Source organism: Micromonospora sp. WMMC241 (assembly GCF_027460165.1).
Lineage (GTDB): Bacteria > Actinomycetota > Actinomycetes > Mycobacteriales > Micromonosporaceae > Micromonospora > Micromonospora humi.
Genome location: NZ_JAPZBF010000001.1, coordinates 4215352 through 4269472, shown reverse-complemented (window position 1 = coordinate 4269472; position 54121 = coordinate 4215352). Strand labels below are relative to the sequence as shown.

Here is a 54121-nt window from a genome sequence, read left to right as displayed (position 1 = left end):
TGACCAGGCTGCCCATCAGGTCCCGGCGGCGGGTGAAGGCCACCACCGGCACCAGCGCGAACGGAATGCCGAAGCTCAGCACCACCTGGGACAGCACCAGCGCCCGGGTCGGGTCGACACCGACCGCCAGCACCGCCAGTGCCGGCAGCAGCGTGACCGTCCGGCGCACCACCAGCGGGATCCGGCGGCGCAGGAAACCCTGCATGATGATCTCGCCGGCGTACGTGCCGACGCTCGTCGAGGCGAGGCCGGACAGGAGCAGGGCGACGGCGAAGCCGACCGCCGCCACCGTACCGAGCGTGCCGGCGAGCCCGGCGTGCACGCCCTCCAGCGTGTCGGTGCCCGGGATGCCACTGCCGTGGAAGCTGGACGCGGCGACCAGCAGCATGGCCAGGTTGACCGCGCCGGCGACGCCGAGCGCGATCAGCACGTCCAGCCGCAGCCCTTTCGCCACCACCCGTCGTTCCGCCTCGCCGCTGGTGGGGATGCGGTTCGGGGTGAGCGCGGAGTGCACGTAGATCACGTGCGGCATGACGGTCGCGCCGAGGATGCCGGCGGCCAGCAGCATGCTGTCGGTGCCCGCCGTCCGGGGGAGCAGTCCGGCGGCGGCGGCCGGCAGGTCCGGCCGGGCGGTGAGCAGGTTGACCGTGAAGGCCAGCACGATCACGCCGAGCAGCACCGTGATGGCGATCTCGAACGTCCGGAAGCCCCGGGCGCGCAGCGCCAGCACGGCGAACGCCGCGGTGCCGATGATCAGGCCGCCGGGCAGCAGCGGCACACCGAACAGCAGGTGCAGGGCGACCGCCCCACCGATCACCTCGGCCAGGTCGGTGGCCATCGCGACCAGCTCGGCCTGCGCCCACATCACCCGGTTGAGCGGCCGGGGCAGGTGCTCCCGGCACAGCTCGGGCAGGCTGCGCCCGGTGGCCAGACCGAGCTTGGCGGTGAGCGACTGCACCAGCATGGCCGCCAGGTTCGCCGCCACCACCACCCAGACCAGCAGGTAGCCGTAGCGGGCGCCGGCGGTGGAGTTGGTGGCGAAGTTGCCCGGGTCGACGTAGGCGACCGCGGCCACGAACGCCGGCCCGAGCAGGATGAGCCGGCCGCGGGCGCGGGCGGTCGGCAGCGCGGGCGCGACGGGCAGGTCGTTCGTGACCACTGGTGCTCCTCGCGGGCCGGATCAGGCGGGCTCGTGCCGGCGCGCCGGACGGACCGCGGGGGCCGGGTCACGCTCCAGCGCGGCGGCGAGCGGGATCAGCGCGGTGAGCGCGGCCAGCGCCAGGACCGCGGGCGGGGTCAGGCCGACGCCCCACGCGGCAACGGTGAGCAGGGCGAACGCGGTGAGCTTGGCGCGGTTGCGGGCGGACATGCCAGCGGTCTTCCCGACACCGACCCACATACACCGCTCGAAAGGAGGAACCGGACGCCGGAGGCGGAAGGGTCGCTCCGTCCGACACGGCCGAACGGCCGCCCCCGGCGATCGGGGACGGCCGTTCGGGTCGGTCGGGTCAGGCGGCGGTGGACCAGATCGCGCGGAACGCGGCTGCCTCGCCGGCCAGCCACTGCTCGATCCGCTCGGGCTTGGCGTCGGCAGGCATCCGGTGCGCCTCGCCGCGCCGCACGTCGACGAGAACCGGCTCGGCGTGCGGCAGCACCGCGTCCATGTGCCGGGCCATCAGGTGCAGCGTGGCCAGGGTGGCCTCCTCGCTCGGCGGCGCCTCGTCGAAGTGCAACCGGATCGCCTCGGCCCGGCCGTCGGCGAAGCGCACGCCGAACTGCGGGTTGATCTTCACGGGCAGGTCGCCCAGCATCGCGAGGGCGTCGCGGGCCTGGGCCAGGTCGACGCCGGCCGGCTCGCCGAGTGAGTGCAGCCAGCGGGTCGCACCGGGCACGAGCGCCTCGTAGAGCGGGCGCCAGCGCGGCTTGACCAGGTCGACCACCTGGGCCAGGTGGGTGCCGCCGGTGTGGAACGCGACGTCGGCCTTGAGCGCCTTGACGAACTGGCCGTGCGGGTTGAAGCCGTGTCGGCTCGCCCGCTGACGGCGCAGGCCGCCGACGAACGTGGCCTTGGTGGGGCCGGTGCGGTCCACGTAGCGGGTGAAGCCGAGAAGCGTGGCGTAGGGGGTGACAGGGGCGGCGGAGGTGGGCGCAGTCACGAGCATCCTCCCAGGTCAACAGCTCGTTTAGTACATACATTCTAATCGACGGGTCTGACAACGCCCAGGGTCTGGAGGCGCCCGCGTATGCGGATGGCGCAGAACGTCTCGGAGCATCGTGCAGGCCTCCGGCGAGCACCGAGACACCGACGAACTCGTGCCACCCGACGGCACCGCGTGAGGAGGCGGTGCCGTCGTCGCCGAATTGCCCGAACGGTTGAGGAAGGCCGGACCTCGAGGGACACCCGCATTTCTGATCTTGAATTAGAGTGCGATCTTCCAACCCTCTCTTCCGGAGCAACCATGAGATCCCTCACGGCCCGCTGGCCCCGCCTCGCCGCCGGCGCGGCGCTGCTGGCGACGACCGCGCTCTTCGCCCCGTCGGCCCCGGCGCACGCCGCCGACGAGCTGCCCGACCTGTTCGTCTCCTTCGACCGGGACCCGGTCGCGGAGATCGACAACAGCGGCACCACGATCGGCATGTACGTGTACAACTACGGTCAGGCCGACGCGACGGGGGTGACCGTCACGCTCGACCTGAGCAAGCTCTCGTCCGACGTCGTCCCCTCGGTGTCCGACTGGGACGACACCTGCAAGCTCGCCGGTGAGAAGGTCACCTGCACCGTCGGCCGGCTGGCTGCCGGCCAGGTCGACACCATCTACCCGCTGTCGCTGGCCAGCCGCACGGGCGCCACGCCCGGCGACGCCGGTTCGGTCAGCGTGACCATCGCCGGTGCCCAGGACGACGCCAACCCCGGCGACGACACCACCACCTTCCCGGTCACGATCGTCGCGTCCGGCCCCGACCTGGTCGCCGCCGCCGACGACCTCAACGACAACGCCCACCCGGTCGGCGAGGGTGACCGCGTCCCGCTGCGCAGCGGCGTCCTCAACGAGGGCGACAGCCCGGCGACCGACTTCACGATCCGGGTCGACCTGCCCACCGGCGCGACCTTCGTCGAGCGCTACAGCGACTGCACCTACGTCAACTACTACCCGAAGAACGTGGGCCTGCCCTACGTCTACGGCCCGAGCCAGGTCACCTGCACGGTGCCGCTGACCCTCAAGCCGGGCGAGGGCCTGCTGCTGTTCGACGAGGAGACCGGCGCGTCACTGTTCAACATCACCTTCGGCCGCAACCTGCCCGGCCCGGACGAGAACTGGGCGTCCTTCAGCACCGCCCTGGCCGGCGAGGCGGAGGCGGCGAAGAAGGTCGCGTCGACCAAGGGCTCCGGCCCGTCGTTCGCCGCCGCCGCCGAGAAGCTGCACGCCAAGGCGGTTCGCGCGGGCCTGGCCAAGCGCGCCGTTGTCGAGCGCGAACTCGACGAGTCGGACAACTACGCCGACTTCCAGTTCTGGAGCAAGAAGAACACGCTCGACGTCGCGGTGACCGCGCCGCCGGTCAAGGGCGCGGTCGGGCAGACCGTCGAACTCGGCTACGAGGTGGTCAACAACGGCCCGTCCGACGGCGGTGGACCCGGCGTGATCATCACCGCCCCGAGCGGCACGGTGCTGCTGCCCAACGAGTGGTGCTACACCGACGGCCAGCCGGGCAAGACGCTGCCGGAGTCGGCGAAGCTGCGGTGCAACTTCGAGAGCGAGTTCCCGAGCGTCGCGTCGGGCTACGGCCGGATCAAGACCAGCGTCCGGGTGAAGATCAAGTCGGCGCCGGGGACCGACGGCACCATCGTCGTCAACGGTTCGACCTCCTCCACCGAGTCGAAGCCGGAGAACAACACCGCCCGCATCGTCATCACCACCGATGAGGGTGGCGCGGGCGGCGGCGACGGCGGTTCCGGCGGCGGCCTGCCGGTCACCGGCGCGCCGGCCGCGGCCCTGGCCGGTACGGGCGCCGCCGTGCTCGCGATCGGCGCGGTGCTGTTCGTCGTGTTCCGTCGCCGGCGCCTGGCGTTCCAGGCCCCGCGCGACTGATCGACCGTCCGCGTGACACCGCGGGGGCGGGACCGGACAGGTCCCGCCCCCGCGGTGTAGCCGGATCAGATCAGAGCTGGCCGACGTCGGTGACCCTGATGACCGCCGCGCCCACCTCGTCCGAGGCGGCCAGGTCCACCTCGGCGCTGATGCCCCAGTCGTGGTCGCCGTCCGGGTCGTCCAGGATCTGGCGTACGGTCCACCGCTCCCGGCCCTGCTCGATCATCAGCAGCGCCGGCCCGCGCGCGTCCGGTCCCACCCCGATCGAGTCGTACGCGTCGAAGTACGGCTCCAGCGCGTCGGCCCACGCGTCGGCGTTCCAACCGTCCCCGGCGTCCAGCTCGCCGAGCAGGTCCCAGCGGCGCAGCGCGGCCAGCTCGACCCGGCGGAACAGCGCGTTGCGCACCAGCACCCGGAACGCCCGCGCGTTGCGGGTGACCGCCGGCGGCCGGTCGTCCAGCGAGGCGGCGACCTCGGCCACGTCGGACGGGTTGCGCAGCCGCTCCCACTCGTCGATCAGGCTGGAGTCGACCTGGCGGACCAGCTCGCCCAGCCACTCGATGAGGTCGACCAGCTCCTCGGTCTTGGCGTCCTCCGGCACGGTCTGCCGCAGCGTCTTGTACGCGTCGGCGAGATAGCGCAGCACCAGGCCCTCGGACCGGGACAGCCCGTAGAACTGGACGTACTCCGGGAACGTCATGGCCCGCTCGTACATGTCCCGGACCACGGACTTCGGGGCCAGCTCGTGGTCGGCGACCCACGGGTGGCCCTGCCGGTACATCTCGTACGCGCCGGTCAGCAGCTCGGCGAGCGGCTTCGGCCAGGTCACCTCGTCGAGCAGTTCCAGGCGTGCCTCGTACTCGATGCCCTCGGCCTTCATCGCGGCGACCGCCTCGCCGCGGGCCTTGAACTGCTGCGCGGAGAGGATCTGCCGGGGGTTGTCCAGGATCGCCTCGATCACGCTGAGCACGTCGAGCGCGTACGACGGAGAGTCCCGGTCGAGCAGCTCGATGGCGGCCAGCGCGAGCGGCGACAGCGGCTGGTTGAGCGCGAAGTCGAGCTGGAGGTCGACGGTGAGGCGGACCCGCCGGCCGGTCTCGTCCGGCTCGGGCAGCTCCTCGACCACGCCACCGGCGCGCAGCGCCCGGTAGATGGCGATGGCCCGGCGGATGTGCCGGCGCTGGGCGGCCGGGTCCTCGTGGTTGTCGGTGAGCAGGTGCCGCATCGAGGCGAACGCGTCGCCGGGGCGGCCGATCACGTTGAGCAGCATCGAGTGGCTGACCTGGAAGCTGGAGGTGAGCGGCTCCGGCTCGGCCTCGACCAGGCGCTGGAAGGTCGGCTCGCCCCAGCCGATGGAGCCCTCCGGCGGCTTCTTCTTGACCACCTTGCGGCGCTTCTTCGGGTCGTCGCCGGCCTTGGCGAGCGCCTTCTCGTTCTCGATCACATGCTCGGGCGCCTGCACCACGACCCGGCCGATGGTGTCGAAGCCGGCCCGCCCGGCCCGGCCGGCGATCTGGTGGAACTCGCGGGCCTTGAGCAGTCGGGTGCGGATGCCGTCGTACTTGCTCAGGCCGGTGAAGAGCACGGTGCGGATGGGCACGTTGATGCCGACGCCGAGCGTGTCGGTGCCGCAGATGACCTTGAGCAGGCCGGCCTGGGCGAGCGTCTCCACCAGCCGGCGGTACTTCGGGAGCATGCCGGCGTGGTGCACGCCGATGCCGTGCCGGACCAGCCGGGACAGCGTCTTGCCGAAGCCGGAGGTGAACCGGAAGTTGCCGATCGCCTGGGCGATCATGTCCTTCTCGGCGCGGGTGCAGACGTTCACGCTCATCAGCGCCTGCGCCCGTTCCAGCGCGGCGGCCTGGGTGAAGTGCACCACGTACACCGGGGCCTGCTTGGTCTCCAGCAGCTCTTCGAGGGTCTCGTGCAGCGGCGTGGTCGCGTACGAGAAGAGGAGCGGGACCGGCCGCTCGGCCGAGCGGACGACGGCGGTCGGCCGCCCGGTGCGCCGGGTCAGGTCGTCGACGAAGCGGGTGGTGTCGCCGAGCGTGGCGGACATCAGCACGAACTGGGCCTGCGGCAGCTCGATGATCGGCACCTGCCAGGCCCAACCGCGGTCCGGCTCGGCGTAGAAGTGGAACTCGTCCATGACCACCTGGCCGACGTCGGCCCGGCGGCCCTCCCGCAGCGCCAGGTTGGCCAGGATCTCGGCGGTGCAGCAGATGATCGGGGCGTCGGCGTTGACGCTGGCGTCACCGGTGAGCATGCCGACGTTCTCCGCGCCGAAGACCTCGCAGAGCGCGAAGAACTTCTCCGACACCAGCGCCTTGATCGGCGCGGTGTAGAAGCTCGTCCGGCCGTCGGCCAGCGCCGCGAAGTGCGCCGCGATCGCCACCAGGCTCTTGCCGGAGCCGGTCGGCGTATTCATGATCACGTTCGCGCCGGAGACGATCTCGATGACCGCCTCCTCCTGGTGCGGATAGAGGTCGAGACCGCGCTCGGACGCCCAGGAGGCGAACGCGTCGTAGAGGGTGTCGGGGTCGGCGGTCTTCGGCAGCGCGGCGGTGAGAGTCATGGCGGGTCCCATCGTGCCTGGATCACACCACGCCGCGCCAACCGGGTTCAGCGCCGCCGGTGGATCAGGTCGAAGACGTCCCGGCCCGCGGTGACCGCGCGCCGCTCGAACTTGGTCACCGGCCGGTGCGGCGGCCGCGGCGCGTACCCGCCGTGCACGTCCACCAGCTCCGGGTCGGCGGTCAGCGTCTCGCGCATCGACACCGCGTACTCGGCCCAGTCGGTGGCGCAGTGCAGCGTGCCGCCCGGGGCCAGGCGGGAGCGCAGCAACGCCACGTGCGCCGGCTGGATGATCCGCCGCTTGTGGTGGCGGGTCTTCGGCCACGGGTCCGGGAAGTAGACGTGCACCGCGTCCAGGCAGCCCTCCGGCATGGCCCGCACCAGGTCCAACGCATCGCCCTCGGCGACCCGCACGTTGTCCAGCCGGTGCCGTTCCACCAGCTCCAGCAGGTTGGCGATTCCCGGCGTGTGCACCTCGACCGCCAGATAGTGTCGGCTCGGGTCGGCCGCCGCCATGGCGGCGGTGGCGTCGCCCATGCCGGAGCCGATCTCCAGCACCAGCGGCGCCCGCCGTCCGAACAGCGCCGTCGGATCGCACGGCCCGTCGAGGGCGGCGATCTCCAGGCCGTACGCGGGCCAGAGCCGGGTCAACGCGTCGCGCTGCCGGTCGCTCATCCGCCCGCGACGCGGATGGAAGGTGCGGATGCGGGCGGTGGGGACGTCGGTGGTGGTCACAGCGACCCGAGCCTACGCGACCGACGCGCCGATCGGATGTGAGGTGCGGCCGGGGGTGAGAGGATTCATCCCGTACGCCGGGAGGGGTCATGGGGTCAGTCAGGGGACGTGCGGCGCTGCTGGCCGCGGTTGCCGCGTGTGCCGCCCCGCTGCTCGGCGCGGTGGCCGTCCAGGCCGCGCCGCGCGCCGCCGAGCCGGTGCCCGGCGCCGTCGAGCCGGTGCCGGAGCAGCCACCGGCCGACGTGATCTTCGTGGAGGTCACCCCGAGCACGGTGGAGCCGGGCTACCTGGTCGGCATCCGGGCCAGTTGCCGCAACAACTCGGTGCCGGCGATCGTGGCCTCCGACGCCTTCGGCCGGATCCAGGTGCAGCCGCAACGCGGCCTGCTCACCGCCTCGCCGATGGTCAACGAGCGCACCCGGCCCGGCAACTACCGGGTCAAGCTGGAATGCCCGGGCGGGGAGACCGCCTCCACCATGCTCCAAGTGGTGAAGCGGTCGCCGCCCACCCGCCCGCCGAGCCACCCGCCCAGCCACTTTCCGAGCCGCGGCCCGGCCACCGGCTTCGGCGGCACCGCCGGCCCCGGTCTCGGCGGCCTGCTGGTGCCGGTCGGGCTGGCGCTGACCGTGGTCGGTGCCGGGTTCGGCGTGGCCGCCTCCCGCCGCAACTCCGGCGCCGCCCGGCGCTGAGGCACCCCATGGCCGACTACTCCGCCCCGCCGCCCGCCGGCTCCCGGCGCTCCGGCTGGCCCTTCCTCGCCCTGCCCCCGCCCGCCGCCCCGCCCGCCACCGGGGGACCTCGTCCCGACCACCGCCCGGCCGCCGCCCCGCCCGCCACCGGGGGACCTCGTCCCGACCACCGCCCTTCTTCCGCCCCGCGTGCCGGCGCGGGGCCGTCCGCCGGGCCCGGGACGTCCACCGGCTCCCAGCCGTGGAGTCTGCCGCCGCCCGACCCGCCGCTTGCCGACGAGCCGCCCACCGCCTCCCAGCCGTGGAGCCCGCCGCCCACCGACGAGCCGCCCACCGCCTCCCAGCCGTGGAGTCCGCCGCCCACCGACGAGCCGCCCGCCGGCTCGCGGCCGTGGCTGCCGCCGCCGGCCGCATCCCGTCCCTGGCAACCGTCGCCGACCGTCCGGGCCCGGCCCGGTGGTCCGCCCCCGGCCGGTCCACCGCTGGCGCCTCCCGCCCCGCCGGCCGGGCGGGACCGTCGCCGGAGCCACTGGTCGAAACCGATGGCCGTGGTGCTGGTGCTGCTCGGCGTGTTCGCGGTCGGGGCTGGGCTCGGCCGGACGGCCGGGCCGTTCGATTTCGCCGACGCCTCGGCCGGGTCGAGCGCGGTGGCACCCGCGCCGGCCTCGACCGCCGCACCGGCCCGGACGCCGGCCAGCCTGCCGGTCCGCCTGTCGGTGCCGACCATCAAGGTGGCCGCGCCGGTCACCCCGGTCGGTCAGGCGCGGGACGGTTCCGTGGACGTGCCGCCGCTGACCGAGACCGACCAGACCGGCTGGTACAACCGGGGCGCGGTGCCGGGGGAGCCCGGCCGGGCGATCATCGTGGGTCACGTCGACACCAAGAGCGGGCCGGCCGTGTTCTACCGGCTGCGCGAACTCAAGCCGGGCGCGCGGATCCAGGTGACCAAGGCGGACCGCAGCGTGGTGACCTTCAAGGTCGACAGCGTCGAGTACTTCGACAAGGCGAAACTGCCTGCCGCGCGGGTCTACGGCGACTCCGGCCCTGCGGAACTGCGGCTGATCACCTGCGGCGGCACGTGGCTCGGCGGTCGCACCGGCTACGAGGACAACGTCATCGTCTTCGCCTCCCTGGCCGACACCCGCACGCGCTGATCCGTCGAGGAACCGTCCGGCCCGGGCGCTAGGCCGGAAGCTCCTCAGCCACCCACAGACCTCGCCCTTGAAGGCCGACAACCAGGCCTCGGTCCTGGAGGATGATGATCGCCCGCTGCACGGTCGTCACGCTGACGCTGTAAAGGTCGGCGAGTTCCTTGTAGGTCGGCAGTCGCTCGCCCGGCGGATATTCGCCGCTCTTGATGCGAGTGGCCAGGTCTTCGGCGACCTCGCGGTAGCCGCTCGTGGGTATGGGCATGGGAGGTCCTTCGTTCGGCGCTTCCCATCGGATCATGAAGGGGATACGCCTTCAAGACCAACATTGTTTTAGGTACTAAAGGTCTCTAAGGTGACGGGGTGTGGCGAGGTTCCTTCGTTCGGCAGACGTGTGGACCGGGGCCGTGGCAGCAGTTTCCGGAGTCGGGGGTGTTCCCAGTGCCGATGGATGAGCCGGATTCGGGCTCGGTGGCCCGCGAGATCTTCGAGGCACACCGGATTGTCAACGCCCACTGGACTCGCTCGGCCGACCGGCCGTGGCGGCCCGGCGGCTGTCTGCAATGCCACGACCGGCATGCCTGCGGCCAACTCGACTGGGCCTTGGAGCGCTACGCCCACTACGCCTCGATAATGCTCCAGAAACCCTGACCGACCCGTCGATCATGAAGTTGACGGGCGACAAAAGGGACGACAGCCCGGCTAGCCTCATGATCGACCCGGTGACCCGGTGACCCGGTGACCCGGTGACCCGGTGACCCGGTGACCCGGTGACCCGGTGACCCGGTGACCCGGTGACCCGGTGACCCGGTGACCCGGTGACCCGGTGACCCGGTGACCCGGTGACCCGGTGACCCGGTGACCCGGTGACCCTCGGGCGTGTCGCGGGTGGAGAGAGGATGCATCTGCGAGCGGTATACCTGAGCGTCATAAATATGACGCTCAGGTATACCGCTCTTGAGGGAACGTTGCTGCCGGGCGCGACACGCCCGGGAGCCCGGGCGACCGCCGAGCGAGGCGGTCAGGAGGTGGGAGTGGGGACCTGGAGGGCGACCTCGAACTCCAGGAGGGTCGCGCCGGTGGCCACCGGCTGGCGAGGCTCGGCACCCTCGGGCGAGGCGTGCGCGGCCCGGGAGGAGCCCTGCGCCCAGGCCTGGTAGGCCTCCTCGGTCTCCCAGCGGGTGTAGACGAAGTAGCGGGTCTCCCCGGCGATCGGGCGCAGCAGCTCGAAACCGAGGAAGCCGGGGGAGTTCTCCACCGCGCCGGCCCGGGCCGCGAACCGCTTCTCCAGCTCCTCGCCGGCACCGGGCGGGACGTCGATCGCGTTGATCTTCACGACTGCCATGCCGTCCACCCTACGGTGACTCAGAGGGCCTCGACGGCCGGCACCAGGTCGGCGTCGACCACGATCGGCGCGTGGTCGGAGGGGCCCTTGCCCTTGCGGGCCTCCCGGTCCACGTACGCGGAGCGGACCGCGCCGGCGATCGGCGCGGTGGCGTACACCAGGTCGATCCGCATGCCCTTGTTCTGGTGGAACATCCCGGCCCGGTAGTCCCAGTAGGTGTAGGGGTGCGGCCCCTTCATGGGGGTGGGCACCACGTCCTCCAGACCGAGGTCGCGCAGCGCGGCCAGGGCGGCGCGCTCGGCCGGCGTGACGTGGGTGGAGGTGGCGAACAGCGCCGGGTCCCAGACGTCCGCGTCGGTCGGCGCCACGTTGAAGTCGCCGCAGACCGCGAGCGGGAGGCCGGCGGCCACCTCCGCCTCCAGCGCGTCGCGCAGCGCCGCGAACCAGGCCAGCTTGTAGGCGTAGTGCGGGTCGTCCGGGGCGCGGCCGTTCGGCACGTACACCGACCAGACCCGGACCCCGTCGCAGGTGGCGGCGATCGCGCGGGCCTCGGGAGCGGGGAACCCGGGCTCGCCGGGGAATCCGACCGTCACGTCGGCCAGCCCGACGCGGGAGAGCACGGCCACGCCGTTCCACCGGCCGTCGCTGTGGCTGGCCACCTCGTAGCCCAGCTCACCCACCTCGGCGACCGGGAACGCCCCGTCCGGGCACTTCGTCTCCTGGAGGCAGACGACGTCCGGCTTCGTGGTGGCCAGCCAGTCGAGCAGCCGGGGGAGGCGGGCCTTCACCGAGTTGACGTTCCAGGTCGCCAGGCGCATGCCTCCAGCCTGCCGCATCCCGGTCGGCCCCGCCCGCTCACCGTTCCGGGGTGTCGCCCGGGTGGGTCTGCTCGGCGAGGAAACGCTCCAGCTCGGCGCCGAGCTCGTCGGCGGTGGGCAGCGGGCCGGTCTCGGTGGCGAGCAGGTTCTTCTCGCCGCGCCCGCGGGCGAACGCGTCGTACTGCTCCTCCAGCGCCTGGACCAGCGTGGCCGCCTCCTCGGTCTGGGCGACCTGGCGGTCGATCTCGACCCGGATGGCCTCGGCCGCGGTGCGCAGGCCGTCGCGCGGCAGAAGCAGGCCGGTGCCCTTCGACACGGCGGCGAGCAGCGCCTCCGCGGCGGCCGGGTACTCGGTCTGGGCGACGTAGTGCGGCACGTGCGCGGCGAAGCCCAGGGCGTCGCGCCCCTGCTCGCCGAGGCGGTATTCCAGCAGGTGCCCGACGCTGGCCGGTACCTGCACCTTCTGCAGCCAGGGCTCGTGCCCGGCGATCAGCTCGGGTCGGGTGGCGTGCGCGGTGACGCCGCTGGGCCGGGTGTGCGGCACGGCCATCGGGATCGAGTTGAGCCCGACGGTGAGCCGGACGTCCAGGCGGGCCGACAGGCCGGCGACGGCAGCCACGAAGCGTTCCCACTGCAGATCCGGCTCGGGGCCGGTGAGCAGGAGGAAGGGCGTCTCGTCGTCGTCGTGCAGCAGGTGCAGCTCGAGTTCCGGGGCGTCGTACTCGGCCCAGTGGTCCTCGACGAAGGTCATCACCGGCCGGCGGGAGCGGTAGTCGAACATCTGGTCGACGTCGAACCGGGCGATGGTCCGGGCGTCCAGCGAGGTGAGCAGCTGCTCCCGGGCCAGCCGGGTGGCGCTGCCCGCGTCGACGAAGCCGGTGAGCGCCTGGATCAGCACCGGCTGACCGAGGTCGGGCAGCTCGTCGGTGAGTTCGTAGAGCTCGTGTGGGTCGAGCACCGGTGGGTCCTCCCTGTCGGACGCGTTCGGGGAGCGTCGTGCGACGACGTCCCCGATTCGGCAAACGTACCGGGGGTCGTGGTCCATTCCGTTACGGACCCGTCCGGTGCCCGGATGGTGATCACAATTCGGCCACACCCCGGTCGTACGGTCCATCCGGAGTCGGCCGAAAGGGTGAGTTAATCGATCATCGACTGTGAGGGGAGCGGCTGCGACGTTCCTGCCCGGGCCGACCGGCCGCACGGCGGACCGGAGGTTCGACCGTTCCGCGAGGTTGGCGCCGTGCTGGGTCGTCGGTTCCCGCGATGTCCGGCTGCGGTGGGGCGAACTGTGGCGAGGGCCACCCTTTGGGCCTGGGTGATCCCGGTTTGCCCTGTCTAGCCTCGTCGGATGCGTGACGACGGCACCCTCGACGACCCGAACGGCTCCGGCCGCCCGGCTGACCGTTCGGACGATGCACCCTCCATCGACCAGGCAGACGGTACCCCCTCGACAGACCGGACAACCGCTTCCTCGCCGGAGAGCACCGGCACCCCGCGTACCCGCCTGCGGGGCTCGATGAACCGCCGCACCAGGCTGGTGGTCGCCGCCGGCGCGGCCTGCTGCCTCGGCCTGGTCGGCGTCAGTCAGTTCGGCTTCGGTACCACCGACCGCGCCACCCGCCCCGCCCCCGCGGCGGAGATCGCCGAGCGGGCGGCGCTCGACGCCGCCTCGCGGAGCCTGGCCCGGCCCAGCACCGCACCGACCACCCCGAGCGCCCCCAGCGCCAGCCCGTCCCCGACCGCCAAGCCCAAGCCGAAGCCGAAGGCCACGGTCAAGCCCCGGCCGAAGCCACGCCGGATCGTTCCGGTCGCCGGCCTGAACCGCGTCCAGATGGACAACGCCGTCAAGATCGTCCGAGCCGGCAAGGAGATGGGCGTGCCACGCCGCGCCCTGGTCATCGCGGTGGCCACCGCGATGCAGGAGAGCACGCTGCTCAACTACGCCAGCGGCGTGCTGCCCGAGTCGCAGAACTACCCGCACCAGGCCATCGGCTGGGACCACGACTCGGTCGGGCTGTTCCAGCAGCGTCCGAGCAGCGGCTGGGGCACCGTCGAGGAGCTGATGGACCCCGAGTACGCGACCAAGGCGTTCCTGTCCGCGCTGGAGGAGATCCCCGGCTGGCAGGACCTGCCGCTCTCCGTCGCCGCCCAGGCGGTGCAGATCTCCGCGTTCCCGGACGCGTACGCGCAGCACGAGTGGAACGCCGGCACGGTGGTGGCCGAGATCCTCGGCTGAGCGGAGTGGACGGTTGCCGGAACGCCGGTTCGGGTATCAGGGACTTGCCGGTTCCAGGTACACATGAGGGAACCGCGGACTGGAGGACGCCATGTCGCTGATGCAACGGATCACTGCCTTCCTGCGGTCGCCGCGCGGCCAGCAGTTGGTCGACCGGGGTCGGCGCGAGATGGCGAAGCCGCAGAACCAGGAGCGGCTGCGGCAGATCGCCACCCGCCTGTCCTCGACGCGCCGCCGCTGACCAGCCCGTCCACCCCCACCGCGCGAACCCCGGAGCGTCCCGTGACCGACCCCGCCCCCACCGACGGGGAATCCACCGTTCCCGCCGCCCCGGTCCCGCCGGTCGAGGCGCCCGAAGGGCCCCCGGCCACGCTGTGGGACCGGATGCGCGAGGACCCGCAGTACGCTCCGGAGCACCTGGCCCTGGAGGCGGTGCGCCGGCTCGGTCCGGAGGCCGCGCAGTGGGCGGCCCGGGAGCGGGCTCAGCGCCCGGACGCGCCGCCCGAGCAGTTGGCCGACCAGGCGGTGCGCAAGTTCGTCAACCACGCCCGGCTCTCCGGCGCGGTCTCCGGGGCCGCCGGGCTGCCCGGCGCGGTGATCGACGTGGGTGTGCTGGCCTGGACCCAGGCCCGGTTGGTGCTGCACGTGGCGGCCGCCTACGGCGCCGACCCGACAAGCACCGACCGGGCGACGGACCTGCTGGTGCTCCAGCGGGTGCACAAGGCCACCGAGGCCGCCCGGCTGGCGCTGGGCGTGGCCGCCGGTCGGGAACGGGCCGGAGCGCTGTTCGGTTCGTCCGGTGACCGGGCGCTGGGTCGGGTGATGCTCCAGCTCGGCGTCCGGCTGGCCCGGATGGCCGGGGTGCGCGCCGCCAAGCGGATGTTCGCCAAGGTCGTCCCCGGCGCGGCGATCATCCTCGGCACCTGGGCCAACTCCTCGGCCACGAAGGAGCTGGCCGATCGGGCCCGCGCGCTCTACCGCACCGCCGGCCCTCGCCAGATCCCCGGCCCACGCCAACCCTGACCGGGCTCAGTCGCGAGCCCAGCCGGAGGCGTTCCAGGCCACCTCGGCCAGCCGGCCCTGACCGGCCGCGTTCGGATGGAACCAGTCCAGCGCGTTCACCTGGTCCAGGCTGAACCGGTGACGGTGCACCGCGCCGCCGTCCCAGCGGCACCGCGACCCGTACGCCCGGCAGGCGGCGCGCAGTTGGTCGTCGTACCCCTCGATCCGCTCCTTGACGCGCGCCCGGCGCGTCGCCGCGGCGGGCGCGGTCGACGTGGCGTCGGCCAGCAGCGCGGGGCAGACGCCTCGCTTCCAGGCCCGCACGGCGCGCGACTCGGTGTGCCCGATCTCCCAGAGCCGGTACAGGTCCGGGATGCTGACCACCAGCACCCGGGCCTTGGGCCGGCCCTTGCGCAGCACGGTGAGCGCGGCGTCGACCTGGTCGCGGAACGTGGCGACAGGGGTCATCGTGTCGACGTCGCTCCGGCAGACGTCGTTCGCCCCGACCAGCACGGTGACCAGGTCGGCCTTGTCGCGTACCGCGGCCCGGGCCTGGTCGGTGAGCCCGGCCGCGCGGGCGCCGGGCACCGCCCGGTTGTACGCCCGCAGCGCCGGCGCGTCCGCCCGCAGCCGGCGGTAGAGGCTCTCCACCCGCAGGCTGTCCCCGGTCGACCAGGAGTTGCGTTCGCAGCTCACCAGCACCAGGCAGGAGCCGAAGCCGGTGCTGACCGAGTCGCCGAGCGCGGTCAGCACCCGCGGGGCGCCGGGGCGGGGCGTGTCGGAGGGGCGGGGCGACGCCGAGCCGGAGCCGTCACAGGCGAGCGCCACAAGCGCCGCGAGGCAGGCGAGCGCGGCGATCCACCGTCGCGGCATGCGGTCCTCACCTCCGGCGGCACGCAGGGGTGGATCGACCCTATGCGCCCGGACCGCCGGTAGGGGAGGTGTGTCGTATTTCTTGCATCGACGCCTGTCGTTCACATGACCGTGCGACAGTCAGCGTCGCCAGGGCGCCGGCTGACCGTGCAGCCACCAGTGCAGCGCCCGGGTGATCCGGGGCAGCACCAGGTAGGTCATCAGCGGGGTGAGCACCAGCGTCATCAGCAGCGTCCGGCCGGCGAGCGGCACACCGGCGGCGAACCGGGCGGTCAGCAGCGTGGCGGTGAGGCTGAGCGGGAAGAACGCCAGCCAGATGGTGACCGCCTGCTTCCAGCGCGGCGGCGCCGCCGGGGCGGCCGGCTCGAACGTCTCCACCACGTGGTCCACCGGTGGGTCGAACCAGCCCTCGATGCCGGTGCGGCGCTCCACCCGGGTGTGCTCGACGATGCCCTGCGCCGAACTCAGCCACCAGTGCCGCTGCGGCGAGTCCTCCCAGCCGTGCAGCGTCTCCGCGTCGGCGAAGCGGTACATCACGTGCCACTCGCCGGAGCCGGGCGCGCTGCGGACGAAGCCGGCGCCCAGGAACCCGGGAAAGCTCTCCGCGAGCGCCGTCCCGGCCCGCATCCACGCCACCATCTCCCCGGTACGCGCCGGGTCGGCGCGCCGGGACACGGCAACGGTCACGGGCCCCGCCTGCATCGTGGTCATGCCGTCCTCTCCACCGCCGCGGGATCTCCGCCTCGGCCGGCAGCACGATCCAACGCGTCCACCCGGTGATCGCATCCGCCGCGTACCCGTTCCGTGTCCGGGATCACCGGCGCGCCATGGGGCGCCGGTTAGTCCCGGCGGTGCCGGGGTAGCCGGGAGGAATGACCCGATCACAGCCCCGCCGCGCCCGAGGCACGGTCGGCCACGCGAACAGCGCACTCAACCTGCGCCTCGCGCTGGCCCTGTTCGGGCTGGTCGTGATGACCGTCCTCGCGGTGTTCGCGTTCGCCGCCGACCTGGCCTGGCTGGGCGTCGTCTGCGCGATCCTCGCCGTGGTGGCCGTGGTCGATCTGGTCGTCATCCAGCGCCGTCGCGCCGCCCGCCGCCGGGAGGAGCCGGGCGTGCGGCACTCGCTGTTCGAGTGACAGGAGTACGACATGCCCATCGCCACCACCAATCCCGCCACCGGACAGGTGCTCAAGACGTACGACGCGATGTCCGACGAGCAGATCGACGCCGCCATCGAGCGGGCCGACCTCGCGTTCCGGCAGTTGCGCGACACCACGATCGCGCAGCGGGCCCGCTGGCTCACCGCCGCCGCCGACCTGCTCGACGCCGAGCGGGACGAGACCGCCCGGTTGATGACCACCGAGATGGGCAAGACGTTCGCGGCCGCCAAGGCCGAGGTCACCAAGTGCGCCGCCGCCTGCCGCTTCTACGCCGACAACGCGCCGAAGATGCTCGCCGACGAGCCCGCCGACGCCGCCGCGGTCAAGGCGAAGCGGGCGTACGTCCGCTACCAGCCGATCGGCCCGGTGCTCGCGGTGATGCCGTGGAACTTCCCGCTGTGGCAGGTGATGCGCTTCGCCGCGCCGGCCCTGATGGCCGGCAACACCGGCCTGCTCAAGCACGCCTCCAACGTGCCGCAGACCGCGCTCTACCTGGAGGACGTGTTCCGCCGCGCCGGCTTCCCGGAGGGCGCGTTCACCACGCTGCTGGTCGGCTCCGACGCGGTCGAGCGGGTGCTCACCGACCCGCGGGTGCGCGCCGCCACGCTCACCGGCAGCGAGCCGGCCGGCCGATCCATCGCCGCGATCGCCGGCCGGGAGATCAAGAAGACAGTGCTGGAGCTGGGCGGCAGCGACCCGTTCGTGGTGATGCCCTCGGCCGACCTGGACAAGGCCGCCGAGGTGGCCACCACCGCCCGCTGCCAGAACAACGGCCAGTCCTGCATCGCGGCCAAGCGGTTCATCGTGCACACCGACGTCTTCGACGCGTTCGCCGAGAAGTTCGCCGCGCGGATGTCGGCGCTGCGGGTCGGCGACCCGATGGACGAGAACACCGACGTCGGCCCGCTGGCCAGCGAGCGCGGCCGGGACGAGGTGCACGACCAGGTCACCGACGCGGTCGACCAGGGCGCGACAGTGCTCTGCGGCGGCGAGAAGCCGGCCGGCGACGGCTGGTTCTATCCGCCGACGGTGGTCACCGACCTGCGCCCGGAGATGCGGATGTGGAGCGAGGAGGTGTTCGGGCCGGTCGCCGGGCTCTACCGGGTCGCCTCCTACGACGAGGCGATCGCTGTGGCCAACGGCACCAGCTTCGGCCTCGGCTCCAACGCCTGGACCACCGACCCGGCCGAGCAGGAGCGCTTCGCGGTCGACCTGGACGCCGGCAACGTGTTCGTCAACGGCATGACCACGTCCTTTCCGGAGCTTCCGTTCGGCGGGGTGAAGAACTCCGGGTACGGCCGCGAGCTGTCCGCCCTGGGCATGCGCGAGTTCTGCAACACCAAGACGGTGTGGATCGGCGCTGGTGAGGCCGGCGCGGGCGCCGGCGCGCACGCCGAGTGAGGTGAGGTTGGCCGGACGCCGGCATGGGTAGGAGTGCTGCCCATGACGGCGTTCGGCTTCCACGCATCCCATGAGCAGATCCACCCGGCCAAGCTGCTGGAGGCGGTGGTCCACGCCGAGCGGGTCGGCTTCGACGCGGCCATGTGCTCCGACCACTTCTCGCCGTGGAGCGAGCGGCAGGGCCAGTCCGGGTTCGCCTGGTCCTGGCTCGGCGCCGCCCTCCAGGCCACCAACCTGTCCTTCGGCGTGGTCAACGCGCCCGGCCAGCGCTACCACCCGGCGATCATCGCGCAGGCCATCGGCACGCTCGGCGCCATGTACCCGGGGCGGTTCTGGGCGGCGCTGGGCACCGGCGAGGCGAGCAACGAGCACATCACCGGTGACGTGTGGCCCCGCAAGGACGTCCGCAGCGCCCGGCTGCGCGAGTGCGTCGACGTGATCCGCGCGCTGCTGGCCGGCGAGGAGGTCAGCCACGACGGGCTGGTCACCGTCGACCGGGCGCGGCTGTGGACCCGCCCCGAGGAGCCGCCGGCCCTGGTCGGCGCCGCGGTCAGCGTCGCCACCGCCCGCTGGTGCGCCGAGTGGGCCGACGGCCTGATCACGGTCAACGCGCCGGTCGACCACCTGCGGCAGATGATCGACGCCTACCGGGACGCGGGCGGGCGCGGGCCGCTGCACCTCCAGGTGCACGTGAGCTGGGCGCCCGAGCAGGCCGAGGCCGAGGCGATCGCGTACGAGCAGTGGCGCAGCAACGTCTTCGCCCCGCCGGTCTGCTGGGACCTGGAGACCCCGGAGCACTTCGACGTCGCGAGCGCCGACCTGCCGATGTCGAAGGTCACCGACACCGTCAACGTCTCCAGCGACCTGGGCCGGCACGTCGGCTGGCTCCAGGAGTACGTCGAGTTGGGCTTCGACCAGATCGCGCTGCACCACGTCGGGCAGGAGCAGCGGGCGTTCCTCGACGCGTTCGGGACCGAGGTGTTGCCGAAGGTACGGCCGGCCGCGTGATCACATGCGGGCCCGGTGACGCCTAGGCTCGTACCCCATGGAAGCTCTGTTCGAGGTCGTGGTGTTCCTCGCGATCGCCACGTTCGGCGCGGCGCTGGCCCGCCGGCTCGGCCTGCTGGCGCCGATCCTGCTGGTCGTGCTCGGCCTCGCGCTGTCGTACCTGCCGTTCTTCCCGCACGTGCGGCTCGACCCGGACCTGGTGCTCGTCGGCATCCTGCCGCCGCTGCTGTACGTGGCGGCGGTGAACACCTCGGTGCCGGCGTTCCGGCTCAACCTGCGGCCGATCCTGCTGCTCGCCGTCGGCCTGGTCATCTTCACCGCGTTCGTGGTGGGCACCGTCGTGCACCTGTTCCTGCCCGACCTGCCGTACGCCATCTGCGTGGCGCTCGGGGCGGTGGTGGCGCCGCCCGACGCGGTCGCCGCCACCGCGGTGGCCCGCCGGGTCGGCCTGCCCCGACGGATCGTCACCATCCTGGAGGGCGAGAGCCTGGTCAACGACGCCACCGCGCTGGTGCTGCTGCGGGTGGCGATCGTCGCGGCCACCGCCAGCAGCGGTGGGGTCGGTGTCGGCGAGGTGGCCCGGGAGGTGCTGGTCGCGGCCGGCGGCGGCATCGTGGTGGGGCTGCTCGGCGTCGTGGTCTTCGGCTACCTGCACAAGCTCATCACCGACCCGGTGCTCGACAACGCGCTGTCGCTGATCGTGCCGTTCGCGGTGGTGTTCGCCGCCGAGGAGATCCACGCGTCCGGAGTGGTGGCGGTGGTGGTGACCGGGCTCGGCATCGGGCACAAGCTGCCGATGCTCATGTCGGCCGGCTCCCGCCTCCAGGTGACCGCGTTCTGGCGGCTGATCCAGTTCCTGCTGGAAGGGCTGGTGTTCCTGCTGGTCGGCCTGCAACTGCCCGAGGTGGTGCGCGACCTCGACGAGCCGATCGGCTCACTTGTCGCGATCACCGTCGGGGTGCTGGCCGCCGTCTTCCTGTCCCGGTTCGTCTGGATGTTCCCGGCCACCTACCTGGCCCGGCTGGTGCCCCGGGTCCGGCAGCGTGACCCCGCGCCGCCGGTGCAGATCCCCGTCGTCATCAGCTGGGCCGGCATGCGCGGCGTGGTGACCCTGGCCGCCGCGCTGGGCCTGCCGCTCACCCTGGCCGACGACCGGCCGTACCCGCGGGCGCTGCTGATCTGGCTGGCCTTCGCGGTGATCGTGGCGACGCTGGTCGGGCAGGGCGCCACGCTGCCCTGGCTGGCCCGGAAGCTGCGGCTGCCCCCGGACGACCCGGTGCAGGACGCGCTCTCCGCCGCCGGCGTGCAGCAGCGGGCCAGCCGGGCCGCCCGGGACCGGCTCGATGCGCTGGCCGAGGGCGCCCCCGAGGCCGTGGTGGAACGACTGCGCGGGCTCACCACGTCCCGCGCCAACGTGGCGTGGGAGCGGCTCGGCGGCGCCGACCGGGAGACCCCCTCCCAGGCGTACGCGCGGCTGCGACAGGAGATGATCGACGCCGAGCGGGAGGTGTTCCGCGCCGCCCGCGACTCCGGCCAGATCCCGGAAGAGGTGCTCACCCGCGCCTACCGTGATCTGGACCTGGAGGAGTCGCTGCTACGACAGGAGGTTCTCGAATGAGCTGCCAGCACCTGACCGGGGCGGGCGACGCCGAGCCCGTCACCACCACCGAGTGCCCCGACTGCGTGGCGGTCGGCAACCGGGACTGGGTCCACCTGCGCACCTGCCTGAGCTGCGGGCACGTGGGCTGCTGCGACTCCTCGCCCTACCAGCACGCCACCAAGCACTTCGAGTCGAGCGGGCACCCGGTGATGCGGTCGATCGAGCCGGGGGAGTCGTGGCGCTGGTGCTTCGTCGACGAGGAGATCGGCTGACGCCGGCGGCGCTCAGTCGAGCCGGCGGGCCAGCACCTGCCCCGGCCACGGCGGCCGGCCCGGCCGGGTCACCGTGAACGGGTCGGTGGCGGTGAAGCCGCAGCCCTCGTAGAAGCGCACCAACGCCCGGTCGGGGCTGCGGAAGCAGTCCACCCGCAGCAGGCCCAGGCCACGCTCGCGGGCCAGGTCCGCCGCGTGCGTGAGCAGCCGCGCGCCGATCCCCCGGCCCGCGTACGCCCGGTCGGCGACCAGCAGGTTGACGTACAGCTCCGGCTCGGTGGCCGGCGGCACGTACTCCGTCGCCGCGCCGACCACGAGCGCGCCGACAGCCGCGCCGTCGATCTCGGCGAACCACAGTCCGTCGCCGTGGGCGTAGCCGTCGGCCTGGGCGATCCGGCGCGGGTCGGTCGAGGCCGCGCCGGTGCCCCACTGCTCGGGACGGCCGCGCTCGGTCAGCCACGCGATGGCACTGTCGAACAGCCGCAGCACGATCGGCGCGTCCGCCGGCCCGCCGGGCCGGATGGCGATGCTTCCCCGTTCGGTCATGCCGTCATCCTGCTATCCGGGTGCGACCGGCTGCCCGGTGCCGGTCGGCTCCGGCACCGGCCGGCTCGCCACCGCCCGGCGGGCCAGTGCCGGGGCGGCCAGCCCGACGACGGCGAACAGCCCGCCGAGCACCAGCCACCCCGCCCCGCCCCCACCCAGCACCAGCAGCGTGAGCAGGCCCCGGCCGAGCGCCTGGGCCAGCCCGGCGAGCAGCCCGTCCGCCCCCTGGTAGGCGCCGATCGCCCCCGGCGGGGCCAGGTCGTAGGCGAGGCCGGCACCGGCCGCGCCGTGCCACAGGTCGCCCACCGTCCACACCGCCGTCGCCACCAGCAGCAGCGCCACCGCCGGGAATACCGGCAGGCCGGCGGTCACCGCGTACAGCGGGCACGCGGCGGCCAGCACCAGCCCGGCGCGGCGCAGCTTGCGGGCGGCCGGGGCGGCGGTGTCCGCACCCCGGCTCAGCCGCACCGCCAGCAGCACGGTGAGGATCGTGTTGATGAGCAGCACCGCGGACACCACCGGCGGCGGCGCGCCGGCACGGCCGACCGTCCACAGCGGCACCACCAGCACGAGCACCGTCACGTGCGTGCCGAGCACCGCCGACGCGCCGCTCACCGCCAGGAACCAGCCGTCCCGCAGCGGCCCGCCCCGCCGCGCCCCGCCGGCCGCGCGCCGCGGCGCGCCGCCGGGCGCCTGCGGCGGCAGCCGCATCAGCAGCGCCGCCGAGAGCAGATAGGTGGCCGCGTTCCCGACCACGAGCACCTGGTACGCCCGGTGGGTGTCCACCGCCAGCGCGAACCCGGCCAGCGCGGTCCCGGCGCTGATGCCCAGGTTGGCCACCGCGCGCAGGGTGGCGAACGCGTGCACCCGTCCGGTCGGGCCGCCGACCGCGGCGACCAGCGCCGCCCGTACCGCCAGGTTGCCGGCGGCCAGCAACGCCTCCGGCACCGCCACCACCAGGAACGTCGCGAGCGAGTCGACGAGCAGGTACGCCGCCGCGGCGAGCGCCTGGCCCACCTGGAGGGCGGCGCGCAGCGTGCGCGGGTCCCACCGGTCCGCCAGCCCGCCCAGCGGCACGCTGGCGGTCAGCCCGACCAGGCCGGCGACGGTCAGCCCGGCGCCCACCGAGGTGGGGGCGAGCCCGACGTCCCGGGTCAGGTAGAGCGCGCCGCCGGCCAGCCACAGGCCGGTGCCGACGGTGTTGGTCAGGGTGGCGAGCGCCAGCGTGCGCAGCGGCCCGGGCGGCGGGGCGAACCTCATCCGCGCCGCACGGGCACGGCCGCGGAGACCTCGGCCCTCCGGCCGGCTCGCCGGCCGACGGCTGCGGTCGGATCGACTGTGACGCCCTCGTTGACGGTCATGGCCCGACGCTAGGCGCGAGTCGATCCCACCGATGCCCGGAGAGGGGCGACACCCGTCACACCCGACGGCTCGACCGCAGTCAGCGGGTGCGGTGGGCCGAACGCCCGCGCAGATCTTGGTACGAAACGGCCCCTCCGAGGGCCATCCGCTTCCAAGATCTGGCTAGCTGCACGCTGCCCGGTATCGGTCGCAGGACGAACAAGGGCACGGTCAACGGGTGGCCGCGCGCTCCCGGGGGTGCGGCACCCGGACCGACGCCATGCCGGCCGCCGTCGCTGCCGCCACGCCGAGGTCGGTGTCCTCGAACACGAGGCAACCGGCCGGATCGACGCCGAGCCGCCGGGCGGCCAGCAGGTAGCCCTCCGGGTCGGGCTTGGGGCGGGCGCAGTCCTCGGCGCAGACCATCGTGTCGAACCGGTCGAGCAGGCCCAGCGCGGTGAGCGAGGCGGTCACCGACTCCCGGGTGCTGCCGGACACCACCGCGAACGGCAGCCGCCCGTGCCCGTCCTCGATGTGCGCCAGCACCTCCGGCACCGCGGTCACCCCGGGCAGCAACTCCTGGAACAGGTCCTCCCGGCGGCGGGCCACCACCTCGACCGGCATGGCCAGCCCGTGCCGCCGGTTGAGGTCGACGACGATGTCGGCGACCGGCCGGCCGCCCCACGCGTAGAACAGGTCCTCCGGGAACTCGCAGCCCCACTCCGCCAGCGCCGCGCACCAGGCCCGATGGTGCACGGGCATCGAGTCGACGATCGTGCCGTCGCAGTCGAACAGGTACGCGCGGAAGTCGCCGGCCGGCAGCGGGAGGGTCACCGGTGCAGGGTACGCCGAAATCCGCTCGCCGCGGCCCGCCCGCTCTGCCAGGGTCGGCGCTGTGGAGCACCGCAGCAGAACCGCCCGGGTCGACGAGTTGGCCGACGTGCAGCGGATCGAGGTGGCCTCCGGCGCGCCGTTCCGGGAGATCGGCATGCACCTGGTGGCTGACATGCCGCCGCTGCCACGGGACGCGCTGGCCGCCGGGCAGCGCGCCGGCCGACTGTGGGTCGCGGTCGACCCGGCCGACCGCCCGATCGGGTTCGTGCTCGTCGACCTCGTCGACGGGGCCGCGCACGTGCAGCAGCTCAGCGTCGACCCGGCGTACGCGCGGCGCGGCATCGGCCGAGGGCTGCTCGACGAGGTGGCGCGGTGGGCGGCGGGGCAGGGGCTGCCGGCGTTGACGCTGACCACGTTCCGGTCGGTGCCGTGGAACGGGCCGTACTACGCGCGCTGCGGCTTCCGCGAGCTTTCCGCGGCGGAGCTGACGCCGGGGCTTGTCGAACTACTCGCGGCCGAGGCGGCGCTCGGGCTCGACCCGACCGACCGGGTAGCGATGCGCCGATCGGTTCACTGACTGTCCTCCGGCGTCCCGGCGGGCGGTCGAGGCGTCCCGGTCAGCCGGGCGACGGCAGGCGTTCGGTGGCGAGACAGGAGATGAGGCAGCGTTCCTTGGCGTCACCGAGCAGCCGGGCCGTCCAGTCGGTGAAACCGCCGTCGCCGACCTCCTCCTCGCCGTCGGACAGAGTGAGACGCAGCGCGGCCGCCCGGTAGTAGCCGCGCCCGCGTTGCCGCTGCGGCTCGTCGTGCAGCGGCACCGGGCCCGTGCCGAGCGCCGGGCGGACCGTGTCGGCGAGCCGTTCGGCGACCACCGGGTCGAGGGCCGTGACGTGCATCCGGGGCGCGGCGGCCGGGGCCAGGTCGGCCAGGACCGTACGCCAGAAGCGGAGATGTCGGGTGAGTAACCGCGCCTCGGTGCGACCCGACCCGGTGTCCCGCGCGGTGGAGACCAGCGCGAAGAGCCGGAAGTGCGCAGACCGGCCGGGGCCGAAGTCCTGCGCCCGGAGCACCCGGTGCACGGCGGCGAGATGCACCTCGTCGGCGTGCCGCCGGCGAACGGCCGCCTCGACCGCCAGCGCGTTCGTCGGGTCGCTGACCACCTCGGTGCCCCGCACGGTGGAGACGATCCGGTGCTGGCTGACCGGCGCGACCGCCGCGCAGGTGCCGAGCGGTGCCACCGGCGACAGCTCGACCCCCTGCACGTCGTCGGGCAGCAACGCCCAGATCCGTCCCTCCACCCGGGACAACGCGCGTGGATCGGCGGTGGACGGCCGGACGAACCGGTCCTCCCGCCAGCGTCGCAGCAGCTGCGCCGGCCGGACTGCCGAAGCGCGGTCACGGGCCACGGTAAGCAGGAGCGTCCGCAGGTCGGCCGGGGGGAGTGCGGCGAGCGCCGCGCGGGTGCCGGCCGGCATCGCCGCCCACACCCGAGTCTCCGCGTCCCCGTCCACGGCCCCACGTTCCCGCACCCGCCCGTGGACGTCCACCGGGTTACGCGCGGTGCGGCCGACACCTCGGTGCGGGTAATCGATCGCCCGGACCGCGCTGCCGTGTCACGATCGGCCGGTGGCCCTCACCGCTCCCGCCCTGCTGCGCTGGCAGTTCGATCTGACCTGGTCGTTGTTCGAGCACCACCTCGACCGGCTGGAGCCGGCGGACTTCCTCTGGGAGCCGGCCGCGTCCTGTTGGACGATGCGCCGCGACGCCGACGACGCCTGGCGTCCCGACTGGGCCGACATCGAGCCGGACCCGGTCCCGGTGCCCACGATCGCGTGGCTCACCTGGCATCTCGGGTGGTGGTGGTCGGTCGCCGGTGATCACCTCGGCCGGCGGACGGCGCGGCAGCGTGAGGACGTGGTGTGGCCCGGGCCGGGGGAGGCGACCATCGCCTGGCTGTGCGGCCTACGGAAGGAGTGGACGGACGAGCTCGACCGCCTGACCGCCGACGACCTGGCGCGGCCCGCCGCGTTCCCGTGGCCGTCGGATGCCGGGCTCACGGTGACGCACATGGTCGGCTGGGTCAATGCAGAGCTGATGAAGAACGTGGCCGAGATCGGTCAGCTCCGGCTGCTCAGTGTGCTCCACCGAGGTTGAGCACCACCACGCCGGCGATGACCAGACCGGCCCCGACCACCTTCGCCACGCTCAGCGGTTCGCCCAGGAACGCCGCGCCGACCGCCATGATCGCGGCGGTCCCCAGCCCGGACCAGATCGCGTACGCCACGCCGACCGGGACGTCGCGGACCACGAGGGCGAGCAACCCGAACGCGGCCAGGTAACACGCCACCAGGCCGACCGTCGGCCAGAGCCGGGTGAACCCGTCGCTCGCCTTGAGCAGGCTGGTGCCGATCACCTCGGCCGTGATCGCGAGCGCCAGCAGCAGATATGGCATCTGCGGACCGTACCCCGGGGTCCGGTCAGTTGCGGGCGGGCTCTCTGAGGGTGGCGACGAATCTGTGCCAGGCCGTCGGGGCGAAGATGAGGGTGCCGCCGGCGTGGTCCTTGGAGTCGCGAACGGCGACAACGCCGGGCGGGTTGTCGGCGGCCTCGACGCAATCGGCGCCGTTGGCACTGCTGCGGGTGCTGGTACGCCAACGAGCGCCGGTCAGGTCAGCCATGGCCGTGCCTTCAGGACATCGATGGTCTGGTCGCGCGGTAGCGCCACCGATCGAAGAGTGACCCAGACCTGCCAGAGGGGAGCAACGTCCTTCGTGGTCCGTCCGGCGGCCTGATCGTCGAGGTAGGCCACGTCCTCAGCGCCGTCGGTGCCGGCAATCACGAAGGGGCCAGCCTGGCCGGGACGAAAGCCTGCTCGCAGCGGCAGCACATGCAGCAGCATCCGTGGCCGTTGTGCCATGGTCACCAGGTGGTCGAGCTGTGGTTGCATGATCTCCGGGTCGCCTCGGCGCAACGCCGCCTCGTCGATCACGAAGATGGTCAGTGGTGGCCGGGGCGGTCGAAGACGGCGGCCTGGCGGGCCAGCCGGGCGGTCACGTAGCCCTCCACCTCGTCCACACCGAGCGGTCCGCTGCTCACCACGGCGTGCGCATATTCAGCGGTCCGGAGCAGGCCAGGTACCACCGACGGTTGAAACGAGCGGAGCGTGTCGGCCCGACTCTCCACCTCTGCCCAGGGCAGGAACCAGACCGGTTCTCGGCGGCGGACCACGTCGGGCCACAGCTCGCCGATCTCCGGCAGCGGGTCGCCTAGCCGCGCGGATCATGGAGTTGTGGCACCGGACGGAAGCCGCGGGAGCGACATCCTGGGCGCCACAACTCCATGATCGACGAAACGGTCGACAGCGACCGCGTCAGGAGACGGTGCAGGCCTTTCCGTTCAGGGTGATCAGGGTGGGGTCGGGGTTGGGGGCGGTGGAACCGGTCCCGTTCAGGCCGAACGTGGTGGACGCGCCCGGAGCGAGCTTCGCGTTCCACGGCAGGTTCTTCGCGGTCACCGTGGCGCCGGTCTGGCTGACCTGCGCCGACCAGGCGTGCGTCACCTTCTGGTCGGTGGTGAAGGCCCACCGCAGGCTCCACCCGTTCACCGCCTTCGTGCCGGTGTTGCGCACCGTCACCTGGGTGGTGAAGCCGGTCGGCCAGCTCCCGTGGGTGGTGTAGGAGACCGCGCAGGTGGGTGCCGGCACGGCCGCCGCGTCACCCTGGTCGGCCAGGAACGAGGCGAGCCAGGCCAGCGCCGAGTTCCAGTTGATCGCCACCTCGTTCGTCGCGTACGAGTTGATGTTGTCGACGTAGCAGAACATCGGCGCGCAGCCGGCGAGCAGGTTCGCCGCGTACGGGTCCTGGAGGGCGGCGTTCGGGCCGCCGGCGAGCGAGCCGGCCGGCGGGTTCGGCAGGGCCGGGTCCAACTGGTTGGCGAAGATCCGGCTGTGCTGGTTGTGGGCGTTCTGCTCGCCCCAACCGGTCACGTAGGACATGTTCAGCGCGTTGCGTCCGAACAGGTAGTCGGCGCTCTGCACCGCGCCGTCGCGGTACTTCGCGTCGCGGCTCAGGTCGAACGCGGTGGCCAGCACGATCGCGTTGTTCACCACGTTGCTGTTGCTGCCCCAGACGTACGCGTCGGCGGTGCCGGGCAGCGGCAGCCCGTATGCCTGGTCGGCGACGGTGGCCAGGTAGCGGTCTGCGCCGGCGGTGACCGAGGCGCGGATCCGGGTCTTCTCCGCGGCCGGCAGCGTGTTCGGCACGGTGGCCAGGTCGAGCCGGCCCAGCGCGGCGACGCTCTGCCAGCTGAACGCGCCGTTGGCGGTGAACACGTCGGCGGTGTGCAGCGGCGAGCCGGTGACGTCGGCCAGGTAGGCCTTGTCGCCGGTGCTCAGCCACAGCTCGGCCGCCGCCCAGTAGAACTCGTCGCGGACGTCGGTGTCGTCGTACGCGCCGCCGCCGGTGCCGTCGCTGGCCGAGGCGTAGATCGCCGGGTGCGCCTTGGCCGCCGCGTACGCGGTCTTCGCGGCCGTGCCGCAGCGGGCCGCGTAGGCGGCGTCGTACGGGGCGAACAGCCGCGCGCACTGGGCGGCGACGGCGGCCAGGTTGAGCGTGGCGGCGGTGGACGGCGGGTGCAGCTCGCGCGGCTGCGGGTCGTCCTGCGGGGCGAGCGGGAGGCCGGTCCAGTTCTGGTCGTGGATCTTGTGGTGGACCATCCCGGCCAGCGGCTTGCCGGCCGGCACCTGCATGCGCATCAGGAAGTCCAGCTCCCAGCGGGCCTCGTCGAGGACGTCCGGGACGGCGTTGCCGCGCTCGGGCACCCGCAGCGTGGCGTCGCCGAGGGCCGTGCCGCCGTCGGCGGTCTCCGCGGTCTTGGTCCGCTCGAACGCGTTCAGCAGCTGGTAGGTGGCGATGCCGCCGTTGACCACGTACTTGCCGTGGTCGCCGGCGTCGTACCAGCCGCCGCGCACGTCCAGCTTGTAGTCGCAGACGCCGGGCTGGCAGGGCACGTCGGTGTCGCCCTTGTTGGGGGCGACGTCGAGGTGGCCGGCGGGGCGGGCGTACTCGTCGCCGATCAGGTCGCCGTCGATCGCGATGCCGCTGCGCTGGGCGTAGAAGAACTGCATCGAGTCGGCGCGCAGCCGGTCGTAGAGCGTGCCGGAGATGTCGAACGGGTGGCTGGTCTCGCCGTCGACGGTCAGCGTGTAGCCGGCGCCGGGCGTGCGGTAGGCGGAGAAGTCGACGGTCTGCACGTTCTGCGCGGAGGCGTCGTCCACCCCGCGCGGCGCGGTCTCGCCGCTGGCCACCACGGCCCCGGCGGCCGACTTCAGCTGCCAGCGCAGCGCCTCGGTGGCGTCGGTGACGACGGTGGCGTGCTTCGGCCCGCCGGGCAGGTAGCCGACCTGGTTGACCCGGACCCGCGGGCCGGTGTCCGGCTCGTACGGCGGGGCCGCCTCGCCGCCGCGCAGCGAGACGTTGTCGAGGCAGAACGTCTGCGCCTGCGCGCTGCCGCCGATCTGGAAGATCAGCTGGGCGCCGGCGTTGTCGGCCGGCGCGGTGAACGTGGTGGTGACGTGCTTCGCGGTGGCGGTGGCGGTGGCGTCGACGCTCGCGTACGTCGTGTAGGGGGCGCTGCCGAGCTGGAGGACCGCCTTGAGGGCCGCGCCGGGGGTGGCGGAGACGTCGAAGGACAGCTCGTACTCGGCGCCGGAGATCAGCGGCACGGCGTCCTGGCCGATGCCGGCGTCCCACGGGTTCGCGGTGCCGGCGGCGACCGTGGTGCAGAGGCGGCCGTCGGTGACGGCCAGCTCGCCGGTGCCGTAGGAGAACCAGGGGGAGACGCCGGCGCTGAAGTCGCCGTTGCGCAGTTGCTCGGGGGCGTCCGGGGGTACTTCGGCAAGGGCCGGACCGGCGGTGGTGCCGGTGAGGGCCAACGCGGCGGCCGCGGTGAGCGCGACCAGCCGACGACGGGATCGGGTCACGGAGGTTCCTTCCGTGCTCGGGGGTGGTGGGAGAGAGCACGGGAGCTGGGAGCGCTCCCAATATCAGGCCGATGTTTCCACCGCGTTCCGCCGCTGTCAATCGATCCGGTCCGATGGCGCTCCCGCGCCCGTGCGCAGTGGGATTCCGCGCGCCACGTACGATGATGGTGATCTCCTAGAGACAACCGAGTCCCCGACCTGGCAGGCTGCGTCCCATGACCCTGAAGCTTCGTTCCGTCGGAGCGAGCGACCGTGGGCTGATCCGCAGCGGCAACCAGGACGCGCAGCACGCCGGCCCCTGGCTGGTCGCGGTCGCCGACGGCATGGGCGGCATGGCGGCCGGCGACCTGGCCAGCCGCATCGCGATCGACGCCATCTCCCCGCTGGACGTGGAGACGCCGGAGGACGCGCTGGTCGCCGCGTTGCAGGGGGCCATCGAGCGGGCCACCGTGGGCATCCGCCAGGCGGTCGAGGAGGACCCGGAGCGCCAGGGCATGGGCACCACGCTGACCGCGCTGCTGTTCGCCCGCACCGGCAGTTGCCTGGCCCTGGCGCACGTCGGCGACTCCCGGGCCTACCTGTTCCGCGAGGGCGTGCTCAAGCAGGTCACCCGCGACGACACCTTCGTCCAGATGCTCGTCGACCAGGGCCTCATCACCCCCGACCAGGCGAGCAGCCACCCCCGCCGGGCCGTGGTCACCCAGGCGTTGCAGGGCGACCAGGTGTCGCCGGCGTACGCGACCATGGTGCCCCGGGCCGGCGACCGCTGGCTGCTGTGCAGCGACGGCCTCTCCAACGTGGTCCGCGCCGACACCCTCACCGAGGTGCTCGGCGAGGGCCTGGAACGGGACGCCTGCGCGGCCCGGCTCATCGACCTCGCGCTGCGCGCCGGCGGCCCGGACAACGTCACCGTCGTCATCGCCGACGTCGTCGAGGAGTGAGCCGCGCGGCTCAACGCCGACGCGGGCTGGCCCGGCGCGTCGGCTCGGCCGTGGTCGGGTCCTCCGGCCACGGGTGACGCGGATAGCGCCCACGCAGCTCCGCCCGCACCTGCGGATAGCCACCACGCCAGAACGACGCCAGGTCGGCGGTGACCGCCACCGGCCGTCCGGCGGGGGAGAGCAGGTGCAGCAGCACCGGCACCCGCCCGTCGGCGATCCGCGGCACGTCCCGCCAGCCGAACGTCTCCTGGAGCTTCACCGCGAGCACCGGGGCCGCCGGGTCGCCGTAGTCCACCCGGACCCGTGAGCCGCTCGGCACCGCGAGCCGCTCCGGCGCCAGCTCGTCGAGCCGCGCCGCCTGCCGCCAGTCGAGCAGCCGGCGCAACGCCGAGGCCACGTCCACCCGGGCCAGGTCGGCCCGGCGGCGGGCCCGGGCCAGCTCCGGGCCGAGCCAGACGGGCGCGGCGTCGAGCAGCGCGGCGTCGGACACGTCCGGCCAGTCGTCGCCGAGCGCCTGCCGGCAGAAGGCCAGCCGGCGGCGCAGCGCGGTCGCTTCCGGCGTCCACCGCAGCAGCCCCGCACCCTCCTGCCGCAGCCCGTCCAGCACCGCCGCGGCCACCAGCTCCGGGTCGGGCGCGGCGAGCGGCCGGTCGACCAGCTCGATGGCGCCGAGGCGGACCACCTCCCGGGCCACCACGTCCCCGCCGGCCCAGCCGACCTCCCGACCCGCGCGCAGCAGCGCCGCGCCGGCCTCGCGCGCGGTGGCCTCGTCGACCGGCGCCGCCAGCCGCACCCGGGCGGCCGGCGCGCCGGGGGAGCGGTCGGCCACCGCGACGGCCAGCCACGTCGACCCGGCCAGCCCCGACCCGGCCGTCAGCTCCGCCTCGGTCCCACCCGCCATCAGGTACGCGGACCCGCCGGCCCGCCGCACCCGGGCCAGCCGTTCCGGGTACGCCAACCCGGCCAGCAGCCCCGCGGCCAGATCGTCGGGCAGCCGCCCCGGCCGGCCGCCGGCCTCCTCCGCATCTCGCCCGGACCGGCCGCCGGCCTCCTCCGCATCTCGCCCGGACCGGCCGCCGGCCTCCTCCGCATCTCGTCCGCGCCGGCCGCCGGTCCTCCCGGTGGCGGGCTGCGGTCGGCCGTCGGCCGTCCCGGCGGGCAACTCCGGCTGGTCGGCGGTCCGCTGCGGTCGGCGGTCGGCGGGCAGAGCCGCGCGCAGGCGGCGTACCTCGGCACGCCAGCGGCCGGTCGCGGCCGGGTCGGCGGCGGCGCGCAGCCGCCGCCAGCGGGCCGGCAGGTCGTCCCCGGTGCCGCCCAGCGTCTCCTCGGCGAGCATCGCCACCACCTCGGCGGCCCGGTCGACGCCCACCCGCGACGCGCCGTCGAGAAGCGCCCGGGCCAGCCGGGGATGGGCACCGACCGCCGCGATCGCGCGGCCCCGCGCGGTGACCCGGCCGTCGGCGTCGACCGCGCCGAGCGTGGTCAGCGTCTCCCGGGCTACTGTCAGCGCGGCCGTGGGCGGCGGGTCGGGCAGGGCCAGGCCGGTGCCGTCGGGTGCGCCCCAGACGGCCAACTCCAGCGCGAACCCGGTCAGGTCGGCGGTGGCGATCTCCGGCTCGGGCTGCGCGGCGAGCCGGGCGTGCGTCGCCTCCGACCAGCAGCGGTAGACCGCGCCGGGCGCCTCCCGCCCGGCTCGGCCGGCCCGCTGGGTCGCCGCCGCCCGGGACACCGGCACGGTGACCAGCGCGCCCAACCCGCGGGCCAGGTCGGTACGCGGAACCCGGCTGAGCCCGGCGTCCACCACCACCCGTACCCCGGGCACTGTCAGGCTGCTCTCCGCCACCGCGGTGGCCAGCACGACCCGCCGCCGGGCCCCGGCGCTGCCGGGTCCCGTCCTTCCGGTTCCCGCGTCGGTGGCAGGCGCTCCGTTCGAGGCCAGCGCGGCGTCCTGGGCGGTCGCGGAGAGTCGACCGTGCAGCGGCAGCACCGCGACGGTGTCGCGCAGGTCCGCCAGCCGCCCGGTGACAGCCGCGATCTCACCGGCGCCGGGCAGGAAGACCAGCACGTCGCCGGCGCGTTCGCGCAGCGCCCGGCGGACCGTGGCGGCTACGTGGTCCAGCAGCACCGGGTCCACCCGGCCGCCGCCGGTCGGGACGACCGGGCGCGGTGGCGGCGCCCACACCCGCTCAACCGGGTGCAGGGCGGCCTCGGCCCGCACGATCGGCGCGGGCTCGTCGCCGCCGAGCAGCGCGGCGAACCGGTCCGCCTGCGGGGTCGCCGACATCGCGAGCAGCCAGAGGTCCGGACGCAGGGTGGCCCGGGCCTCCACACCGAACGCCAGTGCCAGATCGGCGTCGAGCTGCCGTTCGTGGCATTCGTCGAGCAGGATCGCGCCCACCCCGGGCAGCTCCGGGTCGTGGTGCAGTCGGCGTACCAGCAGGCCGGTGGTGACCACCTCGACCCGGGTACGCGGTCCGCCGCGCCGCTCACCGCGTACCGCGTAGCCGATCCGTTCGCCGACCCGCTCGCCGAGCAGGGCGGCCATCCGGTGCGCGGCGGCGCGGGCGGCCACCCGCCGGGGCTGGGCGATCACCACCCGCCCGGTGATCGCGTCCGCGACCGCGAGCGGCGCGGTGGTGGTCTTGCCGGTCCCCGGCGGCGCCACCAGGACGCCGACGCCTCGCTGCCGCAGCGCGGCGACCAGCGTGGGCAGCACCGGCCGGACCGGCAGGTCGAGGGACACGTCAGCGAGCACGCCCCCACTCTCGCACCCACCCCCACCCCACCCTGCGCAAGGAGGGGTCCCCTGTTAACGCCTGCGGTAGAGGTAGGGCCCCCTGTTGACGCCCGAGTTGGAGGTGCCTCCCGCACCTGCCGCGATGATCGTCCGCGGCCCCGGTTGCCAAGCCTCGCGCCAGGACGAGTGAGAAGGGGCCCCCTCTCTACCGGAGGCGTTAACAGGGGGCCCCTCCTTACACGCCGAGGCCCGGGCGGCGCATCGCCACCCGGGCCTTTCCGCCTACCTCTAGTACGTTCCGTCGAGCTGGCCGCGCAGCTTGGTCAGCGCCCGGGCCAGCAGCCGGGACACGTGCATCTGCGAGACGCCGATCTGCTCGGCGATCTGCGACTGGGTCAGGTTGCCGTAGAAGCGCAGCGTGAGGATCCGCTGCTCGCGCTGGTCGAGCGTGGCGAGCGCCGGGCCGAGCGCGACCCGCATCTCGGCCAGCTCGAACTCGCCGTCCTCGCCGCCGAGCAGGTCGCCGAGCTCGGTGGCGCGCTCGCCGTCCCCGGTCGGGGTGGACAGCGACACCGCGTTGTAGGCGCGGGCGCCCTCCAGGCCCTCCAGCACCTCTTCCTCGGTGACCTTGAGGTGGGCGGCGATGTCGGCGACCGTCGGCGAGCGGCCGAGCGTCTGGAGCAGGGTGCTGTTGGCGTCGGAGATCGCCAGGCGCAGCTCCTGGAGCCGGCGCGGCACCCGGATGTCCCAGGTGCGGTCGCGGAAGTGTCGCTTGAGCTCGCCGATGATGGTCGGGATGGCGTAGCCGGCGAAGTCGACGCCGCGGGACGGGTCGAACTTGTCGATCGCCTTGATCAGGCCGATCGCGGCGGTCTGCACCAGGTCGTCGTTGGGCTCGCCGCGACCGCTGTAGCGGTGGGCGAGGTGGTTGGCCAGCGGGAGCCAGGCCTCGATGGCGCGGTCGCGCAGGGCGGGCCGCGAGGGGTGGTTCGCCGGCAGCGCGGCCATCGTGTCGAGCAGGTTGGCGGCGCTGTCGGTGAGCGAGCGGGGGTCGAGCTTCGCGGAGCCGGCCGGCCTGGTTGTCGCCGGGGCGCTCGTCGTGTGGGCGGTCATGGTGGTCCTCCCTGCACCTCGTCCGCGGAGAAAAAAGAAGAGACGCTTTGGTTTAGGTTTAACTGGTCCGTTCGGGAGCAACCGTAGCCTGATCGGCCAACAAAAATCCAGCCGAAAGTACGATGTACTTAAGGCATATCAGGGTAGGAAAGGCCCGGATCGGGGCATAGTCGGCGCGGAACGTCCGCCGATCGGTCAAGGAAGAACCCGACAGTAAGGGGGACACTGTCGTCTTTCTGTCGTTGTCCCGCCGACGAGACCGCCCGTAGCGTCCCTAGGGACACTACGGAGGCACCGTGCTGGATCCCGCCGCGCCGCAACTCGTCATCAACGCCCGGACGCTGCTGTTCAGCTGGCTCCCGGCGGACCCCGACGCGGCCGAGGCGCTGGTTCCCGCCGCCCTCCGGCCGCACCCGGAGCGGCAGGTCTTCCTCAACCAGTACGTGGTCGACGACGAGACGCAGACCTCCGGCTTCGGCGCCTACTCGCTGACCTACCTGGGTGTCTCACTGGCGGGCATGGAGCCGCCGGACCGGGAGACCCCGGGCGGATGGTGGACGCACTACCTGGCGTCCAGCACCCGGGTCCGGCACTACGCCGCCGCGCGCGGCGCCCCGGCCCAGGAGGGCGTCACCCAGATCGAGCTGCGGGCCGGGCGTCTCACCGCCGAGACCTGGGCCGACGGTCGGCCGCTGATCCGGGTCACCGCCCGGGTCGGGCACACCGGCACCGAGGCGCACAGTGGCCACCACCGCTACCTCACCCGCCGCGACGGGGAACTGATCGTCACCGACTATCCGTACGTGGCCGAGCCGGTCTCGCCGTTCGAGGTGGAGTCGGTGGAGTTCCTGGCGCCCGAGCACCCGGTCTACGCGCTGCGCCCGGCGAACCCGCTGCACGTGTGCTGGGGGTTCTACTCACCGCGGGTCTCCTTCGCGTACCCGGCCCGACCGAACCCGCTGGACGAGCCGGTGCCGGTTCACCAGGTGCCGGCGCGTCGGGCCCGCAGCGGCCTGCCGTCCGGGTCGTAGACCAGCCGGTACGCCGGCAGCGCCCAGATCCGCGTACGCCAGGGCAGCCGCTCCGGTCGGTGCGGCCGCAACCGGCCGGGCGGACGGGGACCGACGCGGCCGCCGGTGTGCCAGCGGTCCAGTTCCTCCGCCGCCGCGTCGATCGCCGCCACCGCGTCCGCCGGGTCCAGCAGGTCGTCGTCCTGCGTGCCGTCCGGGTCGCGGTCCAGATGCTCGCGCCACAGCCGCAACCGCAGGTCCCGGGCGAAGGCGCGGGCGCCGTCGCCCAGCCCGGCGGGGTCGGTGGGCGCCCGCTCGTCGCGGGTGTCGTCGAGGACGGCGCAGGACAGTTCGCTGTCGTGGGTCCAGGACCGGCGGTTGAAGTTGTCGCTGCCCACGCTGGCCCAGACGTCGTCGACCACGCAGGCCTTGGCGTGCACGTAGACCGGGGTGCCCTCGTGGTTCTCCACGTCGAACACGTGCACCCGGTCGGGCGCGGCCCGGTGGCAGAGCGAGAGCGCCTGCTCCCGGCCCACCATGTTCGGTGGCAGCGCCAGCTTGCCGTCCACGTCCGGATGCCGGGGCACCACCGCCACCAGGTGCAGCTCCGGATGCTCGCGCAGCGCCTGGGCGAACAGCTCGGCCACCTCGGTGGACCAGAGGTACTGGTCCTCCAGGTAGATCAGCCGCCGGGCCCGGCGTACCGCCTTGGTGTAGCCGCGGGCCACGGTGCGCTCGCCGTCCGGGGCGAAGGAGTAGCGCGGGCGGACCGCCGGATAGGTGCGCAGCACCTGCACGTGGTGCGGGCCGAGCGGCGGGGGGTCGGCCGGCTGCTCGGGCAGCGGGTCCGGCGTGAGGTCCGAGCCGCGCAGTCGGTCCCGCAGGTAGGCCAGCGGGTTCTCCGAGTCCAGCGGCATCGGGTCGGTCCACCGCTCGCGGAACGTGGTGTCGAGCGCGCCGACCACCGGGCCGCGCAGCGCGAGCTGCACGTCGTGCCAGGGCGGCGTCGGGCCGTACCGGGGGGACATGGCCACCGGCTGCGGGTCGCCGGCGTGGCCGGCGTCGTCGCGGCGGCTGTGGCACAGGTCGATGCCGCCGGCGAACGCGACGTCGCGGCTCGGGTCGTCGGGGTGGCGCAGCACCACCAGCTTCTGGTGGTGCGAGCCGCCGCGGCGGACCCGCTGGTCGAGCAGCACCTCGCCACCGGCCGCGCGGAGGGTCTCGCTGAGGTCGCGGTTCTCCGCCTCGCTGTAGGAGAGGGTGTCGAGGTGGGAGCGCCAGATCAGCCCCTTGACGATCACCCCGCGTTGGGCGGCCTGGGCGAACAACTGGGCCACGGTCGGGCCGTCCGGGCGCATCCGCTGGTCCGGGTCGCCCCGCCAGTCGGTGAAGAACAGGTGGTCGCCTTCGCGCAGCGCCTCCACCTCGCTGACCAGCCGGTCAAAGTACGCGGCGCCGTGGACGAGCGGCTCGACGAGGTTTCCATCGGTCCAGACGGGTAACTCAGACCCTGGGTTGGCGCGTTCCTGTGCGGTGAGGAACCAGTCCCGCAGGGTCACGTTCCAGCCTCCCGAGGTCGATGACGTCCTCACACGGTAGGACCCCCGGTAGGGCCCCGCACCACGACGCAGCAGGTCGGCGGCGGTGGCATGTGCCTGGGGTACCCCGGACCCCTGGACCGCGAAACTCAAGGAGGCACCGACATGCCCGCCGAGACGACGAACACCGTGACCGACGACCGCGACCAGGCGGTGGAGGGGGAGCGGGGTGCGCTGGTGGCGGTCCTGTTGATGGTGATCCTGGGGGTGGCCGGGATCTTCGCCGTCTCCTGAGCCGCCCGGGCGCCCCGGTGGACCGGAGCGCCCGAGCATGCTCACCCGGTCAGGGGCGGTCGCCCTGGCCGTCGCTGTGCGGCACCCGCCCGCTCGGGACCACCCCGAGCCGGCCGGCCTGGAAGTCCTCGACCGCCTGGATCAGCTCGGCCCGGGTGTTCATCACGAACGGGCCGTAGTGCGCCACCGGCTCGCGGATGGGCTGCCCGCCCATGAGGTAGAGCTCCAGCGTCGGGGTGTTGCCGTCCTGCGCCCGGTCGGCGGTGATCCGCAGCGCGTCGCCCGGCCCGTGCACGGCGAGCTGGCCGAGGCGGATCGGCTGCCGGTCGGTGCCCACCGTGCCCCGACCGGCGAGCACGTAGACCAGCGCGTTGAAGTCGGCCCGCCAGGGCAGGCTCAGCTCCGCGCCGGGCTGCAGCGTCACGTGCGCGATGGTGATCGGGGTGTGGGTCGAGCCCGGCCCCTGGTGACCGGCGATCTCGCCGGCGATCACCCGGATCAGGCCGCCGCCGTCCGGCGTGGTCAGCAGCGCCGACTCCCGGCCGCGGATGTCCTGGTAGCGCGGCGGGCTCATCTTGGCCACCCGGGGCAGGTTGACCCAGAGCTGCAGGCCGTGGAACAGGCCGCCGCTCATCACCAGGTGCTCCGGCGGCGCCTCGATGTGGAGCAGGCCGCTGCCGGCCGTCATCCACTGGGTGTCGCCGTCGGTGATGGTGCCGCCGCCACCTGTCGAGTCCTGGTGGTCCATGATCCCGTCGATCATGTAGGTCACCGTCTCGAAGCCCCGGTGCGGGTGCCACGAGGTGCCCTTCGGCTCGCCCGGCGCGTAGTCGACCTCGCCCATCTGGTCGAGGTGGATGAACGGGTCGAGGTCGGTCATCGAGACCCCGGCGAAGGCCCGGCGGACCGGGAAGCCCTCACCCTCGTAGCCGCTCGGCGCGGTGGTGATCCGGCGGACCGGGCGGTAGGTGGTGGACTCGTCGAGCTTCGGCAGGCGGGGCAGGACGAGGACGTCGTCGACGGTGATCGCGGGCATCGCGGTCTCCTTACTTGTCGGCCGGGGTGGACGACGCGATCCGGTCGGCGCGCAGGCGCCGGCCGAGCCGCTCGAAGACCCGGGTGAGGCAGGCGACCTCGGCGTCGTCGAGATCGTCGATCAGGTGGGTGCGCACGGAGCGCAGGTGGTGCGGCGCGGCCTCGCGCAGGGTCAGCAGCCCGGCCGCGGTGAGCACGGCCTCGCTGCCGCGCCGGTCCGCGGGGCAGGACTCCTTGGCCACCAGGCCGCGCTTCTGCATCGTGGTGATCTGGTAGGTCAGCCGGCTCGGGGAGAACACCAGCCGGTCGGCCAGCTCGCCCATGCGCAGCCGCTGCCCGGGCGCCTCGGAGAGCAGCACCAGCACGTGGTAGTCGGCGAAGCTCAGCTCGCTGTCCGCGCGCAGGTCGTCCTCCAGCTGGGTGAACAGCCGCTGGCTCGACTCGATGTAGGCGCGCCAGCAAGCCGTCCGCTCCGCGTCCAGGCTCTCCGTCATGCCCCGAAGAGTAGCACTATTTAAAATTTAAACAAGCTCTTCGCTCTGAGGCTCAGGGAAGTTTTCGGGACAGCTTCCGGAAACTCGTTGAAAAATGAAGCGATTAGCCCGGCCGTGACGTGTCATGATCCGGCGGGTGGATGACGTGGAGCTGACCGCGGCGGGACTCCGGCTGCGTGCCTGGCGGGACGAGGACGCGCCGGCCGTGCTGGCCGCACTCGCCGATCCGATGATCGACAGGTGGAACGGTCAGGGCGTCACCGATCTGGCCCGGGCTCTCGACTGGGTGCGGTGGCGCGCCGACCGGACCTCGGGCACCCGACTGTCGCTGGCGGTGACCGACGAAACCGACGCGCTGCTGGGCGCGGTGTCGCTCAACGACATTCGGGGTGAAAACGCGTCGATCGGCTACTGGACGGCGGCCGAGGCGCGCGGCCGAGGCGTCGCACTCCGCGCGGTGACCGTGCTGACCGCCTGGGGCTTCCGCGAGCACGGCCTGCATCGCATCGAGCTGTGCCACGCGGTCGCCAACCCGGCCTCGTGCCGCGTCGCCGAGCGCGCCGGTTACCGCTTGGAGGGCACCCTGCGCGAGTCGCACGTCTACGGCGACGGCCACCGACACGACGAACACCTGCACGTCCGCCTCACCACCGACCCGCATCCCGCCCTCGGTCCCCGCTGAACACGTCGATCTTGGAGTTGTGGTCGCTCACAAATGGTGCCGAAGGCATGTCCGAGGCGCCACAACTCCAAGATCGACGAAAGGAGGGTGGGGTGGTGGGGAGAGGGGGTGGTTAGGGTCGGGGGATGGATGATCTCGACGTGCTGGACTGGCGGGAGCGGGTGGCCGCGCTCTACCTGTCCGACCTCGACCTGGGCGGGTTCCGCGCGGCGCGGGACGCGCTGTTCGGCAGTCATCCGAGCAGCCCGGTCCCGGTCGACGAGCGGGCCGGCTTCACCGGGCTGCGCTGGTATCCGCCCGACCCGGACGCCGTGGTCGAGGCGCCGCTGCGGCAGGCCTCGGGCGGGCTGAGCATCGACACCGGCGGCCCGGACGGCGTGGTCGACTACCGCCGGGTGGCGGTCGCCGAGACGCCCTGGGGGCCGCTGACGCTCTGGTGGATCGACGCGTACGGCGGTGGGCTGTTCGTGCCGCTGCGCGACGCCAGCTGCGGCGACGGGTCCTACGGCGGGGGGCGCTACCTCACCGACACGGTGAAGGGCACGTTCGGGCGCGGCCTGACGGTGCTGCCCGGCGACCGGGTCCGGCTGGACGCCAACTACCTCTACAACCCCAGCTGCGCCTACGACGACCGGTGGGCCTGCCCGCTCGCCCCGCCGGAGAACCGCGTGGACGTGCCGCTGCGCGCCGGCGAGCGGGCCTGGCACGCCTGACACGGAAGGGAGGGCCCCGGGCGGGACCCTCCCTCGTGTCGACGCCGGGCCCTCAGCGGGCGGTGGCGCCGGTGGGCGTCAGGTGCATCCGGCCCAGCATCTGCCGGGCCTGTTCCGCCAGCTCCGCGTCCACGGTGACCGCGTACTGGCCGGCCCGCAACGAGCTGGCCGAGGTGAAGTCGCGCTGCCCGCCGCTCATCGCGTGCGCGACCGCGCCGAACACGGCACCCCAGATCGCGCCGATCACCAGGCCGACCAGGATCACCGCCAGCCAGTTGCCGGCCGTGAAGATGCCGAAGAGCAACCCGATGAACAGGCCGAACCAGGCGCCGGTGCCGGCGCCCAACAGGGCCGCCCGGCCGGTGGTCAACCGCCCCATCACCGTCTCCACCAAGGTGAGGTCGGTGCCGATGATCGACGTCCGTTCCACCGGGAACCGGTTGTCGGCCAGGTAGTCCACCACGCGCTGGGCGGACGGATAGTCCGGGTACGAGCCGATCGTGACGGTCGGCGTGCCGGCCTGCGGCCCGTGCCCGTCCCCGCTCGGCGGCATCGGACGACCGCCCGGGCCGGACGGGAGGTTGTCGCTGCCCGGTATCCCGGGTCGCCAGGCCGCGGTCGGAGTCGAGGGTCTGGTCATGAGCATCCTCCTTCGTCAACCCGCCGCGTTCCCGTCGTCGGCGAGCGGTAACGCGGCGGTCGGCACCGATCCGGCCAGGCATGGCGAAGCCCTGGCCGGGTAGCCACCACCGTGCGGACCGGACGGATCAGCGAGCACGGCTTCCTCGCCGACGGGCGCAGCGCCGCCCTGGTGGACACCGCCGGCGCGGTGAACTGGTGGTGCCCGGCCCGGTTCGACGGGCCGTCGGTCTTCGGGCGGCTGCTCGACGACGACGCGGGGCACTGGGCGATCCACCCCGAGGGCGGGTTCACCAGCACCCGGTCCTACCTGGACGACGCGCTGGTGCTGCGTACCGTCTTCACCACCGCGACCGGGACGGTGGCCGTCACCGACGCCCTGGCGCTGGAGCCCGGCGCGCGCGGCCACGACATCGGCCTGCGCTCACCCCGGGTGCTGGCCCGGGTGGTCCATGGCCTCACCGGCGAGGTGGCGATGCGGGTGCACTACGCCCCCCGCTTCGAGTACGGGCGGGTCGGGGCCTACCTCACCGAACACGACGGGGTGATCGGCGCCACCGCCGGCGCGTGCCGGCTGGAGCTGCGCAGCGACGTCCCGCTGACGTTCGCCGACGGCGCCGCCGCGGGGCGGTTCACCGCCCGCGCCGGCAGCGCCCACCACTTCACCCTCGGGTACGCCCCGACGTACGCCGGCGGCGCGCCGGTGCTGCCCGACGCCGCCGACGTGGTGGCCGGCACGGTCGCCGGCTGGCGCTCCTGGGCGGACCTGCACGAATACCGGGGTGAGTATCGCGACCTGGTCCGGCGCAGCGCGCTGGTGGTGCAGGGGATGACCTACGGGCCGAGCGGCGCGGTCGTCGCGGCGGCCACCACCGCGCTGCCGGAACAGCTCGGCGGGGACCGCAACTACGACTACCGGTTCGTCTGGCTGCGCGACTTCAGCCTGACCCTGCAGGCGCTCTGGCGGGCCGCCTGCCCGGACGAGGCGGACCGGCAGTTCACCTGGGTGGCCCGGGCGATGGGCCGGCTCGGCGACGCTCCCGCCCCGATCATGTACGGGGTCGAGGGGGAGCGGGACCTGACCGAGCACGACCTCGACCACCTCGCCGGGTACGCCGGCAGCCGGCCGGTGCTCGTCGGCAACGACGCCTGGCGGCAGCGGCAGAACGACGTGCTGGGCGAGGTGCTCGACGCGGCCTGGCTGATGCGGCACTACCTGGACCCGATGTCGCCGGACGTGCGCCACCTGCTGGGCACGCTCGCCGACCAGGCGATGCGCGACTGGCGCAGGCCGGACTCCGGGATGTGGGAGGCGCGCGACGCCGAGCGGCACTACGTGTCGTCGAAGGTGCAGTGCTGGACCGCGCTGGACCGGGCGGTCCGCTTCGGCCTGCGGATCGGCGGGCCGGCCGACGTGGCCCGCTGGGCCGCCGCCCGCGACGAGGTCCGCGCGGCGGTGCTCGCCCGGGGTTGGAACGAGCGCGTCGGCGCGTACACCGGGGCGTTCGACTCCGACGACCTGGACGCCTCGGTGCTGGCCATGCCGCTCGTCGGCTTCCTGCCGGCGGACGACCCGCGGATGCGCGCCACCATGGACGTGGTCGAGCGGCGGCTGTCCCACAACGGGCTGCTGCGCCGCTGGGACGGTGACCCGGCCGGCTTCGTGATCTGCTCGTTCTGGCTGGCCGGCTGCCTGGCCGAGGCGGGTGAGCTGGACCGGGCCCGGCGGCTGTTCGAGCAGCTCGCCGCCCGCACGAACGACCTGGGCCTCTACGCCGAGCAGATCGACCAGGTCACCGGGGAACAGTTGGGCAACTTCCCGCAGGCCTTCTCGCACATCGGGCTGATCAACACCGCCGGCCGGATCACCGACGCCGCCGCGCGGTTCGCGCACGACCGACCGGCCGTGCCGACCGGCGCGGCCCGCACGGAGGGAGCAACCGGATGACCGGACGGCTGGCGGGAAAGACCGCCCTGATCACCGGCTCGGACTCGGGCATCGGCCAGGCCACCGCCATCGAGTTCGGCCGGGAGGGCGCCGACGTGGTGGTGCACTACCTGCACGACCACGCCGGGGCGAACCACACCCGGGCCGAGATCGAGGCGGCCGGCTCGCGGGCCGTGGTGGTGCAGGGCGACATCAGCGTCGAGCACCAGGTGGAGGCGATGTTCGACGAGGCCCTGGCGGAGTTCGACCGGCTGGACGTGCTGATGAACGACGCCGGCGTGGACGCCTCCGGCATCCCGGTGGCCGACCTGGACACCGAGACGTGGGACCGGTGCATCCGGACCAACCTCTACGGCATGTTCTTCTGCTGCCGGCGGTTCGTCCGGCACCGCCGGGACGTCGGGGGCGGCGGCAAGATCATCAACATCACGTCGATCCACCAGGAGGTGGCCCGGGCCGGCGGCGCGGACTACGACTCCAGCAAGGGCGGCATGCTGGAGCTGGCCAAGAGCCTGGCCCTGGAGGTCGCCCCGATGCGGATGAACGTCAACAACATCGGGCCCGGCATGGTGCTCACCCCGTTCAACCAGGAGGCGATCGACAACCCGGACTACCTCCACGAGCAGGTGCAGAGCATCCCGTGGAAGCGGGCCGCGGAACCGGCCGAGATCGCCAAGCTGGCCGTCTTCCTGGCCAGCGCGGACGCCGACTACGTGACCGGGTCGACCTACTTCATGGACGGCGGCCTGATGCAGAACCAGGGGCAGGGCGCCTGAGCGGCGCCGCCGCGCCGGGTACGGGAGGATGGCGCGGTGGAGCTGGTCATCATGGCGGACACCCACGTGCCGAAGCGGGCCCGGGACCTGCCGCCGCCGCTGTGGGCGGCGGTGGAGGCCGCCGACGTGGTGCTGCACGCCGGCGACTGGGTGGACGTGGCGCTGCTGGACGCGCTGGAGGCGCGCTCGCGCCGGCTGGTCGGGGTCTACGGCAACAACGACGGGCCGGCCCTGCGCGCCCGGCTGCCCGAGGTGGCCCGGGTCGAGCTGGCCGGGCTGCGGGTGGCGGTGGTGCACGAGACCGGCCCGAAGACCCGCCGCGAGGAACGCTGCGCCGCCGCGTACGGCGACACCGACCTGCTCGTCTTCGGGCACTCGCACATCCCGTGGGACAGCGTCGCGCCGGGCGGGCTGCGGCTGCTCAACCCCGGTTCACCAACCGACCGGCGGGCCCAGCCGTACGCGACCTACCTGACCGCCCGGGTGGCGGCGGGGCGGCTCGACCGGGTCGAGCTGCACCGCCTGCCCCCGCGCTGACACCGCCTTCAGCGCCCCCGGCCGGTCTCCGCCTGAAGCTCGTCGATGCGCCGGGACGCCTCGGCCTTGGTCAACCCGTCCGGCACCGTCTCACCCGCCTCCTGGGCCAGGGTGTGCAGGTAGGACTCCTGAGCCGCGGTCGGCGGCTCGTCGCCGGTCACCCAGTCGTCCGGGTCCTTGACGGCGGCGTCCGGGTTCACGTTGCTGTTGTCGTTGGCGCGGTCGGCCATGCTGATCACCTCTCCTCGAACAGGTGTGCCAGTACCCCCGCGCCGACGGGTTCATGCCGGCCGGCACCTACGATCGACCGATGACAGCGGACCGGGCGGGTGTGGTGGTGGTCGGCGCGGGCATCGCCGGGGTGGCGTGCGCGGCCGAGCTGGTCCGGGCCGGCGTCCCGGTCGAGGTGCGCGAGCGCGCCCGGGTGACCGGCGGGCGGATGGCCAGCAAGCGCTTCGACGGCCGCCCCGCCGACCTGGGCGCCGCCTACTTCACCGTGGACGACCCGGACTTCGCCGCCGTGGTGGCGGACTGGCAGGCCGCCGGGCTGGCCCGGGAGTGGACCGACACGCTCGTCGCGTACGGGCCGCGGGGGCGGGAACAGGTGCGCGGGCCGGTGCGCTGGGCCGCCCCGCGCGGGCTGCGCTCACTCGTGGAGCACCTGGCCGAAGGCGTGCCGGTGACGCACGACCGGCTGGTCATGACCGTCGAGCCGGGGCCCCGGGTGGACGGGCGGGCGGCCGAGGCGGTGGTGCTGGCCATGCCCGGCCCGCAGGCCGCCCTGCTGCTGGACCCGGCGCTGGCCGAGGCCACCCGAGCGGTGGCGGCCCAACGCTGGGCGTCCACGCTGTCCGCGGTGCTGCACTTCCCGGCCCGCCGCTGGCCCGACTTCCGGGGCGCGTTCGTCAACGACCACCCGGTGCTGAGCCTGGTCTGCGACGACGGCGACCGCCGCGGGGACGACGCCCCGGTGCTGGTCGCCCACACCACGCCACAGTTCGCCGCCGGCCACCTGCTCCAACCCACCGGGGCCCGGCCGGAGATCGAGCAGGCCGTCCGGGACCTGCTCGGGTTGAGCGAACCGGCCGCGTCGACCCACGTGCACCGCTGGACGTACGCCCGGCCGACGATGGTCGGCGAGGGCGGCACCTACCACCTGGACGACGACGGGATCGGCCTGGCCGGCGACGCGTTCGGCCGCCCCCGGGTGCAGAGCGCCTGGCGCTCCGGCCACGACCTGGGCCGCGCCCTGGCCGCCCGACTGGCCGGCGTCTGAGCCGGCGGGGTCAGCCGGCCGGGACCGGCTGTTCCGCCCGGCCCCGCTCCGAGCTGTCCCGGGTGCGTTCGCCGGCCCGGTCCAGCAACTGCATGATCGGGGTCGCGGCGATCCCGTGCGCCACCACCGAGACCACCACGACCAGACCGACGGTGGCCCACAGCAGCTCCGCCTGCGGGAAGTCGGTCTTGCTGGTGGCGTAGGCGAGGTAGTAGAACGACCCGACGCCGCGGATGCCGAACGCCGCGATCACCCAGTGCTCGGACGCGCGGCCCGGCGCGCCGCGCAGCGACAGCCAGCCGACCAGCGGCCGGATCACCAGCACCAGCGCCAGGCCGACCAGCGCCGCCGTCCAGGTCAGCGGCGTGAGCAGACCGCCGATCACCGCGCCGCCGAACAGCAGCAGCAACAGCACGGTGAGCAAACGCTCCACCTGCTCGGCGAAGTCGTGCAGCACGGAGTGGAACTCGTGGGTGCGCTCGGCGGCGCGGATCGCCCGGGCGGCCACGAAGACGGCCAGGAAGCCGTACCCGCCGATCACCTCGACCAGCCCGTACGCGAGGAACGTCGCGGCCAGCGCGAGGAAGCCCTCGGAGTGCTTGGCCAGCCGCAGCGCGCTCGGCGCCCGGAAGAACAGCTTGCCGAGCAGCCAGCCGACGAGCAGGCCGCCGCCCACGCCGGCGGCGAGCTTGTAGACCACGTCGACGGCCAGCCACTCGCCGAGCCAGTCCGACGGGGCGAGGCTGGTGCTGGCGATCGCGATGGCGGCGTAGACGAACGGGAAGGCCAGCCCGTCGTTCAGGCCGGCCTCCGAGGTGAGCGCGAAGCGGACCTCGTCCTCCGAGTCCTCCGCGTCCGTCGGTTCGCCCACCTGCACGTCGGAGGCGAGCACCGGGTCGGTCGGGGCGAGCGCGGCGCCCAGCAGCAACGCCGCCGCCGGCACCAGACCGGCCCACCACCAGCCGAGCAGCGCCACCGCGGCGATGCACAGCGGCATGGCGATGGCCAGCAGCCGCCAGGTGGACGACCAGCGGGCCCAGCTCAACGGCCGGTCGATCTTCAGACCGGCGCCCATCAGGGCGACGATCACCCCGACCTCGGTGAGGTGGGTGGTCAGCTCCGGCGAGCGCAGCGGGTCCGGCGTCGGCAGGCCGGTCGGCAGTGCGAAGACCAGCATGCCGAGACCGAGGAACGCGATCGGCATGGACAGCGGCCGCTTCTCCAGCACCCGGGGCAGGATCCCCGCCAGCAGCGCACCGACGCCCAACAGAGCGAACGCGACATCGACCGGTTCCACGACCCCACCCTCCCGCCGCCCGTCGGCCGGGCGGAGGTGCTCAGCAGTGCCCCGAACCGGTGCCGGCTAAGCCTTTCGACGCAGCCAGGTCGACCGGCGACTCAGCCGAGGGTTCCGATCGCGCTCTCCGACAGGGCATCCAGCAGTTCGGCCGGGTCCTCGTACACCGCCACCGCGCCGGCGCCCGCCAACTCGGCCCGGCCGGTGCCGCCGCAGGTCAGCCCGATGCACGGGATGTCCAGCTTGCCGGCTGCGGCCACGTCCCAGACCGAGTCGCCGACGAAGACCACCCGCTCGGCGGCCAGCCCCGACTGCTCCAGCGCGGCGGCCAGGATGTCCGGCGCCGGCTTGCTCTCCTTGGCGTCGGCGGACGAGGTGACCGTGTCGATCACGTCCTCGGCGTCGAGGACGGCGCGCAGCGCGGCCGCCTCGTGCTCGGCCGCCGAGGTGGCCAGCACCACCCGCAGGCCGCGATCCGCGCAGGCGTACAGCAGCTCCCGGGCCCGGGGCAGCGGCGCGAGTCGCTGCCAGTACTCGGCGTAGAGGGCGTCGTGCGCGTCCCGCAGGCGCTCGTCGGCGTCGGTGTCCCGTTCCGCGCCGAGCAGGTGGTCGAGGAGCTTGTCCGAGCCCATGCCGATGGACCGGTGGATCCGTGCCATCGGCACCCGGTGGTCGCCCTGGCGCAGCGCCTCCCACCAGGCCACCGTGTGCAGGTAGGTGGAGTCGACCAGGGTGCCGTCCACGTCGAAGAGGACGCCGTGTCGCGTGTCGTCGGCCATGGCTGCCTCCTACCCTGGTCGGACGCCGCCGACTCCCGGCTCACCCGGTGGGAATGAGGATCTCGAACCAGACCGTCGAGCCACGTACCGTCGGATCGGTGCCCCAGGCGTCGCTGAGCTCCTCGATCAGGCCGAGCCCCCGGCCGCGGCTGCTCAGCGTGTCGGTCTGGGCCCGGGTGACCTGCCCGCGGGTGCCCGAGTCGGCGACCGAGACGAGCAGCCGCTCGGCGCTCAGGTCCACCTCGACACGGGCGGCGGTGCCGGCGTGCAGCAGGGCGTTGGTGGTCAGCTCGCTGGTGCAGAGCACCGCGGCGCCGACCACCGCGTCGGGCACCTGCCACTCGGTGAGCTGGGCGGTCATCCAGTGCCGGACCCGGCTCGGCGCGGTCGGCTCGGCCGGCACCTCCATGCCGGCCGACCGGCTGGGGCGGACCGCGTGCTCCACCGCCAGCACGGCCACGTCGTCCTCGGTGGCGCCCGGCACGGCGGCGGTCGCGACCGCGCACAGCGCCCGGGGATCACCGCCGCCCGCGGCGCTCACCGCCGCGCCCAGCCCGGCCAGCCCGGCGGCCAGGTCCTGCCAGCGCCGCTCCACCACGCCGTCGCTGTAGAGCAGCAGCGTGTCGCCGGGGCGGAACGGCACGGTGACCGTGCGCTGCCGGCCGCCGAGGCCCAGCGGAGGGCCGGGCGGCACGTCGACGAACTCCGCGGCCGGGCCGTCGCCGGGCCGGCCGCGCCGGATCAGCGGTGCGGGATGGCCGGCGCTGGCCAGCGTGACCCGCTCCCGGTCGACGTCGACCACGCCGAACACCACGGTGACGAACAACTCGTGCGTGCCGCCCTCGGTGCCGAGACTGGCCACCAGCCGGTCCAGGCCACCGAGCACCGCGTCCGGCCGGGGGTCGGACAAGGCGAGCGCCCGCAGCGCGGCGCGGACCTGGCCCATCCGGGCGGCGGCCTGCACGTCGTGGCCGGCCACGTCGCCGAGCACCACGCCGAGCGCGCCGGTGGGCAGCAGGAACGCGTCGTAGAAGTCGCCACCGGCGGCGTTGCCGTCGACGCCCGGGTCGTAGCGGGCGGCGATGCGCAACCGGGGCAGGTCCGGCAGTTGCTCCGGCAGCATGCTGCGTTGCAGCAACTGGGCGGTGCCGTGCTGGGTCTCGAACCGGCGGGCCCGCTCGGCGGCCTGGCCGATCAGCTCGGCGGACGCGGCGAGCAACGCCCGTTCGGCCGGGGACCAGGGACGCGCCGCCTGGTAGCCCACGGTGAGCGCGCCCCGGACCACGGTCGAGCGCAGCGGCAGCGCGGCGAGCGCGCGGATCTTCTCGTCGTGCCGGTCCACCGCGACCTCGCGCAGCGGCTGACCGTCGGTGGCGAAGGAGGGTACGCCGCTGCGTGCGGTCACCACCGCCGGCAGCGCCGAGTCGGCGGTCATCCGGCGCCACAGCGGGGGCAGCCGCTCGTCCGCCTCGTCGAGCAGTTCGCCCCGGATCCGGCGGACCATCCGCCAGGCGGAACCCTCGTCCACGGCGAAGGAGACCCGGTCGGCGTCGAACGAGTGCAGGCAGTAGCGCAGCGTCACCCGGGCCACGTCGTCCAGGGTGAGGGTGCCGGAGAGCGCCGCGGCGAAGTCGCTCAGGCTCTGCAACTGCCGGGTCAGCTGGGTGGTCTGCGCGGACACGGTGAGCACGCCGACGATGCGGCCGGTGGAGTCGCGCACCGGGGAGTGGCCGCGGGTGAACACCGCCGGCTCGGCCTGCCGGTCGGCCGGCAGCACCGCCTCCCGCTCCAGGAAGGGCTCGCCCAGCCGGTAGACCCGCTCCAGCGCCTCGCCCGCGCCGGCCTCCCGCCACACCTCGGCGAACACCTCCGCCGCCGGGCGGCCCAGCGCGGCCGGGTGCCGTTCGCCGATCAGTTCGCCGTAGCCGTCGTTGTAGAGCAGGGCCAGGTCGTCGCCGAGGAGCAGGGCCATCGGTACGGGGGAGGACAGCACCACGTCCGCCACCGCGCGTACCGCCGGGTCCCAGCTCTGCGGGTCGCCCAGCGGCGTACCGGCCCACGGGTGGGCGGTCGCTCCCGGAGTGGGGGCGGACGGCGTGGGAATCCGACCGACGGTGCCTGGCATGACCGCAGCCTAACCGGAGCGTGGCCGGCGGGTTCCGATCATGCGTCCGCGACCGGGCCCGATGCCCGGCGGCGGGGACATCAGGGCAGGTCAGGGCCCGTTCCATCGGTCATGTCGGGAAATTGCCCCCGGTCCGGTCCGCGTGCTGCCGGAAGCACCGGGTATGCGGGCGGCGCAGTTCACGCGACAGGAGGGACATCATGCCGAAAACCCTCGCCGTCGGGCAGGTCGACATCAGTGCGGCCTGGACCGACTTCTGGAGGTCGGTGCTGCTCTTCGTACCGAGGGCCATCGCGTTCATCGCGATCCTCGTGGTGGGTTGGCTCATCGCCCGAGCCGTCCTCAAAATCGTGGACGCGGCACTGGAACGGGTCGGGTTCGACCGCGCCGTGGAACGCGGCGGGATCAAACGCGCCCTCGAACGCACCAAGTACGACGCCAGCGACATCCTGGCCAGACTGGCCTACTACGCGGTCCTGTTGTTCACCCTGCAGTTCGCCTTCGGGGTGTGGGGACCCAACGCGATCAGCGACCTGATCCGCGGGGTGGTGTCCTGGCTGCCACGCGCCTTCGTGGCGATCGTCATCGTGGTGATCGCCGCCGCCATCGCCAACGCCGTCCGACAGTTGGTGTCCGGCGCGCTCGGCGGGCTCTCGTACGGCCGGGTGCTGGCCGACGTGGTGGCCTTCTTCATCCTGGCGCTCGGTGTCATCGCCGCGCTGAACCAGGTGGGCATCGCCACCACGGTGACCACGCCGGTGCTGATCGCGTTCCTCGCCACCGTGGCGGGAATCCTGATCGTCGGTGTCGGCGGTGGTCTTATCAAGCCGATGCAGAACCGCTGGGACGGCTGGCTGGACCGGGTCGCGGAGGAGTCCCGGGCGTTCCAGCAGCAGCGGCAGGCGCAGCAGGTCGGCCGCGGCGACTACGAGCGGCGGATGGCCGACCGGGGCGGACAGCCCGCACCGGCGACGCCGCAGTCGTCGATGTCCGGGGCGGGCACCTACCGCTCGGGCGAGACGGGCGACGAGACGCAGCAGTTCCGCCGGCCCAACGGCTGACGGTGAACGGGTGACGGGGTGTCCGCGGGGCGATCGCGGGCACCCCGCGCCGTGTCTCAGGCCAGGTGGCGCGGGTCGAGGGCGCGGGCCAGCAGGCACACCGCGAGCAGCCGGGTGAGCAGCCAGTCCGCCGCCGCCCAGTCGACCGGGCCGGTGGGGGGCGTCCAGCCGTGCTCCGACGCGGCGTCGCGCAGGCCTTCGGCGTAGCCCGCGAGGGCCGCCACGGTCAGCGGCCGGCGGTCGCCGCGCAGGCTGTCGCGGATCCCCGCGGCATGCTGGTCGACCGCGGCGAGCAGCCCGGGGTTCGCCGCGGCGGCGGCGAGGCCGGCGGTGCCGACGGCGGTGGTGAGCGTGGTGAGGGTCGACCGTGTGACCACCGTTGCGGACGGGGTCGCGACCCGGTTGTTCGGCACGCGCATGAGGACCGAGGCTAGACCTGGGTGGAGCCGGGCGGCCTCGGCCGACCGGACGATGGCCGGATCGTCCGGGCGTGCCGGCGGCGTCGGTCGCCGGGATTGAGCCGCCCGTGGCGGGGCAGAAGGGAACCGCGCAGACGGCGCAGACGAGTCCGCGGAGGCACACGATGGCACGACAGGACGACGGGCCGGACCGGGCGCACCGTCGCCCGGACGGGGTGAGTGACGCCACGGTCGAGGCGGTGGGCAAGCTCGGCGAGGCCCTGGAGTGCGTCGAGCGGGCCCGCGGTCACCTCTACGAGTTGCACCAGCTGATCGGCCACGCCGACCTGACGTTGGACGAGGCGGTGGAGTTGTTCCGCGCCGCCGGCCACCCGGAGATCGCCGAGCGGATCGACCGCGACCTGCTGGGCCGCAACGTCATCGCCGGGCGGTGGACCTTCCAGCTCGTCGAGGAGTTCGACGACGGCTACTACGCGCTCTTCCGGGAGATGGACCGGCGGGCCCGCGACGAGGTGGTCGGGGGCCGCCGGCACCTCTACGAGGCGGAGATGAAGGAGCGACGCCGGAGCCGGGGCCGGCCGGGGCACGAGGCGCGCCCCGCCGAGCGGTGATCAGTCGGAGGAGCGGGCCTGGGCCGGGCGCCGACGGGCGCCGTCGTCGGCGATGATCACGGTGGCCACCATCAGTGCCACCACCACGCTCAGCAGCCAGGAGCTGTCGTCGCTGAACTTCGCCGCCACCGGCGCCTGGACGGCGGCGAGCAGGAAGCCCAGCCAGGCGAGGCGGCGCTGACGAGTGGAGAGGAAAGAGGAACCCTGATCCATCCCGAAAGTCTTACGCGCGACCGGGGGTATGCCGTCAGCCGTTCGGCCGATTCTGGATGGGCTGTCCGCTTTTCCGGCCGGCCGTACCGCATTTTTTGTCGTCTTGGCTGATGCGCCGGGTCACGTTCCGGGCACCGCCTGGTGCCCGGAACCCGGGTGTTCTCACATGCTGTCCGGCCCCGTGCGTCCGGTGGTCGACGGCCGGTACGCCCGGTCCGCGTCGGTCATCTCCCGGCGTTCGGCCTCCGGGCCGGCGCCCCGGTCCACCGCCTCCGGCCCGTGGCCGAACGCGGCCTCCTCGCCGGCGTCGTTGCCGGTGGCGTCGTCCGCCTGGCCGTCCAGGGTCGACCGGGCGATCGCCTGGTCCAGCTCGTGCAGGGGAGTGCGGTCCTCGTCGCGCCACACGTGGCTGTCGTTGTCGGTCATTCCCCTGCGGTACCCGGGCCGGATGATCGCAAACGGCCCCCGGGACACCGCGACGGCCGCCGGATCACCGGCGGCCGTCGACGTTCGTTGCGGGGGTGCGCAGGCTCAGGGGGTCGGCCGGTCGACGGAACCGCGCCAGGCGCCGGTCTCCTGACCGCGCCGCTCGATGAACTGCTTGAACCGCTCCAGGTCGCCCTTGGCCCGGCGGTCGACCACACCCAGCTTGTCGCCGGCCTGTTCGACCACGCCGTGCGGTTCGAACTCCATCTGCAGGGTGACCCGGGTGTGCCCCTCGTCGAGGCGGTGGAACGTCACCACACCGGCCTGCTCGGTGCCCCCGGTGGAACGCCAGGCCACCCGCTCGTCCGGAAGCTGCTCGGTGATCTCCGCGTCGAACTCGCGCTTCACGCCCGCGATCTCCACGGTCCAGTGCGTCATCCGGTCGGAGAGCTGCCGGACCTCCTGCACGCCCTCCATGAAGTGCGGGAACTCCTCGAACTGGGTCCACTGGTCGTACGCGGTCCGGATCGGGACGTCCACGTCCACGTGCTCCATAACGCCGCTCATGTCGGGGTTCCTCCTGTTCCGCCGGTGTCGTGCCGCGAACCGTGGGCCGGTCCGCTCACCAGCGCGTCGTCTCGTTCCTGTGCCCGAGGGCGGCCCACACCTCGGAAACCGTCTGGTAACGGGCACCCTCCGGCAGGCCCTCCAGGGCGGCGACGATGTCCGCCGGCGCCTCGTTCTCCCGCGCGTTGGCGACCAGCGCGTCCCGGTCGCCGGGCAGGGCGGTCATCGTGATGAACCGGCCGAGGCGGCTGCGCGCCTCCACGTCCTCCGAGCTCATGCCCTGCGGCGAACCGGTGCGCAGCTCGCCGGCCGGGGCCGTGGTGGCCTCGGGCTGGTCCTCGCCGGCCGGCTCCGGCTGGCGGAACTCGTCGACCCGGGAGCCACCGGCGCCCGGGCCCTGGACCAGGCCGCTGACCTCGCTGCTCATCTGGTCGTCGACCCTGGGCGAGTGCTTGCTGCTGCCACGTTCCATGCCTTGGGAGATGCCCCGGGGAACCGCCGGTAAACCGGGTCAGGAGTCCGCCGGGGCGCGGGGCGGCAGCACCGGCTCCGCCGGCTCCTCGACGCCGGCCTGCATCGCCCGACCCCGCTGCAACTCCGCGTTGACCTGCACGCCGAGCATCAGCGCGCAGTTGGACAGGTAGAGCCAGACCAGGAACGCGATGACCGCGCCGAGGCTGCCGTAGGTGACGTCGTACGACGCGAAGTTGGCCACGTAGAGGCCGAAGCCGAAGGACGCCGCCACCCAGGCCACCAGCGCCAGCGCGCCGCCGGGGGTGAGCCAGCGGAAGCGCGGCTGCCGCACGTTCGGCGCGATCCAGAACAGCAGCGACAGGAGCGTCATCGCGACCAGCGCGAGGACCGGCCACTTCGCCACCGACCAGCTGGTCCGGGCCAGGCCGCCGGCGTTGAGTCGATCGCCCACCGCGTCGGTGACCGGCCCGCTGACGATCAACGCGGTGGCGACCACCGCGAGCAGCACCAGGGTGACCGCGGCCATGCCGATCTGCAACGGCCGGAGGCGGTAGAACGGCCGCCCCTCCTCGACCCCGTAGATGGCGTTGGAGGCCCGGGTGAACGCGCCGATGAACCCGGAGGCCGACCAGAGCGCACCGAGCAGACCGAAGCTCAGCAGCGCCTTCGCCGGGCCCTGCTGCTCGACCACGTTGCGCACCACGCCGACGAACGCGTCGTTGCCGACCACCGAGCCGGCGCCGATCTCCCGGGCCAGGTCGATCAC

Annotated in this window: 58 protein-coding genes and 3 pseudogenes (2 of these 61 running past the window's edge); 25 read left to right on the top strand and 36 right to left on the bottom strand. The window is 73.6% G+C overall.

The window, feature by feature from the left end:
* The 3 genes from O7598_RS19250 to O7598_RS19240 all read right to left on the bottom strand — a co-directional run.
* On the bottom strand, positions 1-1159 hold the 5' portion of the coding sequence (locus O7598_RS19250; protein ID WP_269692708.1) for an Nramp family divalent metal transporter. Its footprint begins 89 nt before the window's first position; the window shows 1159 of its 1248 coding nt (coding positions 1-1159); the start codon lies at positions 1157-1159; its stop codon lies off the left edge, out of view.
* Positions 1160-1180: 21 nt separating this feature from the next.
* On the bottom strand, positions 1181-1369 hold the full coding sequence (locus O7598_RS19245) for a hypothetical protein (RefSeq protein WP_269692707.1): 189 nt from the start codon (positions 1367-1369) through the stop codon (positions 1181-1183).
* A gap of 139 nt (positions 1370-1508) precedes the next feature.
* A complete protein-coding gene (locus O7598_RS19240) occupies positions 1509-2156 on the bottom strand; it encodes a hypothetical protein (protein WP_269692706.1) in 648 nt (215 codons plus the stop codon).
* Positions 2157-2459: 303 nt separating this feature from the next.
* Here O7598_RS19240 and O7598_RS19235 point away from each other — a divergent pair, with 303 nt between their 5' ends.
* Positions 2460-4088 carry a peptidase gene (locus O7598_RS19235; RefSeq protein ID WP_269692705.1) on the top strand — a complete coding sequence of 543 codons (1629 nt, stop codon included), beginning with the start codon at positions 2460-2462 and terminating at the stop codon, positions 4086-4088.
* Between the two features lie 70 nt (positions 4089-4158).
* Here O7598_RS19235 and O7598_RS19230 read toward each other — a convergent pair whose 3' ends face one another.
* A complete protein-coding gene (locus tag O7598_RS19230; RefSeq protein ID WP_269692704.1) occupies positions 4159-6663 on the bottom strand; it encodes a DEAD/DEAH box helicase in 2505 nt (834 codons plus the stop codon).
* A 47-nt stretch (positions 6664-6710) separates the two neighbouring features.
* On the bottom strand, positions 6711-7397 hold the full coding sequence (gene trmB / locus O7598_RS19225) for a tRNA (guanosine(46)-N7)-methyltransferase TrmB (RefSeq protein WP_442929871.1): 687 nt from the start codon (positions 7395-7397) through the stop codon (positions 6711-6713).
* Positions 7398-7486: 89 nt separating this feature from the next.
* Here trmB and O7598_RS19220 point away from each other — a divergent pair, with 89 nt between their 5' ends.
* Together O7598_RS19220 and O7598_RS19215 are read left to right on the top strand one after the other, a co-directional pair.
* A complete protein-coding gene (locus tag O7598_RS19220) occupies positions 7487-8086 on the top strand; it encodes a hypothetical protein (RefSeq protein WP_269692703.1) in 600 nt (199 codons plus the stop codon).
* Between the two features lie 542 nt (positions 8087-8628).
* Positions 8629-9240: a class F sortase gene (locus O7598_RS19215; protein WP_269692702.1), complete on the top strand. Its 612-nt coding sequence runs from the start codon at positions 8629-8631 to the stop codon at positions 9238-9240.
* A 28-nt stretch (positions 9241-9268) separates the two neighbouring features.
* On the opposite strand, the gene O7598_RS19210 is transcribed toward O7598_RS19215, so the two are convergent.
* Positions 9269-9499: a winged helix-turn-helix domain-containing protein gene (locus O7598_RS19210; protein WP_269692701.1), complete on the bottom strand. Its 231-nt coding sequence runs from the start codon at positions 9497-9499 to the stop codon at positions 9269-9271.
* A gap of 176 nt (positions 9500-9675) precedes the next feature.
* On the opposite strand from O7598_RS19210, the gene O7598_RS19205 reads away from it, so the two are divergent.
* Positions 9676-9885 (top strand): hypothetical protein, encoded by a 210-nt coding sequence (locus O7598_RS19205; RefSeq protein WP_269692700.1) that lies wholly within the window; start codon positions 9676-9678, stop codon positions 9883-9885.
* 370 nt (positions 9886-10255) lie between these two features.
* On the opposite strand, the gene O7598_RS19200 is transcribed toward O7598_RS19205, so the two are convergent.
* Genes O7598_RS19200 through O7598_RS19190 form a run of 3 tightly spaced genes read right to left on the bottom strand, consistent with a single transcriptional unit; the run spans position 10256 to position 12355 of the window.
* Positions 10256-10579, bottom strand: a complete 324-nt coding sequence (locus tag O7598_RS19200; RefSeq protein ID WP_269692699.1) for an antibiotic biosynthesis monooxygenase family protein — start codon at positions 10577-10579, stop codon at positions 10256-10258.
* Between the two features lie 20 nt (positions 10580-10599).
* Entirely contained in the window at positions 10600-11397 is a 798-nt protein-coding gene (locus O7598_RS19195) for an exodeoxyribonuclease III (protein ID WP_269692698.1), read from the bottom strand.
* A 37-nt stretch (positions 11398-11434) separates the two neighbouring features.
* Positions 11435-12355 (bottom strand): proteasome assembly chaperone family protein, encoded by a 921-nt coding sequence (locus O7598_RS19190; protein ID WP_269692697.1) that lies wholly within the window; start codon positions 12353-12355, stop codon positions 11435-11437.
* A gap of 390 nt (positions 12356-12745) precedes the next feature.
* Here O7598_RS19190 and O7598_RS19185 point away from each other — a divergent pair, with 390 nt between their 5' ends.
* From O7598_RS19185 to O7598_RS19175, 3 genes are all read left to right on the top strand, one after another.
* Positions 12746-13633 (top strand): peptidase M23, encoded by an 888-nt coding sequence (locus O7598_RS19185; protein WP_269692696.1) that lies wholly within the window; start codon positions 12746-12748, stop codon positions 13631-13633.
* Between the two features lie 91 nt (positions 13634-13724).
* Positions 13725-13874, top strand: coding sequence for a hypothetical protein (locus tag O7598_RS19180; RefSeq protein WP_269692695.1), 150 nt, complete (start codon positions 13725-13727; stop codon positions 13872-13874).
* 41 nt (positions 13875-13915) lie between these two features.
* Entirely contained in the window at positions 13916-14656 is a 741-nt protein-coding gene (locus O7598_RS19175; protein ID WP_269692694.1) for an EcsC family protein, read from the top strand.
* Between the two features lie 6 nt (positions 14657-14662).
* Here O7598_RS19175 and O7598_RS19170 read toward each other — a convergent pair whose 3' ends face one another.
* Entirely contained in the window at positions 14663-15508 is an 846-nt protein-coding gene (locus O7598_RS19170) for a GDSL-type esterase/lipase family protein (protein WP_269692693.1), read from the bottom strand.
* 120 nt (positions 15509-15628) lie between these two features.
* Entirely contained in the window at positions 15629-16219 is a 591-nt protein-coding gene (locus O7598_RS19165; RefSeq protein ID WP_091067624.1) for an antibiotic biosynthesis monooxygenase, read from the bottom strand.
* Between the two features lie 161 nt (positions 16220-16380).
* On the opposite strand from O7598_RS19165, the gene O7598_RS19160 reads away from it, so the two are divergent.
* Genes O7598_RS19160 through O7598_RS19140 form a run of 5 tightly spaced genes read left to right on the top strand, consistent with a single transcriptional unit; the run spans position 16381 to position 20949 of the window.
* Positions 16381-16644 (top strand): DUF6343 family protein, encoded by a 264-nt coding sequence (locus O7598_RS19160; RefSeq protein ID WP_269692692.1) that lies wholly within the window; start codon positions 16381-16383, stop codon positions 16642-16644.
* Between the two features lie 12 nt (positions 16645-16656).
* The gene (locus O7598_RS19155; protein WP_269692691.1) at positions 16657-18069 is read left to right on the top strand and encodes an NADP-dependent succinic semialdehyde dehydrogenase; all 1413 of its coding nucleotides are present in this window, start codon (positions 16657-16659) and stop codon (positions 18067-18069) included.
* A 42-nt stretch (positions 18070-18111) separates the two neighbouring features.
* Positions 18112-19077, top strand: coding sequence for a TIGR03885 family FMN-dependent LLM class oxidoreductase (locus tag O7598_RS19150; RefSeq protein WP_269692690.1), 966 nt, complete (start codon positions 18112-18114; stop codon positions 19075-19077).
* 37 nt (positions 19078-19114) lie between these two features.
* Positions 19115-20695, top strand: coding sequence for a Na+/H+ antiporter (locus tag O7598_RS19145; RefSeq protein ID WP_269692689.1), 1581 nt, complete (start codon positions 19115-19117; stop codon positions 20693-20695).
* Entirely contained in the window at positions 20692-20949 is a 258-nt protein-coding gene (locus O7598_RS19140; RefSeq protein WP_269692688.1) for a UBP-type zinc finger domain-containing protein, read from the top strand. The genes O7598_RS19145 and O7598_RS19140 overlap by 4 nt, the downstream gene beginning before the upstream one ends.
* A gap of 12 nt (positions 20950-20961) precedes the next feature.
* Here the strand turns inward: O7598_RS19140 and O7598_RS19135 are convergent, their stop codons facing one another.
* The 3 genes from O7598_RS19135 to O7598_RS19125 form a co-directional block, all read right to left on the bottom strand.
* On the bottom strand, positions 20962-21495 hold the full coding sequence (locus tag O7598_RS19135) for a GNAT family N-acetyltransferase (RefSeq protein WP_269692687.1): 534 nt from the start codon (positions 21493-21495) through the stop codon (positions 20962-20964).
* Positions 21496-21507: 12 nt separating this feature from the next.
* Positions 21508-22755: an MFS transporter gene (locus O7598_RS19130; protein ID WP_269692686.1), complete on the bottom strand. Its 1248-nt coding sequence runs from the start codon at positions 22753-22755 to the stop codon at positions 21508-21510.
* Positions 22756-23067: 312 nt separating this feature from the next.
* Positions 23068-23670, bottom strand: a complete 603-nt coding sequence (locus O7598_RS19125; protein WP_269692685.1) for an HAD family hydrolase — start codon at positions 23668-23670, stop codon at positions 23068-23070.
* A 61-nt stretch (positions 23671-23731) separates the two neighbouring features.
* Here O7598_RS19125 and O7598_RS19120 point away from each other — a divergent pair, with 61 nt between their 5' ends.
* Positions 23732-24247, top strand: coding sequence for a GNAT family N-acetyltransferase (locus O7598_RS19120; protein WP_269692684.1), 516 nt, complete (start codon positions 23732-23734; stop codon positions 24245-24247).
* A 40-nt stretch (positions 24248-24287) separates the two neighbouring features.
* Here the strand turns inward: O7598_RS19120 and O7598_RS19115 are convergent, their stop codons facing one another.
* A complete protein-coding gene (locus tag O7598_RS19115) occupies positions 24288-25181 on the bottom strand; it encodes a hypothetical protein (protein ID WP_269692683.1) in 894 nt (297 codons plus the stop codon).
* Positions 25182-25296: 115 nt separating this feature from the next.
* Here O7598_RS19115 and O7598_RS19110 point away from each other — a divergent pair, with 115 nt between their 5' ends.
* Complete coding sequence (locus O7598_RS19110) at positions 25297-25824, top strand: DinB family protein (RefSeq protein WP_269692682.1); 528 nt, start codon at positions 25297-25299, stop codon at positions 25822-25824.
* Here the strand turns inward: O7598_RS19110 and O7598_RS19105 are convergent.
* From O7598_RS19105 to O7598_RS19085, 4 genes and pseudogenes are all read right to left on the bottom strand, one after another.
* Positions 25802-26122 carry a DMT family transporter gene (locus O7598_RS19105; protein WP_269692681.1) on the bottom strand — a complete coding sequence of 107 codons (321 nt, stop codon included), beginning with the start codon at positions 26120-26122 and terminating at the stop codon, positions 25802-25804. The two genes, O7598_RS19110 and O7598_RS19105, sit on opposite strands and share 23 nt — an antisense overlap.
* Before the next feature lie 25 nt (positions 26123-26147).
* Positions 26148-26348 carry a DUF397 domain-containing protein gene (locus tag O7598_RS19100; protein WP_269692680.1) on the bottom strand — a complete coding sequence of 67 codons (201 nt, stop codon included), beginning with the start codon at positions 26346-26348 and terminating at the stop codon, positions 26148-26150.
* A pseudogene (locus O7598_RS31480) lies at positions 26336-26946 on the bottom strand (DUF5753 domain-containing protein); the annotation flags it as partial. The gene O7598_RS19100 and the pseudogene O7598_RS31480, both read right to left, overlap by 13 nt.
* Before the next feature lie 94 nt (positions 26947-27040).
* Positions 27041-29650: a glycoside hydrolase family 9 protein gene (locus O7598_RS19085; protein ID WP_269692678.1), complete on the bottom strand. Its 2610-nt coding sequence runs from the start codon at positions 29648-29650 to the stop codon at positions 27041-27043.
* A gap of 215 nt (positions 29651-29865) precedes the next feature.
* Here O7598_RS19085 and O7598_RS19080 point away from each other — a divergent pair, with 215 nt between their 5' ends.
* Positions 29866-30591, top strand: a complete 726-nt coding sequence (locus tag O7598_RS19080; RefSeq protein WP_269692677.1) for a PP2C family protein-serine/threonine phosphatase — start codon at positions 29866-29868, stop codon at positions 30589-30591.
* 10 nt (positions 30592-30601) lie between these two features.
* Here the strand turns inward: O7598_RS19080 and O7598_RS31475 are convergent.
* The 3 genes and pseudogenes from O7598_RS31475 to O7598_RS19070 form a co-directional block, all read right to left on the bottom strand.
* Positions 30602-31588 (bottom strand): annotated as a pseudogene (locus O7598_RS31475) (ATP-dependent helicase C-terminal domain-containing protein); the annotation flags it as partial.
* Positions 31589-31690: 102 nt separating this feature from the next.
* Positions 31691-33346: pseudogene (locus tag O7598_RS31470) on the bottom strand (helicase-related protein); the annotation flags it as partial.
* Positions 33347-33616: 270 nt separating this feature from the next.
* Positions 33617-34441 (bottom strand): SigB/SigF/SigG family RNA polymerase sigma factor, encoded by an 825-nt coding sequence (locus tag O7598_RS19070; protein WP_269692675.1) that lies wholly within the window; start codon positions 34439-34441, stop codon positions 33617-33619.
* A gap of 296 nt (positions 34442-34737) precedes the next feature.
* On the opposite strand from O7598_RS19070, the gene O7598_RS19065 reads away from it, so the two are divergent.
* Complete coding sequence (locus O7598_RS19065) at positions 34738-35472, top strand: hypothetical protein (protein ID WP_269692674.1); 735 nt, start codon at positions 34738-34740, stop codon at positions 35470-35472.
* Here O7598_RS19065 and O7598_RS19060 read toward each other — a convergent pair.
* Positions 35421-37010 (bottom strand): phospholipase D family protein, encoded by a 1590-nt coding sequence (locus tag O7598_RS19060; protein ID WP_269692673.1) that lies wholly within the window; start codon positions 37008-37010, stop codon positions 35421-35423. The two genes, O7598_RS19065 and O7598_RS19060, sit on opposite strands and share 52 nt — an antisense overlap.
* A 144-nt stretch (positions 37011-37154) precedes the next feature.
* Here O7598_RS19060 and O7598_RS19055 point away from each other — a divergent pair, with 144 nt between their 5' ends.
* Positions 37155-37283, top strand: coding sequence for a hypothetical protein (locus O7598_RS19055; RefSeq protein WP_255292629.1), 129 nt, complete (start codon positions 37155-37157; stop codon positions 37281-37283).
* 49 nt (positions 37284-37332) lie between these two features.
* On the opposite strand, the gene O7598_RS19050 is transcribed toward O7598_RS19055, so the two are convergent.
* A complete protein-coding gene (locus tag O7598_RS19050) occupies positions 37333-38319 on the bottom strand; it encodes a pirin family protein (protein WP_269692672.1) in 987 nt (328 codons plus the stop codon).
* 10 nt (positions 38320-38329) lie between these two features.
* Positions 38330-38812 (bottom strand): MarR family winged helix-turn-helix transcriptional regulator, encoded by a 483-nt coding sequence (locus tag O7598_RS19045; protein ID WP_269692671.1) that lies wholly within the window; start codon positions 38810-38812, stop codon positions 38330-38332.
* Positions 38813-38948: 136 nt separating this feature from the next.
* Here O7598_RS19045 and O7598_RS19040 point away from each other — a divergent pair, with 136 nt between their 5' ends.
* Both O7598_RS19040 and O7598_RS19035 read left to right on the top strand, forming a co-directional pair.
* Positions 38949-39494, top strand: coding sequence for a GNAT family N-acetyltransferase (locus O7598_RS19040; protein WP_269692670.1), 546 nt, complete (start codon positions 38949-38951; stop codon positions 39492-39494).
* A 125-nt stretch (positions 39495-39619) separates the two neighbouring features.
* The gene (locus tag O7598_RS19035; protein WP_269692669.1) at positions 39620-40207 is read left to right on the top strand and encodes a DUF1684 domain-containing protein; all 588 of its coding nucleotides are present in this window, start codon (positions 39620-39622) and stop codon (positions 40205-40207) included.
* A 52-nt stretch (positions 40208-40259) separates the two neighbouring features.
* Here O7598_RS19035 and O7598_RS19030 read toward each other — a convergent pair whose 3' ends face one another.
* Positions 40260-40847, bottom strand: coding sequence for a general stress protein (locus O7598_RS19030; protein WP_269692668.1), 588 nt, complete (start codon positions 40845-40847; stop codon positions 40260-40262).
* Positions 40848-40958: 111 nt separating this feature from the next.
* Between O7598_RS19030 and O7598_RS19025 the strand changes: the two genes are divergently transcribed.
* Genes O7598_RS19025 through O7598_RS19015 form a run of 3 tightly spaced genes read left to right on the top strand, consistent with a single transcriptional unit; the run spans position 40959 to position 44107 of the window.
* The gene (locus O7598_RS19025; RefSeq protein ID WP_269692667.1) at positions 40959-42794 is read left to right on the top strand and encodes a glycoside hydrolase family 15 protein; all 1836 of its coding nucleotides are present in this window, start codon (positions 40959-40961) and stop codon (positions 42792-42794) included.
* Entirely contained in the window at positions 42791-43570 is a 780-nt protein-coding gene (locus O7598_RS19020; RefSeq protein WP_091067556.1) for an SDR family oxidoreductase, read from the top strand. Before O7598_RS19025 ends, O7598_RS19020 begins: the two co-directional genes overlap by 4 nt.
* 36 nt (positions 43571-43606) lie before the next feature.
* Positions 43607-44107, top strand: coding sequence for a metallophosphoesterase family protein (locus O7598_RS19015; protein WP_269692666.1), 501 nt, complete (start codon positions 43607-43609; stop codon positions 44105-44107).
* Positions 44108-44115: 8 nt separating this feature from the next.
* On the opposite strand, the gene O7598_RS19010 is transcribed toward O7598_RS19015, so the two are convergent.
* The gene (locus tag O7598_RS19010) at positions 44116-44337 is read right to left on the bottom strand and encodes a DUF3072 domain-containing protein (protein WP_091067695.1); all 222 of its coding nucleotides are present in this window, start codon (positions 44335-44337) and stop codon (positions 44116-44118) included.
* A gap of 80 nt (positions 44338-44417) precedes the next feature.
* Between O7598_RS19010 and O7598_RS19005 the strand changes: the two genes are divergently transcribed.
* Positions 44418-45383 (top strand): NAD(P)/FAD-dependent oxidoreductase, encoded by a 966-nt coding sequence (locus tag O7598_RS19005; protein WP_269692665.1) that lies wholly within the window; start codon positions 44418-44420, stop codon positions 45381-45383.
* A 10-nt stretch (positions 45384-45393) separates the two neighbouring features.
* Here O7598_RS19005 and O7598_RS19000 read toward each other — a convergent pair whose 3' ends face one another.
* The 3 genes from O7598_RS19000 to O7598_RS18990 all read right to left on the bottom strand — a co-directional run bounded on the left by O7598_RS19000 (position 45394) and on the right by O7598_RS18990 (position 49584).
* Complete coding sequence (locus tag O7598_RS19000; protein ID WP_269692664.1) at positions 45394-46680, bottom strand: cation:proton antiporter; 1287 nt, start codon at positions 46678-46680, stop codon at positions 45394-45396.
* A gap of 101 nt (positions 46681-46781) precedes the next feature.
* Positions 46782-47459, bottom strand: a complete 678-nt coding sequence (locus tag O7598_RS18995; RefSeq protein ID WP_269692663.1) for an HAD family hydrolase — start codon at positions 47457-47459, stop codon at positions 46782-46784.
* 40 nt (positions 47460-47499) lie between these two features.
* Positions 47500-49584, bottom strand: coding sequence for an ATP-binding SpoIIE family protein phosphatase (locus O7598_RS18990; RefSeq protein WP_269692662.1), 2085 nt, complete (start codon positions 49582-49584; stop codon positions 47500-47502).
* Positions 49585-49784: 200 nt separating this feature from the next.
* Here O7598_RS18990 and O7598_RS18985 point away from each other — a divergent pair, with 200 nt between their 5' ends.
* On the top strand, positions 49785-50645 hold the full coding sequence (locus O7598_RS18985) for a mechanosensitive ion channel family protein (RefSeq protein ID WP_269692661.1): 861 nt from the start codon (positions 49785-49787) through the stop codon (positions 50643-50645).
* A 56-nt stretch (positions 50646-50701) separates the two neighbouring features.
* On the opposite strand, the gene O7598_RS18980 is transcribed toward O7598_RS18985, so the two are convergent.
* Positions 50702-51064, bottom strand: coding sequence for a DUF6401 family natural product biosynthesis protein (locus O7598_RS18980; RefSeq protein ID WP_269692660.1), 363 nt, complete (start codon positions 51062-51064; stop codon positions 50702-50704).
* Positions 51065-51228: 164 nt separating this feature from the next.
* On the opposite strand from O7598_RS18980, the gene O7598_RS18975 reads away from it, so the two are divergent.
* Positions 51229-51675 carry a hypothetical protein gene (locus O7598_RS18975; RefSeq protein WP_269692659.1) on the top strand — a complete coding sequence of 149 codons (447 nt, stop codon included), beginning with the start codon at positions 51229-51231 and terminating at the stop codon, positions 51673-51675.
* On the opposite strand, the gene O7598_RS18970 is transcribed toward O7598_RS18975, so the two are convergent.
* The 5 genes from O7598_RS18970 to O7598_RS18950 form a co-directional block, all read right to left on the bottom strand.
* Complete coding sequence (locus O7598_RS18970) at positions 51676-51888, bottom strand: hypothetical protein (protein ID WP_269692658.1); 213 nt, start codon at positions 51886-51888, stop codon at positions 51676-51678.
* A 162-nt stretch (positions 51889-52050) separates the two neighbouring features.
* The gene (locus O7598_RS18965; protein ID WP_269692657.1) at positions 52051-52314 is read right to left on the bottom strand and encodes a hypothetical protein; all 264 of its coding nucleotides are present in this window, start codon (positions 52312-52314) and stop codon (positions 52051-52053) included.
* Between the two features lie 105 nt (positions 52315-52419).
* Positions 52420-52881 (bottom strand): SRPBCC family protein, encoded by a 462-nt coding sequence (locus O7598_RS18960; protein WP_269692656.1) that lies wholly within the window; start codon positions 52879-52881, stop codon positions 52420-52422.
* Between the two features lie 55 nt (positions 52882-52936).
* Positions 52937-53353, bottom strand: a complete 417-nt coding sequence (locus O7598_RS18955; RefSeq protein WP_091067520.1) for a DUF2795 domain-containing protein — start codon at positions 53351-53353, stop codon at positions 52937-52939.
* Between the two features lie 39 nt (positions 53354-53392).
* Positions 53393-54121, bottom strand: the 3' portion of a protein-coding gene (locus tag O7598_RS18950; RefSeq protein ID WP_269692655.1) for a YihY/virulence factor BrkB family protein. Its footprint extends 249 nt past the window's final position; 729 of the gene's 978 nt are visible here — the last part of the coding sequence; the start codon falls outside the window, past its right edge — the gene reads right to left on this strand; it ends in the stop codon at positions 53393-53395.

Excerpts from the sequence above, each read along its gene's own strand:
- O7598_RS19245 (WP_269692707.1), bottom strand. The coding sequence starts at position 1,369 with ATGTCCGCCCGCAACCGCGCCAAGCTCACCGCGTTCGCCCTGCTCACC.
- O7598_RS19235 (WP_269692705.1), top strand. The coding sequence starts at position 2,460 with ATGAGATCCCTCACGGCCCGCTGGCCCCGCCTCGCCGCCGGCGCGGCG.
- O7598_RS19230 (WP_269692704.1), bottom strand. The coding sequence starts at position 6,663 with ATGACTCTCACCGCCGCGCTGCCGAAGACCGCCGACCCCGACACCCTC.
- O7598_RS19220 (WP_269692703.1), top strand. The coding sequence starts at position 7,487 with ATGGGGTCAGTCAGGGGACGTGCGGCGCTGCTGGCCGCGGTTGCCGCG.
- O7598_RS19215 (WP_269692702.1), top strand. The coding sequence starts at position 8,629 with ATGGCCGTGGTGCTGGTGCTGCTCGGCGTGTTCGCGGTCGGGGCTGGG.
- O7598_RS19210 (WP_269692701.1), bottom strand. The coding sequence starts at position 9,499 with ATGCCCATACCCACGAGCGGCTACCGCGAGGTCGCCGAAGACCTGGCC.
- O7598_RS19200 (WP_269692699.1), bottom strand. The coding sequence starts at position 10,579 with ATGGCAGTCGTGAAGATCAACGCGATCGACGTCCCGCCCGGTGCCGGC.
- O7598_RS19195 (WP_269692698.1), bottom strand. The coding sequence starts at position 11,397 with ATGCGCCTGGCGACCTGGAACGTCAACTCGGTGAAGGCCCGCCTCCCC.
- O7598_RS19185 (WP_269692696.1), top strand. The coding sequence starts at position 12,746 with ATGCGTGACGACGGCACCCTCGACGACCCGAACGGCTCCGGCCGCCCG.
- O7598_RS19180 (WP_269692695.1), top strand. The coding sequence starts at position 13,725 with ATGTCGCTGATGCAACGGATCACTGCCTTCCTGCGGTCGCCGCGCGGC.
- O7598_RS19170 (WP_269692693.1), bottom strand. The coding sequence starts at position 15,508 with ATGCCGCGACGGTGGATCGCCGCGCTCGCCTGCCTCGCGGCGCTTGTG.
- O7598_RS19165 (WP_091067624.1), bottom strand. The coding sequence starts at position 16,219 with ATGACCACGATGCAGGCGGGGCCCGTGACCGTTGCCGTGTCCCGGCGC.
- O7598_RS19160 (WP_269692692.1), top strand. The coding sequence starts at position 16,381 with ATGACCCGATCACAGCCCCGCCGCGCCCGAGGCACGGTCGGCCACGCG.
- O7598_RS19155 (WP_269692691.1), top strand. The coding sequence starts at position 16,657 with ATGCCCATCGCCACCACCAATCCCGCCACCGGACAGGTGCTCAAGACG.
- O7598_RS19150 (WP_269692690.1), top strand. The coding sequence starts at position 18,112 with ATGACGGCGTTCGGCTTCCACGCATCCCATGAGCAGATCCACCCGGCC.
- O7598_RS19145 (WP_269692689.1), top strand. The coding sequence starts at position 19,115 with ATGGAAGCTCTGTTCGAGGTCGTGGTGTTCCTCGCGATCGCCACGTTC.
- O7598_RS19140 (WP_269692688.1), top strand. The coding sequence starts at position 20,692 with ATGAGCTGCCAGCACCTGACCGGGGCGGGCGACGCCGAGCCCGTCACC.
- O7598_RS19135 (WP_269692687.1), bottom strand. The coding sequence starts at position 21,495 with ATGACCGAACGGGGAAGCATCGCCATCCGGCCCGGCGGGCCGGCGGAC.
- O7598_RS19130 (WP_269692686.1), bottom strand. The coding sequence starts at position 22,755 with ATGAGGTTCGCCCCGCCGCCCGGGCCGCTGCGCACGCTGGCGCTCGCC.
- O7598_RS19105 (WP_269692681.1), bottom strand. The coding sequence starts at position 26,122 with ATGCCATATCTGCTGCTGGCGCTCGCGATCACGGCCGAGGTGATCGGC.
- O7598_RS19100 (WP_269692680.1), bottom strand. The coding sequence starts at position 26,348 with ATGGCTGACCTGACCGGCGCTCGTTGGCGTACCAGCACCCGCAGCAGT.
- O7598_RS19080 (WP_269692677.1), top strand. The coding sequence starts at position 29,866 with ATGACCCTGAAGCTTCGTTCCGTCGGAGCGAGCGACCGTGGGCTGATC.
- O7598_RS19070 (WP_269692675.1), bottom strand. The coding sequence starts at position 34,441 with ATGACCGCCCACACGACGAGCGCCCCGGCGACAACCAGGCCGGCCGGC.
- O7598_RS19055 (WP_255292629.1), top strand. The coding sequence starts at position 37,155 with ATGCCCGCCGAGACGACGAACACCGTGACCGACGACCGCGACCAGGCG.
- O7598_RS19050 (WP_269692672.1), bottom strand. The coding sequence starts at position 38,319 with ATGCCCGCGATCACCGTCGACGACGTCCTCGTCCTGCCCCGCCTGCCG.
- O7598_RS19045 (WP_269692671.1), bottom strand. The coding sequence starts at position 38,812 with ATGACGGAGAGCCTGGACGCGGAGCGGACGGCTTGCTGGCGCGCCTAC.
- O7598_RS19035 (WP_269692669.1), top strand. The coding sequence starts at position 39,620 with ATGGATGATCTCGACGTGCTGGACTGGCGGGAGCGGGTGGCCGCGCTC.
- O7598_RS19030 (WP_269692668.1), bottom strand. The coding sequence starts at position 40,847 with ATGACCAGACCCTCGACTCCGACCGCGGCCTGGCGACCCGGGATACCG.
- O7598_RS19020 (WP_091067556.1), top strand. The coding sequence starts at position 42,791 with ATGACCGGACGGCTGGCGGGAAAGACCGCCCTGATCACCGGCTCGGAC.
- O7598_RS19010 (WP_091067695.1), bottom strand. The coding sequence starts at position 44,337 with ATGGCCGACCGCGCCAACGACAACAGCAACGTGAACCCGGACGCCGCC.
- O7598_RS19005 (WP_269692665.1), top strand. The coding sequence starts at position 44,418 with ATGACAGCGGACCGGGCGGGTGTGGTGGTGGTCGGCGCGGGCATCGCC.
- O7598_RS18995 (WP_269692663.1), bottom strand. The coding sequence starts at position 47,459 with ATGGCCGACGACACGCGACACGGCGTCCTCTTCGACGTGGACGGCACC.
- O7598_RS18990 (WP_269692662.1), bottom strand. The coding sequence starts at position 49,584 with ATGCCAGGCACCGTCGGTCGGATTCCCACGCCGTCCGCCCCCACTCCG.
- O7598_RS18985 (WP_269692661.1), top strand. The coding sequence starts at position 49,785 with ATGCCGAAAACCCTCGCCGTCGGGCAGGTCGACATCAGTGCGGCCTGG.
- O7598_RS18980 (WP_269692660.1), bottom strand. The coding sequence starts at position 51,064 with ATGCGCGTGCCGAACAACCGGGTCGCGACCCCGTCCGCAACGGTGGTC.
- O7598_RS18975 (WP_269692659.1), top strand. The coding sequence starts at position 51,229 with ATGGCACGACAGGACGACGGGCCGGACCGGGCGCACCGTCGCCCGGAC.
- O7598_RS18970 (WP_269692658.1), bottom strand. The coding sequence starts at position 51,888 with ATGGATCAGGGTTCCTCTTTCCTCTCCACTCGTCAGCGCCGCCTCGCC.
- O7598_RS18965 (WP_269692657.1), bottom strand. The coding sequence starts at position 52,314 with ATGACCGACAACGACAGCCACGTGTGGCGCGACGAGGACCGCACTCCC.
- O7598_RS18960 (WP_269692656.1), bottom strand. The coding sequence starts at position 52,881 with ATGAGCGGCGTTATGGAGCACGTGGACGTGGACGTCCCGATCCGGACC.
- O7598_RS18955 (WP_091067520.1), bottom strand. The coding sequence starts at position 53,353 with ATGGAACGTGGCAGCAGCAAGCACTCGCCCAGGGTCGACGACCAGATG.